The organism is Brachyspira murdochii DSM 12563 (assembly GCF_000092845.1).
Taxonomy (GTDB): domain Bacteria; phylum Spirochaetota; class Brachyspiria; order Brachyspirales; family Brachyspiraceae; genus Brachyspira; species Brachyspira murdochii.
In genome coordinates, this window is record NC_014150.1 from 2133564 (window position 1) to 2191234 (window position 57671).

At 26.7% G+C, this 57671-nt stretch carries 42 protein-coding genes and 2 pseudogenes (2 of these 44 cut by a window edge); 33 read left to right on the forward strand and 11 right to left on the reverse strand.

Features of this window, described 5'->3' with window-relative positions; all coding sequences use genetic code 11:
• The 3 genes from BMUR_RS14345 to BMUR_RS09460 all read right to left on the reverse strand — a co-directional run.
• Nucleotides 1–2272, reverse strand: the 5' portion of a protein-coding gene (locus BMUR_RS14345; protein WP_013114338.1) for a PIN domain-containing protein. Its footprint begins 176 nt before the window's first position; the window shows 2272 of its 2448 coding nt (coding positions 1–2272); its start codon is at nucleotides 2270–2272; its stop codon lies beyond the left edge, outside the window.
• A gap of 35 nt (nucleotides 2273–2307) precedes the next feature.
• Nucleotides 2308–6162 (reverse strand): AAA domain-containing protein, encoded by a 3855-nt coding sequence (locus BMUR_RS09455; RefSeq protein ID WP_013114339.1) that lies wholly within the window; start codon nucleotides 6160–6162, stop codon nucleotides 2308–2310.
• A 207-nt stretch (nucleotides 6163–6369) separates the two neighbouring features.
• Complete coding sequence (locus BMUR_RS09460) at nucleotides 6370–6882, reverse strand: PaaI family thioesterase (protein WP_013114340.1); 513 nt, start codon at nucleotides 6880–6882, stop codon at nucleotides 6370–6372.
• Nucleotides 6883–7327: 445 nt separating this feature from the next.
• Here BMUR_RS09460 and BMUR_RS09465 point away from each other — a divergent pair, with 445 nt between their 5' ends.
• The 5 genes from BMUR_RS09465 to ileS all read left to right on the forward strand — a co-directional run bounded on the left by BMUR_RS09465 (nucleotide 7328) and on the right by ileS (nucleotide 13242).
• Nucleotides 7328–7591 carry a YtxH domain-containing protein gene (locus tag BMUR_RS09465; protein WP_013114341.1) on the forward strand — a complete coding sequence of 88 codons (264 nt, stop codon included), beginning with the start codon at nucleotides 7328–7330 and terminating at the stop codon, nucleotides 7589–7591.
• A 9-nt stretch (nucleotides 7592–7600) separates the two neighbouring features.
• Complete coding sequence (locus BMUR_RS09470) at nucleotides 7601–7996, forward strand: hypothetical protein (protein WP_013114342.1); 396 nt, start codon at nucleotides 7601–7603, stop codon at nucleotides 7994–7996.
• Between the two features lie 21 nt (nucleotides 7997–8017).
• A complete protein-coding gene (locus tag BMUR_RS09475; protein WP_013114343.1) occupies nucleotides 8018–9094 on the forward strand; it encodes a hypothetical protein in 1077 nt (358 codons plus the stop codon).
• Nucleotides 9095–9110: 16 nt separating this feature from the next.
• Nucleotides 9111–10016 carry a hypothetical protein gene (locus BMUR_RS09480; protein ID WP_013114344.1) on the forward strand — a complete coding sequence of 302 codons (906 nt, stop codon included), beginning with the start codon at nucleotides 9111–9113 and terminating at the stop codon, nucleotides 10014–10016.
• 454 nt (nucleotides 10017–10470) lie between these two features.
• A complete protein-coding gene (gene ileS / locus BMUR_RS09485) occupies nucleotides 10471–13242 on the forward strand; it encodes an isoleucine--tRNA ligase (protein WP_013114345.1) in 2772 nt (923 codons plus the stop codon).
• Nucleotides 13243–13323: 81 nt separating this feature from the next.
• Here ileS and BMUR_RS09490 read toward each other — a convergent pair whose 3' ends face one another.
• Nucleotides 13324–14946: a UvrD-helicase domain-containing protein gene (locus BMUR_RS09490; protein ID WP_013114346.1), complete on the reverse strand. Its 1623-nt coding sequence runs from the start codon at nucleotides 14944–14946 to the stop codon at nucleotides 13324–13326.
• The gene (locus tag BMUR_RS09495) at nucleotides 14936–16822 is read right to left on the reverse strand and encodes an ATP-dependent nuclease (protein WP_013114347.1); all 1887 of its coding nucleotides are present in this window, start codon (nucleotides 16820–16822) and stop codon (nucleotides 14936–14938) included. The genes BMUR_RS09490 and BMUR_RS09495 overlap by 11 nt, the downstream gene beginning before the upstream one ends.
• A gap of 496 nt (nucleotides 16823–17318) precedes the next feature.
• Between BMUR_RS09495 and BMUR_RS09500 the strand changes: the two genes are divergently transcribed.
• From BMUR_RS09500 to BMUR_RS09565, 14 genes and pseudogenes are all read left to right on the forward strand, one after another.
• Nucleotides 17319–20327 carry an Eco57I restriction-modification methylase domain-containing protein gene (locus BMUR_RS09500; protein WP_148218338.1) on the forward strand — a complete coding sequence of 1003 codons (3009 nt, stop codon included), beginning with the start codon at nucleotides 17319–17321 and terminating at the stop codon, nucleotides 20325–20327.
• Nucleotides 20328–21482, forward strand: coding sequence for a hypothetical protein (locus BMUR_RS09505; RefSeq protein ID WP_013114349.1), 1155 nt, complete (start codon nucleotides 20328–20330; stop codon nucleotides 21480–21482).
• A 114-nt stretch (nucleotides 21483–21596) separates the two neighbouring features.
• Nucleotides 21597–22624: pseudogene (locus BMUR_RS09510) on the forward strand (Eco57I restriction-modification methylase domain-containing protein); the annotation flags it as partial.
• Nucleotides 22625–22720: 96 nt separating this feature from the next.
• Nucleotides 22721–22912, forward strand: coding sequence for a hypothetical protein (locus tag BMUR_RS15000; protein WP_244833541.1), 192 nt, complete (start codon nucleotides 22721–22723; stop codon nucleotides 22910–22912).
• Nucleotides 22912–23718: an RES family NAD+ phosphorylase gene (locus BMUR_RS09520; protein ID WP_013114350.1), complete on the forward strand. Its 807-nt coding sequence runs from the start codon at nucleotides 22912–22914 to the stop codon at nucleotides 23716–23718. Before BMUR_RS15000 ends, BMUR_RS09520 begins: the two co-directional genes overlap by 1 nt.
• The gene (locus BMUR_RS09525) at nucleotides 23719–24672 is read left to right on the forward strand and encodes a hypothetical protein (RefSeq protein ID WP_013114351.1); all 954 of its coding nucleotides are present in this window, start codon (nucleotides 23719–23721) and stop codon (nucleotides 24670–24672) included.
• 211 nt (nucleotides 24673–24883) lie between these two features.
• Nucleotides 24884–26116: an Eco57I restriction-modification methylase domain-containing protein gene (locus tag BMUR_RS09530; protein ID WP_013114352.1), complete on the forward strand. Its 1233-nt coding sequence runs from the start codon at nucleotides 24884–24886 to the stop codon at nucleotides 26114–26116.
• A 494-nt stretch (nucleotides 26117–26610) separates the two neighbouring features.
• Nucleotides 26611–28446: a hypothetical protein gene (locus tag BMUR_RS09535; protein WP_013114353.1), complete on the forward strand. Its 1836-nt coding sequence runs from the start codon at nucleotides 26611–26613 to the stop codon at nucleotides 28444–28446.
• A 422-nt stretch (nucleotides 28447–28868) separates the two neighbouring features.
• Nucleotides 28869–30389: pseudogene (locus BMUR_RS15280) on the forward strand (Eco57I restriction-modification methylase domain-containing protein); the annotation flags it as partial.
• A gap of 146 nt (nucleotides 30390–30535) precedes the next feature.
• Complete coding sequence (locus BMUR_RS09545; protein ID WP_013114354.1) at nucleotides 30536–30850, forward strand: helix-turn-helix domain-containing protein; 315 nt, start codon at nucleotides 30536–30538, stop codon at nucleotides 30848–30850.
• Nucleotides 30847–31758 (forward strand): ImmA/IrrE family metallo-endopeptidase, encoded by a 912-nt coding sequence (locus BMUR_RS09550; RefSeq protein WP_013114355.1) that lies wholly within the window; start codon nucleotides 30847–30849, stop codon nucleotides 31756–31758. The genes BMUR_RS09545 and BMUR_RS09550 overlap by 4 nt, the downstream gene beginning before the upstream one ends.
• Before the next feature lie 168 nt (nucleotides 31759–31926).
• Complete coding sequence (locus tag BMUR_RS09555) at nucleotides 31927–33141, forward strand: TaqI-like C-terminal specificity domain-containing protein (RefSeq protein ID WP_013114356.1); 1215 nt, start codon at nucleotides 31927–31929, stop codon at nucleotides 33139–33141.
• Nucleotides 33142–33212: 71 nt separating this feature from the next.
• Nucleotides 33213–33488 (forward strand): hypothetical protein, encoded by a 276-nt coding sequence (locus BMUR_RS09560; RefSeq protein WP_013114357.1) that lies wholly within the window; start codon nucleotides 33213–33215, stop codon nucleotides 33486–33488.
• Between the two features lie 117 nt (nucleotides 33489–33605).
• Nucleotides 33606–35924 carry an NACHT domain-containing protein gene (locus BMUR_RS09565; RefSeq protein WP_013114358.1) on the forward strand — a complete coding sequence of 773 codons (2319 nt, stop codon included), beginning with the start codon at nucleotides 33606–33608 and terminating at the stop codon, nucleotides 35922–35924.
• A 170-nt stretch (nucleotides 35925–36094) separates the two neighbouring features.
• Here BMUR_RS09565 and BMUR_RS09570 read toward each other — a convergent pair whose 3' ends face one another.
• Nucleotides 36095–36712 (reverse strand): HD domain-containing protein, encoded by a 618-nt coding sequence (locus tag BMUR_RS09570; RefSeq protein WP_013114359.1) that lies wholly within the window; start codon nucleotides 36710–36712, stop codon nucleotides 36095–36097.
• Nucleotides 36713–36812: 100 nt separating this feature from the next.
• On the opposite strand from BMUR_RS09570, the gene BMUR_RS09575 reads away from it, so the two are divergent.
• Nucleotides 36813–37067: a hypothetical protein gene (locus BMUR_RS09575; protein ID WP_013114360.1), complete on the forward strand. Its 255-nt coding sequence runs from the start codon at nucleotides 36813–36815 to the stop codon at nucleotides 37065–37067.
• A 334-nt stretch (nucleotides 37068–37401) separates the two neighbouring features.
• A complete protein-coding gene (locus BMUR_RS09580; protein WP_013114361.1) occupies nucleotides 37402–40518 on the forward strand; it encodes an efflux RND transporter permease subunit in 3117 nt (1038 codons plus the stop codon).
• 314 nt (nucleotides 40519–40832) lie between these two features.
• Here BMUR_RS09580 and BMUR_RS09585 read toward each other — a convergent pair whose 3' ends face one another.
• Complete coding sequence (locus tag BMUR_RS09585; protein ID WP_013114362.1) at nucleotides 40833–41552, reverse strand: outer membrane beta-barrel protein; 720 nt, start codon at nucleotides 41550–41552, stop codon at nucleotides 40833–40835.
• Between the two features lie 579 nt (nucleotides 41553–42131).
• Between BMUR_RS09585 and BMUR_RS09590 the strand changes: the two genes are divergently transcribed.
• The 4 genes from BMUR_RS09590 (at nucleotide 42132) to BMUR_RS09605 (ending at nucleotide 45614) form a co-directional block, all read left to right on the forward strand.
• Nucleotides 42132–43514 (forward strand): hypothetical protein, encoded by a 1383-nt coding sequence (locus BMUR_RS09590; protein ID WP_013114363.1) that lies wholly within the window; start codon nucleotides 42132–42134, stop codon nucleotides 43512–43514.
• A 177-nt stretch (nucleotides 43515–43691) separates the two neighbouring features.
• Complete coding sequence (rpmE, locus tag BMUR_RS09595; RefSeq protein ID WP_013114364.1) at nucleotides 43692–43895, forward strand: 50S ribosomal protein L31; 204 nt, start codon at nucleotides 43692–43694, stop codon at nucleotides 43893–43895.
• A gap of 3 nt (nucleotides 43896–43898) precedes the next feature.
• Nucleotides 43899–44867 carry a DNA-methyltransferase gene (locus BMUR_RS09600; RefSeq protein ID WP_013114365.1) on the forward strand — a complete coding sequence of 323 codons (969 nt, stop codon included), beginning with the start codon at nucleotides 43899–43901 and terminating at the stop codon, nucleotides 44865–44867.
• 45 nt (nucleotides 44868–44912) lie between these two features.
• Nucleotides 44913–45614, forward strand: coding sequence for a B3/B4 domain-containing protein (locus tag BMUR_RS09605; protein ID WP_013114366.1), 702 nt, complete (start codon nucleotides 44913–44915; stop codon nucleotides 45612–45614).
• 221 nt (nucleotides 45615–45835) lie between these two features.
• On the opposite strand, the gene purD is transcribed toward BMUR_RS09605, so the two are convergent.
• Nucleotides 45836–47089 carry a phosphoribosylamine--glycine ligase gene (gene purD, locus BMUR_RS09610; protein ID WP_013114367.1) on the reverse strand — a complete coding sequence of 418 codons (1254 nt, stop codon included), beginning with the start codon at nucleotides 47087–47089 and terminating at the stop codon, nucleotides 45836–45838.
• Between the two features lie 651 nt (nucleotides 47090–47740).
• Here purD and BMUR_RS09615 point away from each other — a divergent pair.
• The 8 genes from BMUR_RS09615 to BMUR_RS09650 all read left to right on the forward strand — a co-directional run bounded on the left by BMUR_RS09615 (nucleotide 47741) and on the right by BMUR_RS09650 (nucleotide 55811).
• The gene (locus tag BMUR_RS09615; protein ID WP_013114368.1) at nucleotides 47741–49159 is read left to right on the forward strand and encodes a sialidase family protein; all 1419 of its coding nucleotides are present in this window, start codon (nucleotides 47741–47743) and stop codon (nucleotides 49157–49159) included.
• A gap of 18 nt (nucleotides 49160–49177) precedes the next feature.
• On the forward strand, nucleotides 49178–50398 hold the full coding sequence (locus BMUR_RS09620) for a serpulina hyodysenteriae variable surface protein (protein ID WP_013114369.1): 1221 nt from the start codon (nucleotides 49178–49180) through the stop codon (nucleotides 50396–50398).
• Between the two features lie 145 nt (nucleotides 50399–50543).
• The gene (locus BMUR_RS09625; protein ID WP_013114370.1) at nucleotides 50544–51428 is read left to right on the forward strand and encodes a polyprenyl synthetase family protein; all 885 of its coding nucleotides are present in this window, start codon (nucleotides 50544–50546) and stop codon (nucleotides 51426–51428) included.
• Nucleotides 51429–51525: 97 nt separating this feature from the next.
• Entirely contained in the window at nucleotides 51526–53376 is a 1851-nt protein-coding gene (locus tag BMUR_RS09630; protein WP_013114371.1) for a motility associated factor glycosyltransferase family protein, read from the forward strand.
• Nucleotides 53377–53857: 481 nt separating this feature from the next.
• Entirely contained in the window at nucleotides 53858–54445 is a 588-nt protein-coding gene (locus tag BMUR_RS09635; RefSeq protein ID WP_013114372.1) for a DUF2589 domain-containing protein, read from the forward strand.
• 42 nt (nucleotides 54446–54487) lie between these two features.
• The gene (locus BMUR_RS09640) at nucleotides 54488–55117 is read left to right on the forward strand and encodes a DUF2589 domain-containing protein (protein ID WP_008722379.1); all 630 of its coding nucleotides are present in this window, start codon (nucleotides 54488–54490) and stop codon (nucleotides 55115–55117) included.
• A gap of 36 nt (nucleotides 55118–55153) precedes the next feature.
• Nucleotides 55154–55501: a hypothetical protein gene (locus tag BMUR_RS09645; protein ID WP_013114373.1), complete on the forward strand. Its 348-nt coding sequence runs from the start codon at nucleotides 55154–55156 to the stop codon at nucleotides 55499–55501.
• A 37-nt stretch (nucleotides 55502–55538) separates the two neighbouring features.
• On the forward strand, nucleotides 55539–55811 hold the full coding sequence (locus BMUR_RS09650) for a hypothetical protein (protein ID WP_013114374.1): 273 nt from the start codon (nucleotides 55539–55541) through the stop codon (nucleotides 55809–55811).
• Nucleotides 55812–55824: 13 nt separating this feature from the next.
• On the opposite strand, the gene map is transcribed toward BMUR_RS09650, so the two are convergent.
• The 3 genes in view from map to BMUR_RS09665 are tightly spaced (at most 30 nt apart) and all read right to left on the reverse strand, a layout consistent with a single transcriptional unit that may run on beyond the window.
• The gene (map, locus tag BMUR_RS09655) at nucleotides 55825–56619 is read right to left on the reverse strand and encodes a type I methionyl aminopeptidase (protein WP_013114375.1); all 795 of its coding nucleotides are present in this window, start codon (nucleotides 56617–56619) and stop codon (nucleotides 55825–55827) included.
• 17 nt (nucleotides 56620–56636) lie between these two features.
• The gene (locus BMUR_RS09660) at nucleotides 56637–56900 is read right to left on the reverse strand and encodes a hypothetical protein (RefSeq protein WP_013114376.1); all 264 of its coding nucleotides are present in this window, start codon (nucleotides 56898–56900) and stop codon (nucleotides 56637–56639) included.
• A gap of 30 nt (nucleotides 56901–56930) precedes the next feature.
• On the reverse strand, nucleotides 56931–57671 hold the end of the coding sequence (locus BMUR_RS09665) for a midas domain-containing protein (RefSeq protein ID WP_013114377.1). It continues 3270 nt past the right edge of the window; the window shows 741 of its 4011 coding nt (coding positions 3271–4011); its start codon lies off the right edge, out of view — the gene reads right to left on this strand; the stop codon is at nucleotides 56931–56933.

Genomic DNA, 57671 nt, shown 5'->3' on the forward strand with positions numbered 1-57671 from the left:
CATCTTTAGCCAAAAACTTCATTGCAGCGGCTAATATTTTATTATCATTTTTATTTTTATCAAAACCTTCAGGAAGTATGCTGTTGTCATAATCTTCTTTTCTTATGTTTGCTTTATTATTATTAGCTTCTATATTTCTTATAGCTTCTCTAGCTTTAAATTGTATATTTTCATCTGACTTATCTTTTAATTTATCTAATTCTTCTATAACTGTAATTGGTATTATTAAAAGAGTTTTACTATCTATATAATCAAATATTTTAGGTTCATTAATAAGCACATTTGTATCAACAGCATAAACTTTACTGAAATTATTTATTGATTTATCATTGAGTTTATAAACTGCTGACTTTATACTCTCCAATGCTGTATTGATTATACCATTATTTTTAAAGTCTTCTTCGGTGATTTCAAGTTTTGATGATATATCTTTTAATATTTTATCTATATTATTTAAATTATTAAGTATTTTATCTTTAGAGGTTTTATAGTATTCTATTATTTTATAACTTAAAGATGAAGCTGATATATTATTATAAATATCTCCTGTTTTTAATTTCAAACTTTCTTCTATACTTTTTATATTATTAGCAAAACTATTAATAGATTTTTCTATAGATGAAAACTCTTCAAATCTGTATTCAGTATCAGACATATATTTTTTCATCATATCAATAAATGCATTCTGATATAAGTTTTTAGATACGCTGTCAATATCTTTAATTTCTACCTTTATATGTTTTAGATAATCAAATAATTTGTTTAAATCATTATAATCTAAAGACTTTATATTATTTTTTTTAATGATGCTTAAATATAATTTTGAAATCGAATTATTATCAAGTGTTTTTCTATTAACTATAGTCATCAAATATGATATTAATAAGTTTATAGTTTTTATATCATTAACTTTTTTATTGTTTGAAAATATATGATTAATAATACTTTTAGCCTGATTATCATCTAATTTTAAAGCTTTAGCATTATTAATTATATCTGATATAAAGTTTAAAGCATCATCAAAGTTTTCTATTATATTAAACAAATTAAAAACATTATTTCTGAATGCTTCAATTCCTCCTATCATTAAAGATATCAATAATATCCTTGCATCTTTTATCTGGTATTTATTTATTAACTCTGAAGAAATTTCATTAAAATCAATTTGATGAGAAATAGAATATCCTAAACTAATAACACCATCTCCGAAATCATTATGAACTCTAAAATTTGATATACATACATTAGTTTTATCTTTATTTAAAGCAATGCAGTTTTCTAATATCATGTCATCTTCAATATATAAAGTCATTTTTTTATCTTTTATATCTATAGAAAAATCATCGCTTCCATATACTAATAAAAGACTAGAGTTTGTTTTTATTTTATCTTTTTCATATAGTTTTTTATTTACTATAACAAAATCTTTACTTCCTAATACATTTTTTAATTTTTCATCAATTTTTGAAGTTTCATATATATCAAGTATTTTAGAAAAATTACTGTAGTCAAAATTATTTAACTTAATACTGCTGCTATAGTTATTCTTGAGTGTTTCTATATTATTTATATTTTCTATTAATGATTTATTAAAATTATTGTCATTTTTTTTATCTTTTAATTCTATTTTACCATCTTCAAGTAAATTTATTTTGTCATTAAACTTTATCCAAATAACACGCAGAGAACCTCTGTCAATTCTTCTTATTTCTGAAGTAGGATGAAGCCAAGAGAATTTATTTCTATTTTTTAATTCTTCTAATATCATTTTAGCTTTATTTTCATCAAATACAAAATTATTATCAGATATATCTCTTAATTTAATACCAGTAGGATTAATTTGAAAAATAATTTTATTTTCAAGCTCTAAACTATTACTAATTATATCATAAATAAAAACTACACTGTCTTCTGCCTCTTTTCCCGGTATCAATCCTTTTGACTGAAGTTCTTTTCCTAAATCTGTAAGCCTTATTTGAGATGGAAAAATACTGCTTAAAGATGTATTTTCATTTATATAAAAATCGCTTTCTACAGCTCTTAAATTAATTAATTCTATAAGTGAAGGCAGTACCAAAGAATCTGTATCTGGTATAAAAAGCATATCCTCAAGTATTGTTTTAATAGATATAGAGCTATATTCATTACTGTATCTGTTTATTAATTCCAATATAAGCCATTCTATAGCAGCAGATTTCCTTGATGTAAAATGGTATACAATAGAATTATACTCAATATAAGGCTTAGAAAAAGATATTGATGATATTTCCATAAATTATTTCCTCTATTATTATATATATCTATTATCTATCTTTTAGAACTGTTGTTATATTCATTTAATATTGTATTTGCTCTTTTATAATCTATTACAGTATCGCTTTCAAAAACGCAGGCATTTCTATACAAATATTCAAGTATTTCTTTATATACTTTTCTTTTTGTTATTCCTTTTTTATCCATATTAGGAAGTTCAACATCTAATTTTTCATACATATTTTTTGCACCTACTATTATTAAAGCATTTTGTGCTCTTGAAAAAGCAACATTTACCCTTTCAAAAGCAGTAATATGTTTAGATTTTGATTTTCCAGTCTGCGGATTTCTTACTAAACTTACTATTACTATTTCTTTTTCTTTACCCTGAAATCTGTCAACGGTATTAATATCTATATTTATAGCAGAAAAATCGAATTTCCTTCTCTCATTTTTTAACATAGCTCTTATTTTATTAACCTGCAGTTGATATAAACTTATAACACCAACCTGAACTTTTTTTTCTAAATTCATTTTTTTGTATTCTGAAGCTATTTGCTTTAATAACTCTATTACTATATATGCCTCAAGTACATTATGAATAGAAGTGCTTGTCTGAGTAGTTGATTCATATATAGGAGCTTTTTTATTTTGAGATAATTTTATTTCAGAAGAATCTATCCAATATGCATGCCTATTTCTTTTAATAAATGAAAGTCCGTTTGTTCTTTTTATTTCCAATTGATGAGCTTTAACTTCATCTTCTTTATCTTTAGGTATACCAGCATTCAATCTGTTTTCATAGAATCTGTTTATTATTTCCATAATATCGCTATGCATTCTAAACTGTGTTAATAATGAATGTTTTATTTCTTTAGGTGCCTGCTCAAAATAGGTTTTAAATATTGAAGAGGTTACCATGTTTTCATATTTATTAAAATTTTCTTCTGTAAGAATATTTTTTACCTGTTTATTTTCATCAGTATCTTCTATGGTGTCTATAATCTCTTTATATGATTTCTCATACTCTCCGAAAAGCGGCGGAAGCTGTCTATGGTCGCCTACAAGTATTACTTTTTTTGCCCTAAGCATAGGCATTAATAATTCCGGCGGTGTTGCCTTACTTACCTCATCTATTATTACAACATCAAAAGCGTTAAAACCTTTATCTTCCAATATTTTTATATTTTCTGTACAAGACATTCCTACTACATTACAGGAGTTTATATATGTATCTTTAAAATATTCATTTTCATAATTAATATCTACATGTTCTAATCTTTCATTAAAATCTTTTATAAAAGAGCCAAATTTATCTCTAAACTCTTTTTGACTTTCTAAAAGAGTTTTAGCTTCATCTCTTTTTGAAGATAATACATTATATATTTCACTGTTTGGAGTATTTTCTGGAATATTCGTTTCTTTTTTTATATTTCTTATTTTTTTGTTAGTATCATTTATACTATTTCTTAAATTTATTTCTTCTTCATCTATTATTTTTATTCTGCCTTGTAATGATTTAAAATTATTTTCAAGTTCTTTTATATCTTCTTCTTTTAATGAATATTTATAAGTATTTGAATATTCTTCTATATTATTAAATACATTTTTTATTTTCTCTATTTTTAAAATATTTTTATCTATACATTCTTTTATAATATTAGTATTTTTAGTATCATTATATTCTTTTATTATACTTTCATCTAATAATGCTTTATATGTTTCTTTTAATTCAAAGCTATTGTTTTTTAATTGCGATATCTCTTTTTTTATATTTCTAAACTCTTTTGAAAGTTTCTCATAATCGTCATCAGATATATCAGCATCACTCATTTTATCTCTTATTTCATTCATTTTACTTTTTAAAAGTATACTTTCAGGCAACTCTTCAGTACAGCTGGAAGATGCTATATTTTCTTTCAATTCATAAAAATAATTAATATTTTTATATATTTCTTTTATGCCTTTTGTAAGTATATCTTCTGACATATTATCTAAATTAAGATTAAGAACATCAATTTTTATATTTTCTAAAGAATGAAGTTCATCATTTATATTATCTAGTATTAAGTTAATATAATCTTTAGGTAGTACAAAGTCTGCATCATTATTTTCTTTTATAAATTTATTAAAAAGATTAATTTGATGTTTTCTTCTATTTAAGTCATTATTTTTATTTTTTATATTATTAATCTCATTTATTTGATTGTTCAGAGTATCTTTTTCTTCTTTTAGATTATTTAATTTATTTGTATGCATTTCTATTCTTGAAGTATACTGATTAATATCTCTTAAATAAAAGTCCAAATTATTTGCAAGTTTCTCGCTTTCTTCCCATTTATTTAAGTATTCATTTTTTAATTTGTCAGATATATTTTCAAAGAAAAAACTTAATACTTTATTTTCAGTCATATGAGCTATATCTTCTGTACTTTTCTTTGCATTAAGTCTTATAGCTCTTATAATAGGTTCTTTTGCAAGTCTTTCTAATGCATTATCAACAGCTAAGTTTGTCTGGGAAGCTATTAATACTCTCTCACCTCTTAAAGCAAATTGATATATTGCCTCAGCTATAACTGTAGTTTTTCCAGTACCCGGAGGTCCCTGTATAAGACAAACATCTTTAGTTGCAAGCATCTTTCTTACAGCAATATTTTGTTCTCTGTTATTTTCTATTGATTTATTTAGCCATTTATCTATTTTTACACTATTAATATTTGGTATTTCTGCCTTTGAAATATCAAAAAGCCATAATGCTAGATTGGGACAGTATCCCTCATCTCTTTCCAAACTTGCTATTGATTCTCTAAGCCTTCTTATCAATGCAAAATCACCTACTGCAGATAATGCTATAAAACCGTCATCATTAAAATATTTAAATATATTTTCATCAACATACTGCCTTATTTCTTCTTTTGATAAATCTCTTGTATCATCTAAAGTATCTTCATCTAATTCAAATGCCATCTCTATAAAATAAGGATTATCAGAAACAGCTTCTATATCTTCTCTAATATTTTCAGGTATTATAAAATCAATTCCTTTTTCTTTTTTATTTTGTAACTGCTTATTTAATTCTTCTATTTCCTTTTCTGAAGGTTTAGATGACATTTCTTTTATTATCATAGAAAACTTACCTAAACTTACTGCATTTTTTGAACTTCTGTTTTTTTCATTAAAACGAAAAATCCATCTGTCTGTAGAATATCCATTATCAAATACTTTTATGCTTTCTCTTCTGAAGTACTTTCTTATTTTGTCAAAATCCGCCTTTGAAGGAGATACTAAATGAAATACTATAAGCTGTTTTTCTTCATTATAGTAATAATAAAAATATTTTATACCTACCAATCTTATTTTTACAAGTTCTTCTCTCCAATCTAAATAAGATTTCCAGTTTATAAGATTGTTATTTAAATGCTCTCTTATAGATTTTGTAGTATTTATTAAATCATTTAAATATTCGCCTCTATAGCCTGAAGGTATATTGGTATGATAAGGTATAACAGTTATCTCTTTTTCAAATTCTTTTTCTCCTTCATAATTACCAATAATAGATATTTCATTTATAACAAAAAACCCTTCTTTTATGTATCCTCTGAAAGATAAAGTTAAATCATCGCTGATATTATCTTCTAAAAATCTGTTTTTTCTAGGTCTTAAATATAATTTTCTTGATTCTCTTTTATCACCTTTTTTATCTGTATAGGTATGCGATGCATTTGTAAAATAACAAGTATTATTATAACCCTCTAAAAAGCATTCTCTTAATAAATATTCTAACTTACGCTTATTATCTCCTATACCTTGAAAAATATCAGGAAAGTTTTTTTCTATTTCTTTTATACTGGAATTAAGCCTTACAACATCTTTATCTCTATATCTTAAATATATGTTTCCATCAGCCATATTTTTTATTCCTTTTAATTATTAAAATTATTAAGATATATTATAATAATATTATTTAATCAATTAGCATAATAGTTTTATTTTAATAAGAAGATATATTTAACCCTAAAGCGTTATTAAATTTAGTATATGGTATATTATGATTATTTTCAATATTTTTTACATACTTAATTAAAAAGTATAATGCTATTTATACAAAATTAATCTTTAAGGCAGATTAATAATTTCAGGATCAGTTTCTTTTTTTTCCACAAACCAGTCCTCTTCATTATTAGGATCCATTTCTGCTATTTTTTCTAACCCCATGCATATATATGTACCCTTAGCAGTTACAGCAACTTTATCATCATTAAGAAGTATATATCCTTCGCCTTCAAATATTCTTCCATCTCCTGAAGTTATTTTTCCTATTATTCTAATTTGTTCATTGATAGGCACAGGTCTTTTATACTTTGTAGTAAGAGTCATAGTAACGCCCCATTTATCTTCACCTGTATAAGGCATCATAGCCCTTCCTATAGTTTCATCTAAAATGGCAGCAAGTATTCCGCCGTGAACTCTTGAAGGATAACCCTGATGCACATCTTTAAATGTTACTAAAGCACATAATGACTTATCTTCTAGTTCATAAAACTCAGCTTTCAAACTCAAATCATTTTTAAATCCGCATACAAGACACATTCTTGAATTATTTTGTTTATTTAATACTTTTAATTCCATTTAAAAAAACCTCTATAATTATTTTATATTTTAAACTACATATTAATACTTTTATACAAAAATACAATATACTTATTTCAAAACTATTTTAGTAATTAAAATATATTATTTTAAATTTATAACATGCTTTACTGCTTGAGCTGCCAGTTCTTTTAATATGTTATGAAGTTCTGCGGCTAAAGTTAGTTATGTATTGTTTAAAATAATAATTATGTTCTACTACAGTAGATATGCTTAAATACCAGCGTTTATACAACATGTAAAACATAATGTTTGTAATGTTAAAATAAATCTTTTCAAGTATTTTTGAAACAATTATAATATCACTATTTCTATATTTATCAGTTTTATAAAAATAAACATTATAAAACCTTTTATTTGGTTGACAAAAACGTAAATTAAATTTAATATTAAAAATAAGTTATGTAACTAGGAGGATATTATTATGTCTAAAGAAGTGTCAAGTATGTTTTCTTTTTTATTAGGTTTAACAGCCGGAATAGCATTAGGTGTGTTATTCGCTCCAAAAGCAGGTGAGGAAACTAGAGAAGATATCAAAGAAACTATGGACAATATAAAATATAAAGTAGATGATATTTACCATAGAAGCGTTTTGAAAACTTCAGAATTAGTTGAAAAAGGTAAGGAAAAAACTAACGATTTTCTTGAAAAAAGAAAAAAAAGAACTGCTGAAGAGGCAGAAGAATAATAAATAATTATGCAAGATATTACATTTCAAATTAATGTTATAGCTATCTCTTTAGCTTTTATAGCAATAGCTACACTTATATTGGTGTTGGCTATATTTTTTGTTTTACTTGCAGGATATTTTAGATTCACTAATAGATTTGATAGAATATTAGAAAATATTGAATCTATTAGTGAAAAAATTAATAATATAGCCAGTACAGCAGATGAAAGTGCGAATAAGGCTAAAGGTACTTTGGATAATATCCATGAAGTTATTAACAGCATATCAGGCAGTGTTAATAACTTCAATATAATGACTAGAGAATTTGCTAATAATTTCAGTATTATCAATATATTTAAATCTATATTTAATCTATTTAGCAGTAAAAATAAAAAAGATTATACAGATGATGATGACTTTTAATGAATAGGACTTTGCTTTATTATGATAATAAGAAAAATATTTTTTGTACTTTTTTCCATAACTTTCTTTTCTTTACTTTTATACTCTGAAGATACTAATTGGGTAATTAGGATAAAAGACGGTCAGGGTAATGTAAAAAAAATAATGACAGCTCAAGACTGTATGTCTGAAATATCAAATCTTATGATTTTTAGAGGGGCACCAGCTGAAGCAGCAGAACTTCTTCTTACAAATGATTTTCAGCTATGGCAGTTTGCATCTCAGCTTATAGAACAGGAACTTGTTTATATGAAAGCATCAGCAGAAGGTTATGATAAAGATGAAGATGTTTTAACTTTAATCTCAAAAGAAAGAGATAATCAGTTATCGCAGCTTTATATGCAGGAAAAAGTGGCAGATGATTTTGCTGTTGTTACTGATGCTGAAAAGAGAAAATTCTTTAATGACAATAAAGCAAGAATACAGGCATCTGTAGGCAGGGCTGTAACATATGAGCAGGTAGCTATGGATATAGAAACAACGATACTTCAAGAACGTATGCGTAATGAATATGACAAAATAATAGCCGCTGCTGAAACTAATTATAATTTGAAATACTCTGTTACTTCAGATCCTTGTATCACTATAGATGACAGCACTGTTCCATTATCAGAGTTTAATGATATGTTTAATGAGTCTATAAAACAGGCTGGGGCAAATATACCCGCTGCATTAAGAATACAGGCAAGAGACGGTATGTTTAAGGCTTTTGTGGCAAGAGAAATTATGATGTATGAGGCTAAAAAAACAGGATTTTATGATACGCCTCAGGCTAAAGCTATAGAAAATTTTCTAACGAGAAGTGCTGTTACGGCTAATTATATAGATAAAACTATAAGATCAACAATACCTAAACCTACAGAAGAAGAGATTAATTTAGCATATGAGCAGTATGGAAAAATGTATAATATAGACTCTCTTCCATATGCAGATGCTCAAAAAGCTTTGGAGACTATGGTTATAGAGGCTAAAACTCAGCAGAAGTACCAAATATTAGTTACTGATTTACGATACAGATACAGTATAGAAAAGAACCTTGATTTACTATTAAAAAAATAATTCCAGACAAAAGTTTATGAGAAATAGATTATCTGCTGTATATTTTATATTGTTTATATTGCTCTGTTTTTCTCAAACTTCTTTTGCAAGAAGAAATGATTTTGATTTTGATGTATCGCCTCTTATACAAAAAAATAAAATGTTTTCAGCAGGTATTGGAGGAATATTTTCCGAATATAATGCATGGTTTATGAATGGAAGATTATATACTCTAGATCCTTATAATGAAAATATAAGCAGAAGAAACTTATATTTTACATTTATGCCTTATTTTAAAATAAGACCTATTAAATATTTGGAACTTGGCATATCAACAGGGTTCACTTATCAAAGACAGGACTATAGAAACGATATAACAAGTGCTACAAATATGACAGACAGCTTTGGTTTTGATTCTATAAATGCAACTATGAAAGCGACTCTTTTAGATTGGTATTTATCTATAGGGCTTAAAGTAGGTTTTAGCTATAGCTTTATGAAAGACACTCATACATATTCTGATGTTAAAGATCCTTTTAACTTATATGCTACAATAATGATTGCAGGAGTTCCTAAAGTAATACCTGTTAACTTCTTATTTGCTTATACATTAGATACAAGGGATAATATAAAAGAAGATTTCCTCAATATAGGAGAAATATCAGGAGCAATAGAAATAATAACTTCGCCTTTTATAACATTGTATACTGGAGTTAATTATATATTTCCATATAATAAAAAAGCTAGTTTATCTTATATAGATATATTTGTAAAATTTAAAGCTACAATATCGGACTTTTTGTATATGACAACATCATATAAGAAAACTGTATATGGAACAGCAAATGCTCCTAATACAGCAGAATTTAATTTTTCTATAGAATATATGTTTTATTCACCTAAATGGGACTGGTGGCATGTAATAAAACCGAAAGAAGAATAATTAATTCGTAGAATTTGTAAGTTTATCAATTTTTTATTTGGTTTTTGCTGAAAAAAGTTGATTAAATAAAAAATAAAAACTTTGCCAAACATCTATATATTTATTTTTTATTAATATTGCATCTCTCAAAAACAAGGCATTGAAGTATTTTGAGTTTTCAATATATACTGAAAATTCTTTGTCAGTAATTTTTTTATTCAACTTTTTCACGCTTAGCACACAGAGTGGCGAGTTGCTGGACTTCATTGGTACGCTTCGCGAAAGTGTAAGTTTAAAATAATACTAATAGGCATTAAATATATATATAATATAAGAAATCTGTGATAATTAATTATTATATGCATTCAATAAAATAAAACTTGTAAAATTCTCTCTTATAGTATAAAATTATATATCTTTATAAAATAATAAAAATTTTATTTAAGAAAATCTAATTAATGGAGCAAAAATTAAGATGGACTATAGTTCTACTATCAATCTGCCTAAAACTGCATTTCCTATGAAAGCAGGTTTGAAGGAAAAAGAGCCCAAAATAATAAAAAAATGGGACGAAGAAAAACTTTACCAACAGCTTAGAGAATTAAGAAAAGGTGCTCCTAAATGTATTTTACATGATGGACCGCCTTATGCGAATGGAGACATTCATATTGGAACATCATTAAATAAAATTATTAAAGATATTATTGTAAGGTATAAATCTGCTAAAGGATTTGATTCACCTTATGTTCCGGGCTGGGACTGTCATGGTATGCCTATAGAATTAAAGGTGCAGGAAAGTTTGGGAGATAAATATAAAGAAACTTCTAAATTTATAATGAGAAAAAAATGCCGTGCTTATGCTCAGAAATATATTGATATTCAAAGAAAAGAGTTTAAAAGACTTGGTGTTATGGGTGATTGGGAAAATCCCTACCTTACTATGTCGCCTGAATATGAATCTGAAATAGTTGAAGTATTTGCTAAACTTGTAGAGAAAGGATATATATACAAAGGACTTAGAACTATTCACTGGTGTATGGACTGTGAAACAGCATTGGCTGCTGCTGAAATAGAATATGACGATAATCATACTTCTACAAGTGTTTATGTGAGATTTCCAGTATTAAATAAAATCAATGATAAATTAGACGGCAATGTTGATGTTATGATATGGACTACTACTCCTTGGACACTTCCTTCAAATATGGCTTGTGCTTTCAATAGAGATTTAGATTATGTGGCTGTTGAAATAGACGGAAGATATGCAATAATGACTAAAAGCCTAGTTGATACTGTTCTTGGCAAAAAAGATATGAAAGCAGAAGGCAGAGATATGATTCCAGTATCGATAGAAGAGATTGAAAAACTTGAAATAGCTCACCCATTTATCAAAGACAGAAAATCTGCTGTTGTATTTGCTGATTATGTTGAGGCTACTGCTGGTACTGGTGTTGTTCATACAGCCCCAGGTCATGGTATGGAAGACTATCAGACAGGCGTTAATTACGGACTTGATATATATTGTCCTGTAGATAAAGCTGGCAGATATACAAGCGAGTTTCCAGAAATGCAAGGCATGAAAGTAAGAGATGCTAATCCTAAAGTAATTGAAATACTTGAAAATAACGGCTCATTATTCTATAAAGAGAAAGTTACACATAGTTATCCTATTTGCTGGAGATGTAAAAATCCTTTGATATTCAGAGCTACTTCTCAGTGGTTTATGGATATGAAGCATGATCATATAGATGAAAGAACTGTTAAATCTTTAGATAATATTAAATGGTATCCTACTTGGGGACATGACAGAATGAGAAAGATGCTTGAAAATCGTCCAGACTGGTGTTTATCAAGACAGCGTTCTTGGGGTGTTCCTATACCTGCATTCTACTGTAAAAACTGCGGAAAAACTTTGCTTACTGCTGAGTCTACTAAACATTTTGCTGAAATAGTAAAAACTAAAGGAATGGACGTATGGTTTGAATTAGAGCCTAAAGACTTACTTCCTGAAGGCACTAAATGTGAATGCGGTTCTTCTGATTTTGGTAAAGAAGAGGATATTTTGGATGTTTGGTTTGATTCTGGTGTATCATCATTTGCTGCACAGAAAACCAATAAAGATTTGGACGGAGTTTTTCCTGTTGATATATATTTAGAGGGAGGCGATCAATACAGAGGCTGGTTTCAAGCTGCAATTTGGCCTTCTATGGCTATAAGAGGAATTCCTCCATACAAAGAGCTTGTTACTCATGGCTGGACTTTAGATGAACAAGGCAGAGCTATGCATAAAAGTGCTGGTAATGTTGTTTCGCCTTTAGAAGTTATTGACAAATACGGTGCTGATATATTAAGGCTTTGGTGTATAAGTGAAGACTTTACTCACAATGCACGCGTTGGCGATAATATGATGAAAGCTATTGCTGACAATTACAGAAAAATAAGAAACACTTTCAGATATTTGCTTGGAAATATTTCTGATTTTGATTACAGCAAAGAAAATATCGAAGTTAAAGATTTGCTTCCTGTAGACAGATATGCATTATCAAGACTTCATAGTTTTATAAAAGTTGCTGATAAAGCCTGCGAGGGTTATGAGTTTCATTTATTCTATCAAAGACTTATAAATTACTGTGTAGTTGAGCTTTCTGCTACTTACTTTGACATTATAAAAGACAGATTATACTGCGATAGAAAAGATTCTCTCTCAAGAAGAAGTGCTCAGACTGTACTTGCTGAAATATTAGATGTATTAGTTAAACTTATAGCTCCAGTACTTCCTTTCACAACTGACGAGGTTTGGGGATACTACAAAGGAGAAAATGCTTCTTCTGTACATTTGGAATTATATCCTAAAGCTGATGATAGCTTGATTGATTTAGAGTTGGAGCAAGAATGGGCTTCACTTCTTAAAGTACGTGATGATGTATTATTATCTCTTGAAAGAGCTAGAGATAATAATACTATAGGTAAATCTTTAGAGGCTTATATAACAATATGCCCTAAAGAATCATCATCAAAAGACTTGCTTACAAAATATCAAAAATATTTAAACGAAGTATTCATTGTAAGTAAAGTAACAATTTCAGACAGCAAGGATGATACATTTATAGAAGGCGGAGTCTCATTTGTTAAGACAGAGAAAGCAAGCCATGAAAAATGCGTTCGCTGTTGGGGACATTATGAGAGTGTAGGCGAAGACAGCGAGCATAAAGAGTTATGTACTAGATGTGCTGAAGCGGTTAAATAAAAAATAATATAATTATTTAAATATTAAAAGGGCAGCTGTGTATAATGGCTGTCCTTTTTTATATATTTATTTTTAATTTAATCAAATATCAATTAATTTTAATGAATGATAAAATAAACAAGAAGCGTTATTTTTTGTTGCTGTTATATATAAACCACATTTTGTTCTAGTAATTGCTACATAAAAAGCTTGATAAAATTCTTCTTTGTATTGTTTTGTATCTATAATTTCATCGCAAATATTTAATCTACATTCATAACATTTATAAAAAACTGGAAATTTTCCTTTGTTGACAAATGGAATAAAAACATAGTCCCATTCTGCTCCTTTTGCTTTATGTATATTTAATATATTTACATTTACAGAACAATAAGGAGCATATTTTATTAAATCTTTTTCTTTTATAACTTCTATTATTGTATTAAAATCAATTCCAAATTTTAAACAATAGTTTCTATAACCTTCTATTAATTTTTTTATATCATCATTATAAAAATGATAATTCTCTATACTACGTATGATATTATTGTAATTTAATCTTTTTATATCTTTTATTTTATCATATATTTCATTTTCTAGGTTATCACTAAATAATAATGTATTGATATATTCAATATTATTTATTTTTAAATTTGTAAATATGGATTCTATTTTTTCTATGAGTTTATTATTCTTATCATATAAAGAATATTTTGTAGGGCATAAAATAGCTATTTTAGCTTTTTTATTTTCAGAAGTAATTTTATTAATTTGATTATTAATAAATAATATTTCATCTTCAAAATCGTTAAAACTTTTTATTTGAAAATTTTCATCAAGTTCTATTTGTAATTTTTTATCGTAATTTCTAATATTTTTTTGGAAATTAGATATATTTTCTCTTCCTTCTAATCTATAATTTTTTTGTAATTCTATAATTTTAGTTATATTAAAATATTTCTTTAATAAATCTTCAATTTGTTCACCTAAAGCATCAGCAAATTTCATTATAGATTGAAATGTATCTCCTAAAAAAAATATTTTATTATATTCATTATCAGCAATACTTCTTAATAAGATAAAGTGCAATAAATTTATATCTTGACATTCATCTACAAAAATATAACTATATAAATTTTTATATATTTCGTTTATTTTATAATATTTTAATAAAATTATTGCAATATATATTACATATTCATAGCATATTTCTTTATTTTTATTTACAGTATATACATATTGAAATATTTTATCATCAAATTTTATTTCATGAAATTTTTTATTAATTTCACTAATTTTTTCTCTATGATAATTTAATATTTTTTCTATTTTATCATTTTTATATTTTTTTTTAAGTTTATCTTTAAGATTATAGTGTTTATATTCATATTTATAATCAATATTTAAATATTGTTTACCTTGAAGTATTAAAATTCTACTTGCTAAATTATGAAAATTATATATGTCTACAATTTGATTATTATTTAATCTGCTTTCAATAGTGTGTTTTGCCACATTAGATAATGTTAAAACTAAAATTCTTTTTGGATATTTAATTTGTTTACTTTCTATGATATAGTTAAGTTTTGAGATTAACATTTCTGTTTTACCATATCCAGCAGGAGCAATTGTAAGAGATTGTTCTGTAGATGCTATAAAGTCTAACTGTTCTTTATCATCTTTGTGTTTTTCTAATATTTTCTTAATTTTATCACTATTTACCATTTTTTAATTCTTTTATTAAATCAATTATATATTTAGGAAGTTTATAATTTTCCTCAGCTGCATTTTTGATAGCTTCACTGTTCATATTACCAAAATCTATTTTTTCTTCGTTTTTATATTCATCTTGTTCTAGTTTTAAATTTTCTTTTATTATTTTTTTTATTAATTTATAATTATCATTTATATTTTTATGTTTTTTTCTCATATATAATAACTTTTTAGTAAATTCTTCATCTAAATTTTCATCTTGTACTTTTTCAGTAAGTTTATCTTTATCATTACTATTACTTTTACTAATGCTAATATATATTTTTTTAAAATGATTTTTTAGACATACTAAAATACTTTCCTCAAAATCCCAATAATCTGACACAAATATTTTTACATTATTACAATTTTTTATACTTTCGTATAAATTATAAACCCTTTTATTAACATATCCGTATTCTTTATTTACATATGTTTGGTATATTTTGTTATTTCTTTGCTCTTTTATATCTTTATTTTTACAATCTCTATCTGTAAGTATATATGTTTTTATTTGTAATTTTGAGAATATTTTTGCTAGACTTGGAAAATTATTTGGTGCCGCTTTAATAATATATATATGTTCTTGATGAATGTTAATACCATTAGCATTTAAACAAGAAGGTAAAAATCCAATTTCTGTATCACCCTCTACTAGTATAATTTTTTTAGCAAAAAGTCCCTCTAATATATTTCTATCAAAAATCATAAACTGTTTTAATTTAGCTTCATATTTATCAAGAGATGCAACTTTAACGTTATTTTCTTTATCATAATAAAGTCTTTGTATAGATAATATATTCTTTTTTTCATTTAATTCTAAATGCGGTATTATATGTGCTGAATGTGTAGAGACAAAAAATATTGGAGTTATATTGTAATTTATTTCATCATTATTATTATCAGTTATTATATTAATAATATTATTTATAATTTCATAGTCTTGATTATTATTAAATATTGATAACCAATGATCCATAAATTGACGCTGTAAAAATGGAGATAAAAATACTTCTGGTTCATCAAATAAAATAATAATATTAGTATTAAAACCCTGAGATTTTGTATTGTTTATTTTATCATATAAAAATGCCAAAAAATCTATAAATGGATATAGATAATATCCTCTTCCTCTTCCTAATTGATTTAAATATAATTTATTATCATCATTATGATAATGTACTAATTCAAATAATTTTAATAAAAACTTTATTTCATCATCAATTTCAATATTTAATTTTAATTCTTGATTTGGTTTATTAAATATAGGTTTAAATATTTCATTTAGTTCATTTTTACAATTTTCATAATTTTCTTTTAATAATTTTTGTAATTTGTTATCATCATTTTGATATTTTTTTATTTGATTTTCTATTATTTTTGATAGAAATTTTCCTATTCTATTTGATTTGTTAAACATGAAATTATTATCAAATTCTCTTGGACTATATTTATAGCAGATAAAATTAGTTAATATATTATTAAGTAACTTATATTCTTCTGTAAGATTTTTATAAAACCATTCATATTCATCATTACTACTATATTGTTTATATACTATTTTCATGAAATACTTATTATTATCTCTATAAAGATAATCTTTAAATATTTCATTAGTTTCTAATTCAAGTTTTATTTCTATTTCAATTTTTTCTTCATTTTTATAGAAGTCTTCTTTTTCAAATAAATTTTTTTTGTATGTAAATAATTTGAATATTATATCTATAATATTTGATTTTCCTATTCCATTTTCACCTGTTAGGTAAATCATAGAATATTCATGTTGTAAATCAATTTTTACATTTTTTATATTTTTATAATTTGTTATAATTAATTCTCTTATATACATATTTATAGTATAATTTATATTTTATATTAATCAACTAATTTATTTTGTTTGATGTTGGGTAATCAGCCGCACGTACATTGTACTGTCTGTAATGGGTTTGTTGCCGTGTGGGAAGGTGCTACAGCTCGTAGTGTCCGTATGGCGAATACTGCGGGAAGGTGCTACAGCTCGTAGGCTGGAATGCCCGCACGAAGTGTACCCGCAACGAAGTAAGGGTATAGTCGAATACTGTGGGAAGGTGCCACGAAGTGTACCAGTAGGGTAAAGCTCGTAGGCTGGAATGCCCCCGACCGTAGGGAGTGCGTAGCTAGGCGAGTAGTTGCAAAATGTGCGGTTTGGGTGTATTGTATGTAAAAATATAATTTGGGGGGATTTTATTTTATGGATAAGCACAGCACAGCACAGCACAGCACAGCACAGCACAGCACAGCACAGCACTTTAAACTATTCTAATAATTATGTCAACTCTGATTTTAAAAATCAGTCATACGAAAAAATACTTTCTCTAATTAAAAAATTTAAATCTAATTATTCTCAATACACTAATAAAAATTATAATGAAACAGAAACTAGAAGGGATTTTTTGGATCCGTTTTTTGAGGCGTTCGGCTGGGACGTGGCTAATAGGGCGGGTAAGTCTCAGACTTATAGAGATGTTATTCATGAGGATAAACTCAAGGTGGGTAAAGAAACAAAGGCTCCTGATTATGCTTTTCGTATTGGGGGGAGCAGGGTTTTCTTTGTGGAGGCGAAAAAGCCAGGGGTTAATCTTAAAGATGACAGTCTGCCTGCTTTTCAGCTTAGGAGGTATGGCTGGAGTGCCAAGCTGGGTATTAGTTTTCTTACTGATTTTGAGGAGCTTGCTATTTATGACTGCACTAGAAAGCCTAGCATAAATGATAAGGCTTCTACTGCTAGGATTGAGTATATTCATTTTGAGGATTATTTAAAAAGGTTTGATTTTCTTTATGAGATACTTAATAAAGAGAGTATTGAGCAGGGTTCGCTTGAAAAATATATTGCTGGGAGTTCAAACAAAAAAGGTACTGAAAGCGTTGATATTGATTTTTTAAGCACGCTTGACAATTTGCGTACTAAACTTGCTTCTAATATATCTAAATTAAACAAAGATTTGTCTGTAAGGGATTTGAATTATGCGGTTCAGCAGATTATTGACAGGATTATATTTTTGAGGGCGGCTGAGGACAGAGGCATTGAAGAGTATGGGGATTTAAAAAGGACATGCGATAATAAGAATGAGAATTTTTATAGTAATCTTTTGGGGATTTTTAAAAGGGCTGACGGTAAATATAATTCGGGGCTTTTTGATTTTGCCAAAGACACTATAAGCGGTAATATAGAGATAGACAATAAGGTGATAAAGGAGATTATTAATGAGCTTTATTATCCTTTGAGTCCTTATGAGTTTTCTGTGATATCGGTTGAGATAATGGGGAATGCTTATGAGCAGTTTTTGGGTAAGACTATCACTATAGGGAGGAATCATAGTGCGAAGATAGAATTAAAACCAGAGGTGCGTAAGGCTGGAGGGGTATATTATACGCCTGAGTATATAGTTGATTATATAGTGGAGAACACGGTTGGTGAGGCTATAAGGGGTAAGAAGCCAGAAGAGATTGCGAATATAAAGATATTGGATCCTGCCTGCGGCAGCGGAAGTTTTTTGCTTGGGGCGTATAAATATTTACTTAATTATCATATTGAATATTATAATAAGATAAAGGACAGGGCGAAGTTTAAGGGGTCGAAAGAAGATGTAATAAAAGAGAATGGGGATTTGACAATTTGGATAAAGAAGCAGATATTACGCAACAATATATTTGGGGTGGACATAGACAGCAATGCGGTTGAGGTAACGAAATTATCGCTTCTTATGAAGTGTTTGGAGGGGGAGAGTCCTGCGTCAATACAGAACAATCAGGATTTATTTAATGAGCGGGCTTTACCGTCATTGGAGGATAATATAAAATCTGGAAATTCTTTAATAAACAGTAATTTTAATAGTGAGGGAGAGCGTTTATTTGCATCTGATGAAGATACACAATATAAAATAAAATGCTTTAGTTGGGATAAAGAATTTTCAAGTGTAATTAAAAAAGGAGGATTTGATATAATTATTGGAAATCCGCCTTATGTAAAAGAGTATACAGACAGAGAAAGTTTTGAGAATGTAAAAAAAGGAAATTTATCTAAATATTATCAAGGTAAAATGGATTTATGGTATTTCTTTGTTTGTTTTGGTTTGGATATTTTAAAAGAAAATGGAAAACTAGGATTTATTGCTCCTAATAATTGGATTACAAATGCAGGGGCGTCTATATTAAGAAATAAAGTTTTAACAGATTCAAAAATTTTAAAATATGTAGACTTTGGAGATTTTAGAGTTTTTCTTGAAGCTGGTATTCAAACAATGGTATTTATATTAAATAAAGAAAAAATTAATAAAGATTATGAAATTGATTATTATAAAATTTTAAATAAAAATATAGATGTTATAGATATAGAAAAATTTTTATTTGAAAATGAACCGTCAAACGATATAAGTCATATAAAAACCATAATATCAAAAGATAAAATGTTAAATAATTTAATAACATTTATTGATAGCAGTAAAGATAAAGTATTATCAAAAATAAAAGAGATGGGAAATTATTATTTTAAAGCGACTGATATAACAAACGGTATACATCATCATCATGACTATGTTGATAAAAATAGATTAGAAATATTAGGAAATGGATTTAAAATAGGTGATGGAATTTTTGTTATAAGTGATGAAGAAAAAAATGCATTAAATTTATCTAAAGAAGAATTAGAATTAATAAAACCTGCATACACTACAGAACAAATAAAAAGATATTATGCAGACAGTAATAATAAAGAATGGGTAATATATACAGATTCGACTTTTAAAGATGTAAATAAAATAAAAAAATATCCTAATATAAAAAAACATCTTGATAAATTTAAAAGTGTTATTACTTCAGACAATGCACCTTATGGTTTGCATAGAGCTAGAAAAGAGAATTTTTTTGTAGGTGAAAAAATAATATCTTTAAGAAAGTGTGCAAAAGAGCCAGCATTTACATATGTTGATTTTGATTCTTATGTTTCTGCTGCATTTTATGTTATAAAGCCAGAGGATATTGATTTAAAATATTTAACTGGTATTTTGAATTCAAAGTTAATAGCTTTTTGGTTAAGGAACAAGGGAAAAATGCAAGGGTCTAATTATCAAATTGACAAAGAGCCTCTCTTAAATATTCCAATTTGCAATACTGATAACGAAAATTTAAAAAACAAGTTAATTAATCATGTTAATGAGATGATAGAATGTAATCAAAGGCTTATAAATGAAAAAAATCCTGACAGTATCAATCGCATTAAAAATGATATTGCAGATATTGATTCCTTTATTGATAAAACTGTTTATTCTATTTATAATATATCGGAGGAAGAAAGAAAGATTATAGAAGGGGATTAAATGGAAAGAAGAAAAAGATTAAAAAATAAAATGGAGTGCCATTTTACTATATCTGTTATAGGAAATAACTTAGTTTTTGATAAAGAAATTAGATATTTAAAGTCAATTCTTTTATATGCTGATAGAATTAATATACTAAGTTTTTTATTATCGATTGGTAAAAAAATTTTATCTGCTCAGAATATTACCAATGGTTATCATGGAATAGAATATTTAAAATTTTTGAAAAATTTTTATAAAGAAATTGGAATGCCAATTTATAAAGATATGGAAAAATTCTTGAATTCTCTTACTAAAGAAGATATTAAACATTTTAAAAATAATGTAATGCCTAAAGAAGTTGAAGATTCTTTTAAAGAAGTTTATTTAGACGCTATTAAAATATTTGGAGAAGATGAGGTAAATACTATAGATAAACTAATTAATAAAAATATTCTTAAAATAATAAATATTAAAAATAATCCTAATAATAATATTAATGAATATTTTATTGAATATTATAATGAAATAAAAAATTATATAAAAAAATCTTATCCATTATTTGATGAAGAATCAAATAATTTTATTTTATCTATGTCCGAGTTAGGAATATTTGATTTATCCAATATTAACAAAAAGAATATTCGACATGCATCATTTGTTGATAAGACTATATTAATGTTGCCTAGTTTTGATTTTTTAAAAGTAGATGAAATTTTAGATATAAAAAAATCTTTAATAAAACATATAGATAGATTTAGAGGTAGTATGTTAAAATATACTGATGAAATAAATGCTATGCCTTGGGATAGAGATTTTGAAAATGAGTGTTATTCAATATATAGTAAATATATTGCTCCTGCTATAGAAGAAATAGATGAATTAACAAAGGAGAATTCATTTATAAAAAATTTAGGTTTGAATTTTTTAAAAATAGATTTAAAAACGGATACATTACCATTATTAGGAATTGGATTAGCACAATCAGGTATGTTAAATAATGTTTTTGACTTTTGTTCTCAAAATGTTCAATTAATCACATCTATTGGATTATATGCTTTAAATAAATCAGGTGCCGCATTAAAAGAAAAAATAGAAAATGATAGAAAAATAAGAAAAAAAGATTTATATTTTTATTATAAGGCTGGTAAATTTATAGAGAATAGACTTAATTAATTTAATATAGGGTAATAAACCGCACATATAGTTGGCGTTTGATAAGTTAAAGCGATACCGTGCGGGTAGGTGCTACAGCTCGTAGTAGGTAATGGTTTTTACGAGAGCCAGTCGGTGCTTGATTTTGACGAGGAGACGCAGTATAAAATAAATTGTTTTGATTGGGAAGATGAGTTTAAAAGCGTTTTTAAAGCGGGCGGTTTCGATGTGGTGATAGGCAACCCGCCGTATGTATTTGTGAAATATGTTGATTGGGCTAATGATGTAAAAGATTATTTTTCTTCAAATTATGATATTACAAATAAAGAGAATAAGAGTAAATCAAATCAATCTGGAAAAATTAATTTATATACTTTGTTTATATTTAGGGCTATTAAATTATTAAAAGAGAATGGAGTATTTAGTTTTATAGTTCCAAATGGATTATTAAGAACAACAACTTATGATATGGCTAGAAAATTTATATTGGATAATTACCATATAGATTTTATTGCTGATTTGAAGGACGGAGTTTTTAAAGGAGTTACAGCCCCTACAATAATATTTAAATTTTCTAAATCTCGTTCAAACGATGATACTAAAATTATAGATGCAAATTGTTTAGTTGATGGTTTTGTTAATGAAAGTAAATGCCATTATATAAATCAGTCTGTTTTTTTAGAAAATACAAGCTATACATTTAGTATATTTTCTAATCCAGAAGAAACAACTCTATTTAAAAAAATGGAATCAAACAATAAATATTTTGGAGATATTACTTCTCAAATAATAGAAGGTATAGTTTGTAAAAAAGAACAAATATTATTAGAAAAATCTAATGATCCTTTATGTAGAAAATTTCTTGAAGGTAAAAATATAAAAAAGTATAGGATAGATTTTAATAATAAATATATTATTTTTGATAGAAAAAAATTACATAGAGCTAGACCCGATGAAGTTTGGAATAGTGATAAAAAAATTATTACTCAGCGTATTAGCGGAGGATTACACCCTATAGTTGCAGCACTTGATACAGAAAATATTCATTTGCTTCAACAAATTTAATTTTAATAAAAGATGATTTTAGAGATGTTTATAGTTATGAATTAATATGTGCATTATTGAATTCTAAATTAATTAATTTTTATTATGTGAAGAATTTTACTAATGCTTCTACATTGACCGTGAATATTTCTAAAACTTTTTTAGAGAAAATTCCATTGCCTTTAATAGATTTAAACAACAAACAGGACAAGGAAATGCATGACAAGATGGTTGCTTTAGTCGACAGTATCATTGCTTTAAACAAAAAATTATCCTCCGAGAAAAATCCTAATACCGTTACCATGCTTAACAGGCAGATTAATGCCGTTGACAAGCAGATTGATTCTTTAGTCTACAAGTTGTATAATTTGAGCGATGAGGAGATTAAGATTATTGAGGGTGAGTAATGGAAGATATTAATAAAGTATATTTAAAAAAAATATTATCCAATATAAATAATCGTATTGATATTGCTGATTATTATTATAGTTTTAAAAATGAAATAATAAATAATAATAGATTTTTTCCTAAACATAAGATTATTGATGTTTTAAAAGAAAGTTATAAAAATAATATTTTTATTTTAGAAAAAGGTAGTACTTTATATCGTAGTAGAATATATACATTGCCATTATCACCTGATTTTTTAAATGATAATGCTTATAGTGGATATGATGCTGAAAATTCTCTAGCCCCTAAAAATAAAAATATAATTAGAGCAGGTAGAGCTAATCCAGAAAAGATAGGTTATTTATATCTTTCTGAAGATGTAGAAACTAGTATTAAAGAAATACGTCCAAACATAAAAAGTAGAATAAGTGTAGCCACAGTAGAAATATTGAAAGATTTTAAATTATTTGATATTTCAAATTTAAATCAAAATATAAAAGAATTTGAAGCTTTAAATTTTGGTTTTTCTTTACCTGTATCAAATGAAATTGATTATATACCTACTCAATATATATCGGAATTGTTAAAGAATATAGGATTTGATGGAATTCAATTTAATAGTTCGTTAAATAAAAATAAAAAAAATATAACTTTATTTAATTATGAAAATAATGTTAATATACAATTTATTAAATCTGAATTATATTTTGTAAACGATATTAATGTTGATTTTGTTAATTTAAATAATATGCAAAATATGATTAATGATATTTTCAAAGAATTAATGTCTGATAAAGAAATAAATATTATTGATGGGGAGTAAATGGAAAATAAAAAAATAGTTTATTTTGATAAAAATATATTCAGTCAATTAAAAAGCGGATGTCAATCTGAAGATGATAATAAAAAAATTGAAAGTATAAAAAAATTGGAAAAAATAATTAATTCAAAAAGTAATTTTTTATATGTATATTCTGATGCTCATATTTTTGATTTACAAAATGATGATACTAACAAGAAAGAAGAAGATTTTGAATTTATGAGTCAAATAGTTGATAATAATTTTATATATTATGATGTGAATAAAAATCAATATATTCTTACAAATAAAAGTATAATAGAATGTTTTAATAATACTATAAAATTTAATTCTATATATGATAAATTAAATTTTAATAATCTCACAGAAAGTTTTTTAAATGTTTTCCCAAAGATAACTGACGAAAAAATTGAAGATGATTTAAAAAATTATTTAGATCTTTTGCAAATATTTCTTAATTTTAAAATTCCAACTAAGGATTTTTTTAAAGATTATTCAGAAGATATTTTAGATTTAATCCCAAATGAAATTAAAGAAAAAAATTATATAAGCTATGCTGAATTACTGTCAATTTTTCTCAATGAATTTAATAATGAAATAAAAGATGATAAATTATACAAAGATAAGAAAAGAAAATTCAAGGAATGTTTTAATAAATTAGATATTGAAGAAAAACAAAAGATGTTAATTCAACTAGATGAATTTGTAAAAAATTTAAAATTTAGTCCATATGCTAATGCTATTGCACCATATATTTTATCCGATATGATTAATGATAACTTATCTGAAAAAAAAGTTAAATTTCGTAATATGAATATTGATGCTCAACATTCTAATTTTGTAAAAGTTGTAGATTATTTTGTTACTAATGACAATGGGTTATATAAAAAATCTAAAGAGCTTTATCCTGATAGTAACATTTTAAAACTAGAAGAATTTTATGAAATACTTATTTAATATAATAAGATAAATTTAGAAAATGGATTTTATTTTATATTTATATTAGTCTTATTTTTTACGTTAATTTTTTGTTTGATGTTGGGTAATCAGCCGCACCTACATTTTACTGTCCTTAATATTAAGATATACGGTGCGGGGAGGTGCTACAGCTCGTAGGCGGGAATACCCCCGACCGTAGGGAGTGCGTAGCTAGGCGAGTAGTGGGAGGGTGAGTTTAAAAGCGTTTTTTGCATGGGGCGGTTTCGATGTGGTGATAGGCAATCCTCCGTATGTAAGAAATAGAGAACTAGATGAAAAACAAAAAATGTATTTTAATTCTTTTTATAAAAGTGCTGATGGTCAGTATGATTTATATCAATTATTTTATGAAAAGGGAATTAATATATTAAAAGAAAATTCTATTTTAGGGTATATTACTTCTAATAAATTTACTATAGCTAGTTATGGTAAAAAATTAAGAGAATACATTTTAGATAACTGTATTATAAAACAAATAATAGATGTTTCTATGATTAATGTATTTAAAAAAGTTTCTACATATCCATATATAATTATATTAGAAAAAGATAAAGAAAATATTGATAATATCATAAAGTATAAAAAAGTTTTAACTGAAGAAGAATTGTTAAAAAATAAATTAGAATGCATAGAACAAAAAAGTTATTTAAATGATGAAAATAAAAATTTTATTTTAAGGAAAATTCCAGATTTTTTTGTTAAAATTGATAGTATGTCTTTAAAATTGGGAGATATAGCAACTATAAAAGAAACTATACACACAGGAAATGTAAGAGAAAAGCTAATAATAAATGAGTACATTAATAATAAGTGTAAAAAAGTACTATTTGGTAAAAATGTACACAGGTATAGCTTTGAATGGACAGGTTTTTATGTTAATTATGATAAATCATTAATAGATAAATCTAAAAAAGAATATGGTAATTTATGCGAAGAAAAATACTTTGAAAATCCTAAAATTTTATTAAGAGATATCTCTAAAAGACCAGATGCTATTTTTGATAATGAAAAATATTATTCTGTTAATACATTATATTCTATACAGTTTGTAGATGGAATTGAATATAATTATTTATATCTATTAGGAATACTAAATTCAAATTTAATAGCATTTTATTTTAGAAATAAATTTGAGGAGGCTCATGTAAGTGGAGGATATTTAAGATTTAAAAAAATATATACTTCATTATTACCAATAAAAAAATTAGATTTAAACAACAAACAAGACAAGGAAATGCATGACAAGATGGTTGCTTTAGTGGATAGTATCATAGCTCTAAACAAGAAGTTATCCTTCGAGAAAAATCCTAACGCCGTTACTATGCTTAACAGGCAGATTAATGCCGTTGACAAGCAGATTGATTCTTTAGTCTACAAGTTGTATAATTTGAGCGATGAGGAGATTAAGATTATTGAGGGGTAGCTTCTTTGTAAAGAAAGCAAACTTTTCTCCGTTCTTTTTTGGTGTCAAAAAAGAACCAAAAAACATTTCTTTTGTGGCACAGGCAAAGCCCGCCTACGGAAAGAAACAAAAAGCATTTACAAAATAATAAACTATCTTTTTAATAGAGATAGTTTATTATTTTCTTTTTTCTAAAAAAAGAAACAAAAAAGTTTTTATTAAATTTATGGCTTGGGCTGTTAGCCCTTGTTTACATATATAGGGTATATATAGTGGGTTGATAATTTTATATATAAATTTATAATTTGAGCGATGAGAAAGTGAGGATTATAGAGGTGGATTAAATGGAATTATAAGAGGTTTTTTATTTTCTATAAATATGTTTTAATATAAAATTGTGGAGTTTGATATGGTAATTAGAGATAAGATAATTTTACTTTTAATATTATCAAATTTTTTTAAAGAAAAAAATCAAAAATAAATTTTTATTATTAGAGCCATTAATTTTTTATTTTTTGCAAAATGAAGTAGAATATACTAGAGCTAATTTACTTAATTTATTGAAAGAATTTTATTTAGAGGATAATATAATTAATAATTTATTAGAATATTTTACAAGTCATAAATCAATAGACTATAACAGATATAATGATACATATAAATTAAATGATAATATTCAATATTTGAATACTATGCTTGTAAAAGCCAATACAGATTGGATAGAATTTTCTAATGATGCAAAAAATATTATTGAAAAAAATAATTTAGTTAATATTAATAATTTAAATTTTGATGAATCTTTTTTCTTTTATTTTTATAACGTATTTGATAATAATATTATAAATAATAATGACGAAACTAATCTTGATATTTCTCTTATAATAGAAGATATAAAAAAAGAGCATGGTAGTAATAATAAATATTTTGATATAATAGAAAATATTATTAATGGTATAGCCATAATAAAGTCTATATCTTATATACAAAGTGAAAATAAAAATATAGTTAAAATATATCTTGATAATGTTTTTGTTTGTAACATATTAGGTTGGTGTGATAATATTAGGCATAAGAATAGTTTATCTATAATCCATTATTTAAAAAATAATGGATTTGTTATAAAAATACATAGAGAAACATTGGAACTTGTTTATATTAATGTTTCAAAATATATTTCCGCTAAAAATAACAATAGAAATATTAAAGTAGGTACTTTATATCATTATTTGCAATCACCAGATCCAAAAAATAGTTATTTAAATGTAAATAAACTACCATTATCAAACGTTAAAGATAATATAATAAAAAAATTAAAAGATAATTACATAGAAATAGATACTGATTATTTAGATATAAAAATAGATTATTTAGATCCTTTATATAGTAATATTGATTATAAAAGACAACTAATGTATAGAAAAAAACAGCAAGGTATTGAATTTGGAGAAATAGAAATATGGCCGTCTAAAGAACAAACTGATTATGACTATAAAATTATTAAATATTATACTGAAAAAAATAATAAATTAATTTCTAGTGATATTGTTTTAGATGAATTATTTTTAACATATCAAAGTGCTATTTTTGGATCACTTTCATATAATCAAAATGAATATATATATTCATATATAATGTGGATAAAACAATTTATAAAAATATCTGTATTGGATAATATATTGCATAATATAACATCAAATATAAGTTTATATAAAGGTTTGATTTTTGATTATTTTAATAATATATTATCTAATGAAGTAATTGAGAAACTTCATGATATAATTAATAATCAAAATATATCTAATGATGATAGAAAAATGATATTAGGATTTGCTGCTGATAGTAATCATTGGAAAGATATTATTATAAATGAACCAGAAGAAATTATTAATAGTATAAAAGAGCAAGATGATAAAATAGAAGAATTAAAAAAAATTAATAAAGAACTAAATTGCAGTATGAATGAATTAAAAGAACAGAATGAAAATCATATATTAGAATATAATAATAAAATAATTGAATTATCTGGTCAAATAACTGAACAAAATACAAAAACAGATAAGTTAACTTTAGATGTATCTAAAGCTAATAAAACTGCTAAAAAAGCAGAATTAAAAACTAGAAAATATTTGTTTATAATGAAATTAACACTATTTTGGGTAGTAGCTATTGTATTATTTACAGTTGTTTTTTTACTACAAAATAATATTCTCAAAATAGAAAATACATTATTAAAATATATATTTGAATATATTTGGGGTATAATATCATTCTTTTTGACAATAAAAGAGATTATAGGATATTTTAAAGATAAAAAAAGTATTTTAAAAAGGTATGATGATTTATCTAAATAATATTAATTAACTCATTTTCTAAATGTAAGTTATACTGATTTTTATAAATTTATTGTTTAATGTTGGGTAATCAGCCGCACCTACATTTTACTGTCCTTAATATTAAGATATACGGTGCGGGAAGCCCCTACGGCGAGTAGTCAGCCGCACGTACATTGTACTATCCGTAAGGGGTTGCGTTGCCGTGCGGAATGCCCGTATGGCGAATACTCAGTCGCACGTACAGAGGTCTGTCCGTAAGGGGTTAGCGTTGCCGTGCGGAATGCCCGTATGGCGAATACTCAGTCGCACGTACAGAGGTCTGTCCGTAAGGGGTTAGCGTTGCCGTGCGGAATGCCCGTATGGCGAATACTCAGCCGCACGTACATTGTACTATCCGTAATGGTAAGCGATACCGTGCGGAATGCCTCTACGGCGAGTAGTGCGGGAAGGTGCTACAGCTCGTAGTAGGTAATGGTTTTTACGAGAGCCATCTCGATTTGGACGATGACACTTTATATAAAATTAACTGTTTCGATTGGAATTCAAAGTTTAGGGATATTATGAAAGCAGGCGGGTTTGATGTAGTGATTGGAAACCCTCCTTATGTGAAAATTCAAACAATGGCGGAATCAAGTCCATTAACTGTAGAGGCATTAAAGCAAACATATAAAAGTGCAAGCAGTGGAAGTATAGATATTTATTTATGTTTTGTTGAAAAAGCTCTTCAATTATTGAAGCCTACAGGTGAAATGGGATATATTTTGCCAAATAAATTTTTTGAAGGAGATATGGGAGAAAATTTAAGAAATATTATAGCTACTAAAAAGGCTTTGAAAAAAGTTGTATATTTTGGAGCAAATCAAATATTTGATAATGCTACAACATATACTTGTTTATTATTTTTGAGCGGAAGCGAAAGAGAGAATTTTGAATTGTTCAGATTTTATAAAGATGAAAATATAGAAGAGGCATTGCAAAATGCAGAATTTGTAGAGCTTCCGATTTCATTAACTAATGAAGAAAAATGGAATTTCCATAGTAAAGATATACTCAATATATTAAATAAATTAAAATCTATGCCTATAAAATTAAAAGATTTGACTAGAAAAATATTTCAGGGTATAGCAACAAGTGCAGATGATATTTATATTTTGCATGGAGGAGAAGAAAATAACGGAATTGTTAAAACTTATTCTAAATCATTAGATAGAGAAATTGAAATAGAAGCAGATATTTTAAAAAAGTTTTTAGTAGGTAAAGATATTAAAAGATATGCTAATATTATACCAGATAAATGGATATTATTTCCGTATAAATTAAATGGAAATTCAGTTATTTTATATACAGAAAATGAAATAAAATCTCAATTTCCAAAGGCTTGAGAATATTTAAAAGAGAATAAAAAAGAATTAGAAAACAGAGAACATGGTAAATTTAAAAATACATGGTGGCAATATAGCAGACCTCAAAATTTGACAGAATTTGAATGTAAAAAGATTTCAATTCCTTATATGTCAGATAAACCGCAGGCTACTTGGGATAATGATTGTTTATATCATAATACTAAAATACACAGTATTTCATTTAAAGAAGATGTTAAATATAATCCTTACTATATATTAGCTTTAATTAATAGTAAATTATTTAATTTTTATATTTCTGCTACAGGTACAGTTTTTAGAGGTTGGTTTTTAGTGTTTAGTCCTAATTTTATTAATCCATTTCCTATAAAAGAGTTGGATTTGGATAATAAGCAAGACAAAGAAATTCATGATAAATTAGTTAATCTCGTCGACAGTATTATTGACTTAAACAAAAAATTAGCCTCTGAGAAAAACCCTAACACTATTGAAATGCTAAATAGTAGGATTGAAATAATAGATAAGAAAATCAATTCTATTGTGTATGAGGTTTACAATTTAAATTCTCAAGAGATTGCTATAATAGAAGGTGATAACTAAAATTTAATAACTCGGCAGGTTCTTTTTTATGGGCTTGTCGGGTTATTACTAAAAGTTAATATTATTTTATTGACATATATTTTATTTATGTTATAGTATTTAGTGTAATTACACTAAATACTATATTGTTATAAAGGATAAAATAAATGGAAAAAAATGGTGGAGAAATAATAAGGGAACTAAGATTAAAAAAAGGTTTAACTATTAAAGAGGTTGCTGAAAAAATAGGAGTTCACTATGTATTTTTAAGTAGATTAGAAAGAAATCTGGAAAAACCTGCTGAAGATACAGTGATTAAATTGGCTAATTTATTAGAATATAAAAGTGATGTAAATATATTAATAGCATCATTTGGTAGGGTGCCAAAAAGCATCGAAAAAATAATATTAGATGATCCAGAGTTAATTAATCAGTTACCACAATTTTATAAAAATGTGAAAAGGAGAAAAAATAATAAATGAAAAAAGATTATTCTCTTATAATAGAAATTTTAAATAGAAATTTAAAAAAATATAAAAAAATAGTAGGTTCAATAAGTTATCCATTTCCTATAGAAGATTACGCCTACAAAGTTTTTGGATTAGATATCCAATATGCAAATTTTGATGAAGAATTTTCAATGGAAGGTTTAGATGTAAAAATGATTTATGGTGCATTATATCCTGACGGTAAATATTTTTATGGTCAAGAAAAAGTTATATTAATTAATAATAATACAAATGATTTTTATATAGGTGATTTTCAGGTACCTAAAGAATATTATAAACCACAATCTGAAAGACAAACTATAGCACATGAAGTTGGTCATTATGCTGAATTTGATTATAAAAAAAATACGGATTTAAATTTATTTAACGATATAGAATATAATAAAGCACTTGATATATTTATAGATCCAGAAGTTTTTGCTAACATTTATGCTAGAAATTTATTAATGCCTAAAGAAGAAGTTTTTAAATTAAAATCTGAAATTCAAGGCACTATAGATATGTTAAACGATAGTATTTATTTCCGAGAAAAATTTGGTGTAACTCAGTTTATGTTAGAAGTTAGGTTAACAGAGTTAAAAATTCAATTTATAAATGGCTATTATATTAATAAAGTAAGAAGAACTAAAGGTAAAAAATATGAAGAAGAAGATTTATTAGAATTAATAAAATTATCTAAAAAATATGATATGAGACCTAATTATGGAGATGCAGCACAAATAGCTAATATATATAATAAACATACAAATCAAGATAGAGATGGTGCTTCTTTATATATGACTATATGGAGAATAAATCAAGGTAAATATGATAAATTTTATGAAAGTGTAACGGAGTCAAGATTGAGAGCATTAAGTGAGATTGCAAATACTAAGAAATGAAATATTAATGAATTTTTATTTAATTCTTTTGTTTGATGTTGGGTAATCAGCCGCACGTACATTGTACTATCCGTAAGTGGTTGCATTGCCGTGCGGAATGCCCCTACGGCGAGTAGTGCGGGAAGCCCCCGACCGTAGGGAGTGCGTAGCTAGGCGAGTAGTGGGAGGGTGAGTTTAAAAGCGTTTTTTGCATGGGGCGGTTTCGATGTGGTGATAGGCAACCCGCCGTATGAAACATCAAGGTCAGAGGGTATTGATAATATAATAAAAAATTACCTCAGAGATAATTATAAAACTTCAGAAGATAAATTTGATTATTATACATTTTTTATGGAAAAGTCCAGTATGTTATCAAAAAATGAAACAGGTATTGTATCACTGATAACACCAAGTACATATTTGATGAAACCTCTTTCTAAAAAAATTAGACAGTTTTTATTATTTAAACATAATATTTTGAGAATAGATGAATTCAAAGGTATGGTTTTTAAAGCTGTAGTTCCAACTTCTATAATTATTTTTAATAAAACTGATGAAGTGAATATTGATAATAAAATCAAGGTTAGATATAATATTTTTACAAGAGATGATTTTGATAATGAAGAGTTTAATTTAAAATATATAGTGCAGGATAGATTTAATAAAGAACCAGATTTTTATTTTAATATATATGCTGATGATAACTACTATAATATTTTAGAAAAAATAAATAAATTATATAATGTAGTAAAATTAGGTGAACTGTCAGAGATTTATAATGGAATACAAACAGGTAACGATAAAGAATATATCAGTATGGACAAAAAAAATAATAAATGGTTTCCTGTAATAGTTGGTTCAGATATCAATAGATATACTAAAACTTGGGGCGGTAAGTATGTTTATTATGTTCCAGAAAAACTGCATAGCAATACAAGAGAAAATATTTTTAAAACAAAAGAAAAAATTATTATAAGACAGACAAGTAATAAAATAATAGGTACTTATGATGATGAAAGTTTCTTTACACTTGCCAGTACTTTTATAATTAAACAATTTAATGAAGAAATTGATTATAAGGCTTTACTAGGTATTTTAAATTCTAAATTATTTTATTATTTATATGTTAATTTAAATAATGAACAAGGACGCGTTTTACCTCAAATTAAGAAAAAGCATATATTTAATTTACCTATTATAATTGGATATAGTGATGTACATAAGCAATTATCATCATTAGTTAATAGCATATTAGATTTAAATAAAAAATTGGCTTCCGAGAAAAATCCTAACGCCGTTACTATGATTAGTAGGCATATTAATGCCGTTGACAAGCAGATTGATTCTTTGGTGTATAAGTTGTATAATTTGAGCGATGAGGAGATTAAGATTATTGAGGGGTAGTAAATGGAACTATAAGAGGTTTAAATAAAATTATTACATTATTATAATCTATAATTTGTAAAGGAGTTATTATGATTACAGTATATAATAAAATAGGAACTTCAAATGAAAATCCCCCAAGTGGTTATAATACTTGGAAAGAATATTGGGAAGACAAAAAAGGAAGAAAATTTCAAAAGTGTTCTAATTTAGCATGTAATAATAATGCTGAGGTTGGGGCTCATGTTTATCCTAATTATTCTCATGATACGGTATATATAGTACCTTTGTGTAAAGAATGCAATTATACTTATAATCAATCACCTATGAATGTAGAACAAATAGATTTGCTTAGACTTAATCAGTAAATTATTGTTATATGATGAAATTATTGATAATATAACAGATTAAAGGATATAAAAAATAAAATTATTAAAGGTTTTCTTCCATAAATAATTATCTATTTAAATTTTTTAGGAGTTTTTATGTTGTCTGACTATTCTTTTCAATATAAAGAAGAAAAAATAAAATCTATAAAAGATGAAGTTAAAGAACTGCACCCTTTATTGAAAGATTTATTTTCAAAGATGGACGGTATAAAATATAGTGAATATACTCATGGAATAAATGAGTATGGCGCTGATTTCATTTTAGAAATTAAACATAGTACATTACCTAATGAAAGTATATATGTAGGGGTTATAGTAAAGTCAGGAAAAATAGAAAAAAACAAATTTCATAGTGACATTATACCTCAAATAAGAGATTGTTATTTACCAAAAAAAATAAATTCAGGTAGAACTAATATAACTATACAAGAAGTATGGGTAATTACTAATAGTACTTTTTCACATGGTTCTAAAGTAGTTATTAATGAATATTCAGAATTTAATGGTAAAAGAATAATTTTTTTTGAGTATAATAATTTAATAAAATTAATTGATAATTTTATTCCTGAATATTGGATGAATATATCATTAGAATTGAACTCTTATTTTAAAGAACTAAGAATACAATTAAAGAATGAAGATATTGCTAAATCTGTATTAACAATTCCAGGTAAAGAAAGTATATATATTAAACCAAGATTGATTCATAAATCTTTAAATATAAATGAACAGGATAATTTAAAAGAAAAATACAAAGAAGTAAATATAGATGATTTAATAAAAAGTGGTAAAATGACTATTATAGAAGCTCAAATGGGAGCTGGAAAATCAAAGTTATTGAGAAATATATGTTTACAGTATACTAATGTTGAAAAATTTAATACAGAAAACATACTACCTATATATATATCATTTAGTAAATTTGTCCTTGATTTTGATGGTAAAATAGGTAAATTATTAGATAGTCATAATATTTATAAAAATAATAATAAAACTAAATTTTTATTAATGATAGATGGTATGGATGAAGTTGTAATAGAAAAATTAAATGATATATTACATGATATAGAAAATTGGTGTAAAAATACAAAAGATTCAGTTTTTATTACAACTCGTTATAATAATTTTGCTGATTTTAATTTAAATGAAAATATTTCATATAAAGTTACAATAGCACCTTTAACCAGTAAAGAATTATTTAATTTTATAAAAACTTTATGTAATGATGTAGATAATAAATTACTTAATGATATACAAAGATCTCCATTAATGTTTGATTTGCCAAAAAGTCCTTTTGCAGCTATATTGTTGGCTCAATTATTAAATGAAAATTTATCAGATTTACCAATTAATCTTCCAGAATTATATAAAAAGTATATAGAATTAGTATTGGGAAGATGGGATTTTTATAAAGGATTAACAAAGAGTAGCTCAGATCAAAGAATATTAGAAAATATTTTGATGATATTATCTAAAAAATTAATAGAAAATAATATTGTAGAAATTAATGAAGATGTTTTTGACGAAATTATAAATACATATGTTAATTCCAGAAATTTACATTTTTCTTTAGAAGATATTAAAAGTGATTTAATAGATAAATCTAAAATATTATCTAGAAATAAACAGTTATCATCTATTATGTTCTCTCATAAAAGTTTTTTAGATTTTTTCTATGCTAAAAATTTATTTGAAAATGATAAACTAATTGTAGATAAGAAACTATTTAGTTTTTATTGGGCTAATATTTGCTATTTTTATATAGGTTTAAAGCTTGATTGTCCAGATATTTTAGAAAAATTAATAAATATTGCTCCAATAGATGAAGATTTAAGATTATTTAAGGCTATTAATCTTCCTAATTTTTTAATGGCTGGATATCATACACCATATAATATTATTGAAGATAATTTTTATAAGATTATGATAGAGATAGCCACTTTATTTAAAGATATAGTTGAAAACATAAATGGAAATTTTTCTTTTTTTAGAAGTGTTAGTGAAGTATTTTTATTATGGTTCTTTCAATCAGTTATAATAGATGAATTTTACTCATATAATTTTTTTAAGAAAGCTCTTGAAAAATCATTTTTAAGTTTAATAGAATATAAAGATAATGATGATATAAGAGCTTATTCAATGTTATTTTTATCTATTATTTCGTTAAGACTAAATGATACAAATATTCTTGAAAGTTTTTTATCAGAATATAAAGATCATATGCCTATACCTATACAAGTGATAATTGCTTACCATTCCGATTATATAGAAAAATTAAATTCAGGTAATAGTGAAGCATTACAAGGAATTAAAAAAAGGCTTAATAAAATGAAAAAATATATAAAGAGTTTAGATAAAAATTATAAAGAAAGTATTTTTAAAACAAGTATAAAAAATAGGATAAGTAAAAAATAGTTCTTTTGTTTAATATTGGATAATAAACCGCACTTACATTTTACTAGCCTCAAATTTAAGATATACGGTGCGGGAAGCCCGTATGGCGAATACTCAGCCGCACGTACATTGTACTATCTGTAAGGGGTTGCGTTGCCGTGCGGGAAGGTGCTACAGCTCGTAGGAGAATACTAAATAATATTATCTCTTATGTTCGGAAGTAAATTGTAAATAGAATCTCCTATTGTGCTTTCAAAATACGATTTTATTTCAAATACCTTCTTCCACCTTAAAACACTTTGAGGAAATGTACCATATCTTAAAGCTACATCTATAAATCTTTTTTCTAAAATACAAAAACCTGTAGATAAGGCAAGACTATCGCATAATTGTATAAGCAAATCATAATCATCATACACAGCATTACTTATAAACTCTTTCATAAAGTTGTAATCATCTTCTGGCATATCAAATTTTCCTATTGCAGTATTTATATCCTGTATCATAAATGCATGACTTATGCATATTTGAGCCAATTTATCCCAGCCATATTTAATGCAGTATTTGTAGCCATCTATTAAATGCCTCTCAGCACTTATTCCAGTGTATCTTCCTATGTCATGAAGAAGCCCAAATATGTAGGCATTATCTTCATCTAGTTTTTTGTTTTTAGAGTTTTTATTGTAGTGTGATGCTATTATTCTTGCAGCTTTGGCAGCGTATCTTGAGTGTTCAGCCCAAGGAGTAGGGTTTGATTTATACGCTTTATTTAATTCGTATTCAGCTCTTTCTAAATCTAGTATTTCCATATGTGTATTTTATAACTTTTTTCAAAAAATAAATAGTATAATTGGGAACTTTTATATTAATTTAACGTCTAATAAACAAAATAAGTAATAGGGTATCACTATGTTAAAAAAAATTATTTTGGCATTTTCTTCTATAATACCACTTTTTTTATTAAGTTCATGTTCTCCAGCATTTGACCATATGTTTCATAGACCTCCAGTTCCTCCTCATATGAGAGGATATATGATGTTTGGTCCTCATTTTGGTATTAACGGTGTACTTGGAATGATAATTAAAGTATTAATCATAGTTGCTTTAATCTTTCTTATAAAAATGCTATATAATAATAAAGATAAAAATAACAAAAAAGAATAGTTTTATATTTTAGACTTGTTTCAAAGGTATTTGAAAATATTATATATAAAATTTTAATAATTTATCAATTACAGAAACAGTGTTTTATATGTTGTACAAACTATTGTTTTAGTATATAAATATGCAGTCTTTAGCTGTCAAAGGAACTCAGAGCTGGCATGATTGTGTTCCGCAGCTATGATTAAAAAATATTAAATAAAAAATTTTAAGTATTAAGAAATTGAGTTTTGAAACAAGTATTTTGAAATTTATTGATAAAAGACTATTGAATATTTCTTAGAATTTAATATCATATTTGCGTAATATTTTATATGATATAAATTTGTAAAAAATAATGAAGAAATTTATTACTTTAATAGTAAGCAGACCCACAACAGTATTTGTTACACTCGTATCCATGTTCATAATTGGATTTATAAGCATATCAAGACTTAATATAAATTATCTCCCAGATATGGAGGTTCCTATTATCAGTATAAAAACAACATACGATAATGCAGGACCAGAAGAAGTAGAGAAATCGGTTACAAGAGTAGTAGAAAATGCAGTATCTTCTGTTAATAATGTAAAAACGATTAAGTCCAAATCAAAAGAGTCAGAGTCTAATGTAGAAATAGAGTTTAATTGGGGCACAGATTTGCAAACAGCATCTGATGATATAAGAGAAGCTATTGATATGATTCGCTCTTCACTTCCTGATGAAGCAGATAACCCTAATATATCAAAGTTTTCAAGTGATGCTACCCCTATAATGAATATAGCATTTTTCGGTACTGATAATTTATCATCGCTTTATGATTTAGTAGACAGTCAGATACTTACAAGATTAGAACAGGTTGACGGAGTGGCACAAACTGAAATAAGAGGCGGACTTAAAAAAATTATACGTGTTGATATAGATTTAAACAGACTAAATGCCTATTCTATAGATATTAATGATATAGTAAAAACTCTAGCATTGGAAAATCAGAATGTAGCAGGAGGCGAAACTTATGAGGGCGTTTATAAATATAATATAAGAACTACTGGTGAGTTTAAAACTGTAAAGGATATTGAAGATGTTGTTATAATGCTTAAAGATGAAATTTATCCAGTAAGGGTAAGAGATATAGCATATGTTCATGAGGATTATGAAGATGATTCTGAGATAGTGCGTATTAACGGACAAAAATCTTTAACTATTGCTGTTACAAAAGAGTCCGGAGGAAATATTATACAAATATCCAGAGATGTAGAAAAAAGACTTAATGAAATAATGCTTCCTTCTGGTATTTATTATCAGATATTGTTTAATAGTTCAGACACTATAAAAAACTCTATACGCAATGTACTTAATACAGTATGGCAGGGGGCTTTATTTGCTGTTATAGTTCTTATGATATATTTATGGGATATAAAAAGCGTATTTATTATAAGCATTTCTATACCAGTATCAGTAATAAGCACATTTATATTGATGTATTTTTTTGATATTACTATTAATGTTATATCGCTTTCTGGTTTAGTTTTGGGTGTAGGAATGATGGTAGATAATTCTATAGTTGTACTAGAGAATATATTTTATTATAATGATTATTATTCAAAATATGTACATGATAAAAGAAGCAGTATAATAAGTAATTTTAAAGCATCTATTTTGGGAGCAAGCGAGGTATCAATTGCAATAACCGCTTCTACTTTGACAAGTGTATGCGTATTTCTTCCGTTTCTATTTGTTCAGGGTGAAATGGGGCAGATGTTCAGTGATTTATGTATGACAGTTTCAATATCGCTTATATCTTCTCTTTTGGTTGCTTTAACTATAGTTCCTTTATTAGCTTCAAGACTTCATAAAGGCAATAGTAAAAGCAGAATTAATTTATTATTAAAGAGTTTGGAGAGTTTTTTTAATGATAAAATACATAGTAATGTAGAGAAGTTTTATTTAAGTATGCTTGCTATTGTAATAAAAAATAAAAAGAAATCATTTGCTTTAATATCTGTTTTATTATTTCTATCATTATTTTTATTATTAACAAATATAGGAAGAGAAGGCTATCCAGTATCAGATGAAGGAACAATAATTTCAAGATTAAGACTTCCAGTAGGTGCTAGGGTAGAGTTTACAGATATGTTTATACATAGAATGGAAAATGATATAGAAAGTGCTTTAAGTAATAATATGGCTTATTATGAGACTAGAGTGAGAACTGGAAGAAATGAACATCATGGAGAGGTGAGAGTAAAATTAATAGACAGAGAATACGGAAGGAAATTAGATATAAGCTATTATATAGAGATGATTAGAAACAGAGTAAATGGATATCCCGGACGTATAGAGCTTAATTCTGAAAATGTAGCTTTGGGTAAGCCTAAAGATTATAGTGCTATTGTTATAGAGCTTGTGGGAGATGATTTAGAAAGAGGTTATGATGTGGCTAGCAATATTATAGCGGCAGTAAATAAAGTTGACGGCATTAGAAATGTTTTGATAAAAGAAGATGATTCTAATCATGAATTGGTTTTTGATATTGACAGGGATTTGGTATCAAAAATGGGTATCAATATTAATACAGTTGCCAATATTATAAGAACTTCTTTCAGCGGAACAACTGCAAGTAAGATGACATTAGATAATTCTATATATGTAGATACTGATATAATAGTGCGTTTGGAAGATACAAACAGAGATAATGTTTCAAGTATTCAAAAGATGATGATACCTACAAAAAACGGCATAGTGCCTATTTCATCATTAGTAGATATACATAGAGGAACAGGTCCAATAGAAATAAACCGTAAGAATGATAAAAGAATTATAGAGATAAATGCTAGTTCTTTCGGAAGACCTATAAATGAAATTATAGAAGATATAAGAAAAGAGCTTAATAATATATATATACCAAGCGGGTTTTCTGTTAATTTTTCAGGCGATTATGAGGATATGCAGGAAGCATTTATTCAGCTTATTGTATCTTTAATAATGGCTTTGGTATTTGTATATGCCATTATAGCAGGGCAGTTTGAATCGTATATTACTCCTTTTGTAATATCTTTGGCAGTCCCTTTTGCATTATTTGGGGCTTTGATATTTCTTTATTTAGGCGGACAAACTTTAAATGTTTACAGCGGAATAGGTATAATAATGCTTGTAGGAATAGTAGTTAATAACGGAATAGTTTTGATAGATTATATGAATAAGGTTGTGCTTGAAAAAAATATAAGCTGGGACAGTGCTGCTTTGGAGTCATGCAAAAGAAGATTAAGACCAGTACTCATGACATCATTAACTACAATATTAGGTCTTCTTCCTATGATATTTGAAGTTGGAAATGGAAGCGAAATGTACCGACCTTTAGCTATAGCGGTTTGCGGCGGATTATTATTTTCTACTATGTTTACGCTTATAATAATACCTTCTGTATATTCTAGCTTTAGAAACAGATTTAATATAAAGATAAGAAACGATTAATTATATTTGTAATTTTTTTCTCACTCCCGCCCTTTAAAGTTTAAAATTTTATTCTGAAATAAAGATTTTCTTAATGCTTGTTACTTAATTAATAAAAGCACACCCGCCCAAGCGTTTATTAAATTTTAGGTATTTAACAGCACGCGGTGAGCGGAATTAAAATTTATAGTGAAATTATGTAATTTCTGACTAGCTTTGTTTATAAAGTGGTTTTAACGCGTGGTGAAATAAGTTTATATATATTAAAAAACCTGCCCCAATAAAACTATTAAGACAGGCTTTTTTAAATATGATTGTTTTATTTAACAGATAAATTATGCTTTAGGTCCAAATTTAAATCCTAACTGTAATCCTATGTCAAAAGTACCTCCGTCAAGAAAAGGACCACTTACACTTCCGTCAGTGGCAACTTTAGGCATGAAATCATAACCTAAATATAAACCTACATTCATAGCTATTTTATCAGTAAAGAATATAGAATAATCGAAAGTACCCTTTATATATCCTATTAATGCTGTAGAATACATAGTACCTATATAATTCATATTTAATTTAAGACTTCCAGCATCAGTATCTCCATATTTAACATTAATAGATGAAGCCATAGGGATTTTTACTCCTCCGCCTATACCTATTGCAAATGCTCCAATATTTACTTTAGGGAGCAATCCTATTTGTATGCTTTCAAAAGATTGGGATAAAGTCATTTTAGGTGCTCCTGTCATACCTGTTGCAGCCTCACCATCCATAGAGAAAGCAAAAGTGTCATGTGCATATCCTATTTCTCCTAATATGCTAATACCTAAACCATCAGTTATACTAATCATATAACCTAATTGAGCAGTAACTCCAATATCAAAGCCAACTCCTCCTTTAATAACATTTTTTGGTGTTCCTGCAGGTAATTTAGGAATACCTATGCTTAATCCAAATGGTACATTGAGTATAAACTCGAATCCGCTTGCTGCGAATGCTGATGTACTTAATGCTGCTGATAATACAGCTGTGAAAATGATTTTTTTTAAGTGTTTCATAAAAAACTCCTTTTAATATTTTTTTATTTATAACAATTAAAGATTTTGATCTTTAACAAGTTATCAAAGATATAAAATGTATTTTGAATATAAATTAAAAAGGTATTAATTAGATTTTTCGATTTATTAATTTTTTTTATTTGTGCAATGCGAAAAGAAATATGATGTATTATTAAGTTGTATAGATTGTATAGTGATTTTTTTGATAATTTTAGTGAATAGTTATGCTGTATGCTGTATGCTGTATGCTGTATGCTGTATGCTGTATGCTTTCATAGTAATTAATTTCTCCGTCTAAATTAACTGAATACATATTAAATTAATAAATAAAATTGTCAATATTTATTAAAGAATATTTGTGTTTTTTTTTTTTATTATTGCTAATAAAAATTGTTCGCTAAAAACATATAGCAGATGAATTTGCTATATGCTCACAATTTTTATATTTGGCTTTCTAATATTAAAAATTATTATTTTTTATTAAAAACATAATAATATTAAAGATATATAATTTTTCTTATGTTATTTTTACTTTTTTCCGATAAAGTATTATAGTAGTATTTTTTAAGGTAATGACGTATGAAACATAGAATATTATTACTTTTATTTATAATTATAAGCTGTTCTAATATATTTGCCCAAAATGATAACTTTTTGGATACAATTATGTTGGATCAAATTAAAAGAGTTTATCCTAATGATAATGTAGTAGCACCGTCCAGTTATGTTATTAGTATGAACTTTGATTTAAATAGATATAGATTAAATGAACCTATAACTATGGAAATAAAGATATATGCCAAAAAAGGAACTGTAAGTTTTACAAACTCCATTAATCCTTTTAATAATTATAGCTTTACAGTTTATGATAATTACAATAATCCAGTAGTATCATCAGACAATTATACTTTATGGAAATATAAAAATGAAAGATCTTTAGATTCTTCTAAAGACAGAGTAGTAACTCTTAATGAAGGCGAAAGTTTTTCATATTATGTAGATTTAAATAATTGGTTTTACTTTGACAAAACTGGAAGATACCGAGTAGAATGCAGTTTTAATCCTATGCCGGAAATAAGTGATAATTTTTCTATGAAAGCCGATACAGCTTATTTCTTATTAGATAATGCTAGAACCTATCAGCAGCAGGGAAATACAACACCTTATAATGTTGTAACTAATATTTCACAGTTAGAACAATTCTCACCTTACAGTGTTGTATCCAATACTTTATTTTCTATGAAAAATAGGGATTGGACTAATTATTTCAGCTACATGCATATGCCTTCTATAATAAGCATAAGCCAAAGATATTATGAAGCATACAGAAATAATTACAGCAATAGCTATCTCGAAGACTTTACAGATACCGGAGTGCGTCAGAAGGCTAGAACATTAAGTTTTGAGGCATTTTTAAGAGATCAGTTTGCTGATGGAATTAGTGCCAGCATGCTAAGAACTAATTTTGGCAATAATTTCTTAAATAATTTGGAAATGGCTTATAAATCCAGTAATATAAGAGAACTTGCTATAAGATTTGATATTCTTTACAGAACTTCTTTGCCTGAAGACAGAAAAGTATTATTTGATGAGTTTAAAAAATATTTGGCTTCAGCTTATGACAGACAGGTAAGAAATAATTTTATAGCGGAACTTCAAAGAGATGTTATATCTACTAAAGATGCTAAATTAAAAGAGCATTATAGTGCCATTTTGAATATGATTAGAAATGAATATGATCCTGCAGTAAATTATACTCTTCTAAACTATACTATCGATAAAACAACAATTACTGAAGATTATGGTTTGCCTAGAGCAGAAGTTGAAACTAGACTTTATCATAGATATTTTAACGCTGATACTGGCGATGTTTATGACCCTGTTGTAAGAAGAACATTTATATTAAGACAGATGGGTCAGTATTGGTATATTGTTAATTATTATGATACTGTTGTAAATTAAGAAAATAATTAATTGATAATAAGGGGCGTTTAAGAATATTTTTCGCTTCTTATTATTTTTATATGCTATTTCAAAAAATAAATTTATTTTTAAGCTATTGCAAAAAGACTAATTTTATAATATAATATAAACTTAATATCAAAAATTATATTATTTTACTTTTAATGGAGAAGCAAAATGAAAAAAGATATACACCCTCAATACTTTGAAACAGATGTAAACTGTGCCTGCGGAGCGAACTTTAAAATACATTCCGTACAAAAAACTTTACACGTAGATATTTGTCATAACTGCCACCCTTTCTTTACAGGTAAGCAAAAAATTCTTGATACAGCAGGAAGAGTTGATAAATTTAAAAAACGTTATGGCTTAAAAAAATAATTTATGAATCAAAACCGTTCGTCTAAAAATAAAACTATAATTTTAGATGGAGATGATGCAGAAAAGTTTTCCAAACGTTTAATAACTTTAAAAGAAAAAACTAGTCTTGATTCTATTCTTAACAAGACAATTTGTAATGATTTTTTTGAGTCTATAAATTATCTTCCCGATAATTTTATAGACTTAGCTATTATAGATCCCCCTTATAATTTAAATAAAGATTTCGGTAATCTTAATTTTAGAAAAAAATCGGACAATGATTATAATCAGTATATAGATTCTTTTATAAGTTTGATTATACCTCATCTGAAAAAAACGGCTTCTATATATGTATGCTGCGATTTATTTTCAAGCTCTGCTGTGTATGATGTGCTTAGTAAATATTTTATTGTGCGAAATAGAATTACTTGGCAGAGAGAAAAGGGAAGAGGGGCCCAATTTAATTGGAAGAATGCTTTGGAAGATATATGGTTTGCTACAGTGTCAAATAATTATTATTTTAATATAGATGCTGTAAAGATGAAAAGAAGAGTAATAGCTCCATACAGAGAAGAGGGTAAGCCAAAAGACTGGCAGGAAACGGAGGAAGGAAAATTTAGATTAACTCACCCTTCTAATTTTTGGGATGATATAAGTGTGCCTTATTGGTCTATGGCAGAAAATACTACGCACCCTACACAAAAGCCTGAAAAATTAATTGCAAAATTACTTTTGGCAAGTTCAAAAGAGGGTGATATAGTTTTTGATCCTTTTGTAGGAAGCGGTACTACTGTAGTAGTTGCAAATAAATTAAATAGAAAATATGTATCTATAGAAATGGATAAATATTATGCATTACTTACTGAGTATAGATTAGAAAAATCAAATACTGATAAAAATATTCAGGGATTTGCTGATGGGGTTTTTTGGGAAAGAAATACTTATTCATATTTAAAATCATTAATGACAAAAACTAAAAAAGATAACATCTGATAAAATATTAACTTCGATCTCATAATATTTAGGAGTTTATATAATATGAAATTCATAATTGAAAATAAAGTATTTGAAACTTTAAATGAGCTTTCTGTTGCTGTAGTTGTAGCAAAAAATATTGATAATACTAAAAAGATAGATGATATATCCTCTATGCTTGAAGAGAATATTTTGAATGCAGAAAAAGATTTTGATAATATAAAGGTAAAAGAAAGCGAATATATAAAATGTTATAGAGATGCCTTTCAAAAACTTAATATTAATCCAAACAAATTTATGTGTTCTATAGAGGCATTACTTACTAGAATATCAAAAAAGAAAGGAATGCCTAATATAAATGCTGTTGTCGATTTAGTAAATGCTGTATCAATAAAATATAAACTCCCTATGGGGGCACATGATTTGGATTCTATGAAAGAGGATTTTTATATAAGATACTCAAAAAAAGGAGATATTTTTATCCCTTTCGGAGAAACTGAAAGCGAAGAAGTTGATGAAAATGAATTAGTATATGTTTCTTCTAATGATGTAAGAACTAGAAGATGGATATGGAGGCAAAGCGAACATGGAAAAATTGTTGAAACTTCTTCAAATATAATATTTCCTATAGATGCTTTTTTAGGTGTTAATGATGATAGGGCTATTAGTGCTAGAGATGAGCTTAGCTCTCTGCTTTCTAAATTCTTTAACTGCACTATTGAAGTAGGAATGATTAATGCAGAAAATAATTATATAGAGTTTTAATTAAGAGTAAAAAATATATTATAAAATTTTAACAATCTATTTTACTACGCATTAAAACAGTTTTTTAATAAACTAATCAATAATTTACATAATCTCATTATAAATTACAATGCTGTTAAAAACAGAAAATTTAAAAAAAACGCTTGTGCGGGAAGTTAAAGTATAAAAATGCTTGGTTATTGTATTTTTTTACAAAAGACCAAGCATTTTTTATTTACTTTTTATTTTATTAATCCAATATCTTTTCTGTAGTATTTATCTTTAAAATCTATTTTTTCAATATCTTCATAAGTAAGTTTTCTGGCCTCTTCTAAAGTGTCAGCAATATTAACTACATTAAGAACACGTCCTCCGTCAGTAACAATATTATTATTTTCATCTATTTTAGCACCTGCAATAAAGCACTTACCTTTTATATTTTCAATACCTTCTATTTTGTATCCTTTGTTATAACTAGCAGGATATCCGCCTGATGCCATTACAACACAGCATGCATGCTTATTTTTCCATTTGATATTTAAACTTGATATGTCTTTTTTCATAGCAGATTCTATAATAGATAAATAGTCAGTATCTAAAAGCTGAAGCACTGCCTGAGTTTCAGGATCTCCCATTCTCACATTGTACTCAAGCAAATACACACCTTTTTTTGTTATCATAATCCCAAAAAATATAATTCCGGCAAATGACATTTTTTCAGCCTTTATTCCTTTAAGTGTAGGCTCTAATATATCTTTTATAAATAATTCTTCTGCTTCTTTTGTATAGTACGGATTCGGTGCTATAACTCCCATTCCTCCGGTATTGTTTCCAGTATCATTATCACCTATCTTTTTATGATCTTTAGCAGATATAAAAGGTATTATAACATTGCTGTCAGTTACTGAAAGTATAGAAGCTTCATAACCCTCTAAAAACTCTTCTATTACTATTTCATCGCCTGCTTCTTTAAATATTTTTTTAATCATTATATCTTCTAAAGCATTTTGAGCCTCTTTTTTATCTTGACATATTAAAACACCTTTACCTAAAGCAAGTCCGCTCGCCTTTATAACTATAGGATAGCTGCATTTATTTAAATATTCACTTGCTTTATTATAATCAGTAAATGTTTCATATTCTGCAGTTTTAACTCCATACTTTTTCATAAAATTTTTTGAATATGCTTTAGAGCCTTCAAGTATGGCAGCATGTTTATTAGGTCCGAATATTTTAAGTCCGTTTTCTTCAAACTTATCAGCTATTCCATATACAAGCATTTCTTCGCTTCCTACAATAGTTAAATCAATATTTTCATTTTTAGCAAAGTTTAATATTTCATCTATAGTAGAAATGTTTACATTTTTACATTTTTTTTCTCTATGAGTTCCAGCATTTCCTAAAGCACAATATATTTTTGATACTCTTTCATTTTTACTCAAATTATTGCAAATGGCATGCTCTCTGGCACCTGAACCTATAACAAGTATTTTCATGATTTTATCCTTTAATTAATAAATAATAATATAGCAGAGTATTATTATAAAAAGAATTTTCTTTATTAGCTTTATTATACTTAAAATATAAACTTTGTCAAAAATTAGTTTTTATATTTTTATTCTTTTTTTGTGCTATATGGCAAGATTTGTTTTACTATTATTTTATCAAGATTATAGGTATTGATGAAATTTGTCGTATAGGCAGTCACAACCTATGTATTTTAAGACAGCATATAATTATATTTTAAGGTTTAATAAATATAATTATTAATTATATTTATTAAAAAAATGTAAATCCATAAAAAAATTTCAAATAAATTTGAAAAATGGGGATAATTTTACTATACTTATGATATAGGTTAATGTTCACGTGAACATTAACTAGCAAACTAATATGAGGATAATATGATCAGTAACTTTATTTTCACTAATTGTACTCGAGTTCAGTTCAGTTCAGTTCAGTTCAGTTATATGTAGAATTCTATTCTATTCTATTCTATTCTATTCTATTCTATTCTATTCTAGAATAATAGAAAATAAAATACTTTTTACATCTTATATCATTTCTAAACTTTTTTCAAGACCATTCTGCATTTACCAGTTAAATGCTTATTATAAAAATACAATATTTATAGAGGAGTTTATATCATGAAAAAAAATTTAATTATCTCTTTTGTATTGATATGTGCATTTGTATTTGCAATATCTTGTAATAATAAAAACGTTACAGGAGCAGGCGGAGGTAATACTGGAGGTTCAGGCGGAGGCAGTACTGTTGGAAGCGGTTATGTACTCCCTGCTGGTTCTTTAAGTCAGGAAGAACAAAATCAACCTATGGATCCGAATAATAACTATACTACATTGTGGACAGCTGGTCAAGGAGCAACTGGATATAGAATACCTGCTTTGGCAGTAACAAGAAATGGAGTGATAGTTGCAGCAGCAGATAGAAGACATAATGGTTATCAAGATTTAGGTAAACAAAATGTTATAGATGTTGTTGTAAGAACAAGTAAGGATTTGGGTAAAACTTGGTCAGAAAGCAAAGTTGTAGTACAAGCAAATAATATAACAGATTCTTATGGCGATGCTTTTTTAATGGTTGATCCTGTAGCTAAAAGCACTATATATATGGGAGTTGTAACAGAACCAGGTATACAGAAAAAAGATATAAATCAAACAGGAATCACTAAAATATTTAGAAGTACTGATGATGGTGCTACTTGGTCTTTATGGTCTACCTTAGATGCAAATAGTGTAATATTTAAAGGGGGAAAAGCTAAACCTTCTACAGGATTTGGGGCTTCTGGTCAGGGTGTAACATTAAGATATGGGCAACATAAAGGAAAAATAATGTTTGCATTCTTCGGTTGGGGAGCAAATAGTAGTGGTTCTTCACCTTTAACAGTTTCAGCAATAGTCAGTTCAGACGGTAAAACTTGGGAAAATCTAGGCTATTTAAATTCAAGTACAGGTGGGGGTGATGGTAATATTGATGAAACTAAAGCAATAGAGCTTTCTGATGGAAGAATACTTTTCAATCATAGAAGATCTGTTAGTGCTGGTGGAAGATCTTGGTCTATATCTTCGGATGGTGGTGCAAGTTGGCAATGGTTAGGTAAAGATCCAGAATTAGTAGATCCAGGTAATAATGCAGATATATTCAGATACGAATATAATGGCAAACGTATAAAAACTGACAAATACATATTGTATATACACTCAGATCAAGCCCCTAATGGTACATGGTATCAAAATAGAATAAATCACCATGTTAAACTTTCTGTAAATGAGCTTAATAATGGTGCTGCTAATACATCTGGAAAATTCCAATATGACAGACAACTAATAAATGATGGTATGAACACATATTCAGGATATCCTACTATAACTGTATTGCCTGATGGTACTATAGCTACTTTAACTGAAGAACTTCCAAAATCTCAGAGTAAAGGTACAGATCATTATAATATAGTATTTAGAAGATTTAACTTAAATTGGTTAACTTCAGGTGCTGAATCTGTTAACTATAGTACTGACTATTTATTTCAAGAAGCTATGAATTAATATAGAGGAAAATAAAAAATGAGAAAATATATATTAAATACAATATTATGTACATGTTTAGTATTTAGTTCTGTTTACGGTTATTTTGGTGCTGATATGAACTTTATTGACTTCTTGGTTCATAGTAATCAATTGAGCGTTAGAACTGATAGATTTGGTATTCTAGCGGGTACAAGTAATGTAAGAGTAGCTGTTGGTATAACAGGTGCAAATAGCTTATCCGATTTAATAATACATAATATAGGTGATATAGGAGGAACAAATGGTGTTATAAGTTTAGTTCCTTCTGTTTTGGCTGGTATAGGTTATGATGCAGGTTTTTGGGGGATAGGGGCAGGTTATGAATTTACTTATAAATCTGATTCATATATGGTTCATACTCCTGTAATAACTGCTACTGTTTTAGATGATGCTCTTAGAATAAATGTACCTGTTTCTATAGGTGTAGGTTCTAAAAGTAAAACAACTGTTGCCGATCTTACAGGTGCTTATGTAGTATCAACTGCTATTGAAGCAAGATATTATTTCCCTAGAGAAATGCCTGTATTAAGTCAATTAAGATTTTTTGTAAACTATGGGAATGCATATATTGAAAATGTTGCAGATAATCAGCAGTATTTAAGACAGCAGTCTTTTGGTTTGCAAGCTAGAATATACTTCAAAATAGAAACTCCTGAAGTATTAATAGAACCTATTTTAAGAGTTCAGTATGATCAATCATTAGCTACAGATAATAAAAACTTTGGAGCAAATATAATAAATGATAATTTCTCTATTTCTGCTAAAGGTTTTGCCCCTTATTATCCTACAACAGGACCTGGAAGTTCTACCGGCGGTAATGGTGCCAATACTGGTTCTGGATTAAATGGAGGATATTTAGCTTCTATTCCTGGATCATATTATGCAATAGAACCTTATAGAGTTGGTGTTGCTGTACCTGTTGGTTTTACTGCTACTTCATTAGATGAAAATATTAGTTTTTATCTTGAACCTGCTTTATCATTTACAATGATAGGAGCTAAGCATATTTACCAGAGTTCTGCTTCACAAAATGAAAGGAATTCCATATTTGGATTAGGATATGTAGTTTATGGAGAATTATATATACGTCCTGTAAAAAGTTTGGAATGGTACTTTGAAATTCAAACTGGTGGTGTAACTATAGCTGATAGTTTAAAAAATCCTAGTCAAACTAGTTTAGTATTCAATGGTAAAACTGGTTTGAGTTATTATTTTTAATAAAAAATGAAAAATAATAAAAACTGATTCTTTTTTCTTCTAAATATTTTTAAGCCGTCTATATTTTATAGGCGGCTTTTTTACTTTACATTTTTACTTATTGCATTATAATAGAAGAAATCATTAAAAATTAGGATAAAAAAATATGAATCTTAAAGAATATATGAATATAAGACTTAAAGATATTAATAATAATATTGAAAATATATTTGACAAAAGCGATATTGAATTAGAAAATAGCTTTATAGAAATGCTTAAATATCCTCTTGATGCAGGCGGTAAAAGATTAAGACCTGTACTTACTTTATTGGCATGCGAACTTTTTGAAGGTGATTATAAAAAAGCTGTAATACCTGCAGTATCATTAGAGCTTATACATACATATTCTTTAGTTCATGATGATTTACCTGCTATGGACAATGATGATTTGAGACGCGGCAAACCTACAACGCATGTTAAATACGGTGAGGCTAATGCTATACTTGTAGGCGACGGACTTCTAACCCATGCTTTTCAGTTACTTTCTAAAGCGGATGTCAAAGACAGCACTTTAAGAAAACTTTTATTTGAATTAAGCTATGCTGCTGGAATTAACGGAATGGTTATGGGACAGTTTATCGATTTATATTACGAAGAGAAAGAAATTAATTTTGATATGCTTAAAGTTCTTCATGCTAAAAAGACAGCTGCTATGATTAGAGGAGCTGTAAGACTTGGGGCGATATCTTCTGAAAACGACAATGATATAGAAAATATAACAAAATACGGTGAAGCTATAGGACTTGCATTTCAGATACAGGACGATATACTTGATGTAATTTCCGACAATGAAACCTTAGGTAAAACTGTAGGTAAAGATGAAAAAGAAGGCAAACTTACATACGTTAAGCAGTTCGGACTTGAAGGAGCCAAAAAAGAGGCAAAAAAGGTAACAGAAAAAGCAATTGAATATTTAAATCCTTATAAAGAGAGCGAAGCTAAAAATATTTTGATAGAATTAGCAAACTATATAATAGAGAGAAAATCTTAAAAATATTTAAATAAAATGCATTTTACTAAGTTCTTTGTCTAACTCTCCGATAACAAAATAATAAAATATAAATTTAATTAAAAAAATATAATATATTATGAATGAAACTAGAAAAATTAACTTAGAAGCAATAAACAAAAATATTAAAGCATACCCTTATGACTTTATTAATATTCTTGGTAATGCCAAACAATCAGATATAACTTTAGAAGTAATAGAAACAAAATCTCAAAAACCTTCCGCTAAAGTTATAAAAAATGGAAAGCATATACTTCTTCATAGTGCTTATGACCCGATAAAAGAAGCTAATACTTTAATAAAAGAAATTGAAAATGATGAAGATTTGGATTTGGTATTTATATTCGGCATTGGGGCTGGTTATTTGATTAATGCTGTAAAAAAACTTAATGTTTCCATTGCTGTAATTGAGCCTGATATAAATTTTTTCAGCACTTTAATAGATAATTTTAGATTAGATAAAATACTTGAAGATAGTAAAATAACATTTTTTATAGGCGGAAATGATGATGAGGATATAGAAAAGTTTATATCTATAACTACAACAAAAAAAGTTAAATTTTTTGTTACAAGGTCTTATGCTTCGCTATTTCCTGAAGAGGCTATGCATTATCAAAGTAAAGTGCTTTCTGTAGTAGATAAAAAAATTATAAATATAAACACTATTTCAAGATTTGATAAACTATGGGCTTATAATATAGCTTCCAATGCTGTTGAAATTGCAACTCATTATGGGGTTAATAGATTTTTCGACAAATACAAAAATATACCAGCAGTTATAGTATCAGCAGGTCCTTCGCTTGAAAAAAACATAAGAAAATTAAAAGATATGAAAAATAAAGCAATTATAATAGCAGTTGATACAGCAATGAAGCCTTTATCATCACATGGCATATCTCCTCATTTTGTTATAACTATTGACCCTCAGAAAAAAAACTCCAAATATTTCAGAAATATTCATTTTGAAGACACAGTTTTAATAGCAGAGTCATCAGTCGACCATGAAGCTATAGAATCATTTAAAGGTCCAATATATTTTATAGATTCAATATTTCCATTAGCAAAATATTTTATGAAGCAATTAGGAAAAAGAGGGGACATTACTATGGGAGGAAGCGTTTCCACTGCTGCATATGATTTCGCCGTTAGAATTGGGGCTAATCCTATAATAATGGTTGGACTTGATTTATCTTTTCCTAATCATCAAACTCATATAAAAGGAAGCTACCATGAAGAAAATTTCTTTACTGAAATAGGAAAGCTCGATTCTTATGACAGCAGAATATATAAAGTTCTCGTTGCTGGTAATTTAAGAGAAGAGAAAAATATATATGGTGATAGCGTATTTACTGATTCCAGATTTGATATGTACAGAAACTGGTATGAGGCTCAATGTGCAGCTAATAGTAATATAAAATTCTATAATGCCACAGAGGGAGGCGTTATAATAAAAGCAATGGAGAATATCACTCTTCAGGAGATTATTGATAAATTAGATAATATAAATATACAAATAGATAAAAATGACAGAAATATAGATGATAAAACAAAAATACTTGAGAGCTTAAAAAATGGTTTAATAAAAATAGATAAAGAAATAATATCATTAAAGCCGTACACAGAAGAGGCAATTAATTTATGCTATACAATAAATGATGAGCTTTCAAGACATAGAAAAGTAGACAAACTCATTTTAAAACTAGATGAAGCTGATATAAAAATACTTAATATAAGCAAAGTTAATGAGTTTTTAGGAATTACTATGCAGAAAACTATTAAAACTATAACAGAAGGTTTTGAGTTTAAAGATGAAAATATGAATAAAGCTATAGTAAGTTCATTCAAATTATACGAAGCTATGAAAGACAGCATTGATTTTAATCATTATATAATAGAACGTGCCTTGATAAAGATAAATAAAGATTTATAATAAAACAAAAATATAAATTTATTACTAAATTAATTTTGTAAAATATTTTCATGATTTCAAATTCTTTTATGTCTGAAGTAGTACTATTAGGTATTTATTGGTATAAAAGAATCATATGCTGCATTATAAATTATTTAATACATTCCGCGGCATATATAGATATGCAGTAATTGTGTTTTTCATAAATCCTAAATATAAAAAATTTTGCAGAAGTATCGTCAAAAAATATTATAATACATTTATAAAATATAGAAATTTATAAAATAAAATCATTTTAGTATATATAATAGACTTAATTTACGCATCTATTGACATATAAATTTTTAATATAATTTATTTAGTATTAAATGTATTATAGCTAATAAAAAAATATATGATTATTATAAAATTATTTAATCGCAGTAATAAATGTATACTATAATTCATTTAAAAAATTTTATATATCATTATTATTATAAAATATATTGAGGAGATTAAAGTTATGTCTAAATTTAATGAAGTAATTATTGCAATTGCAAAATCAGTAGCTGAAGCAGAAGCTCAGCTAGAAGAAGTACAGCTAAGTAATTTATCAAAATACTTTAAAAAAAAGATAGATAAAAATCATAGTGAAGTAAGCGAATATTTACCCGGTATATTTCCTATAAGATTAAAAATCGGCGTACCTGATGAAAACAATAAATACGGCAATAAATATTATTGTGTTCCATATATAAATTTGCTTCCAATATCTCAGCTTAATATAGATTCAGTTAAAACTTCTTTTGATATAGGTATTGTTGAACTTATAGAACCACAAAAAAGTAATAATAAATCCGTGTTTAATAATGTTTATGATGATGATAAAGTATGTAATATGAGTGATTTTGAAAATTCTTCAAATATATCCGTTGATGTTACAGGTGCTGGTCTAGATAAATGCAAAGGAACAACTATAAATGTTCAAGTTTCAATTTCTAAAACAGAAATTAGTGATGGAATGTCTAGACTCATAAACGAAATAACAAATTTAAGTCAAGGATTCATAGAAGTCAAAGATGACAAAAATGATATTAATAATGAAAATTAATTAAATATTAAAATATAAAAAATATACTTTAAGGAGGAAATTATGGCCGGTCCAATAGCAAATCAATTTACAGGTCTTCCAATGGCATCTCTTATAGGAGGTCCTTTACAGGCAGTAGCCGATGCCCAATTAAGTTTGGCTAATACTACAAAAAACTTTATAGAAACAGTTGCTTTTGACCAAACTAAAGATAATAATAATAATGTTAAAAAGACATTAAGAATGGTTGAGTTTGAATACCAAAGGTTATTAACCCCAGACGGCAAGGATAGCAATGGCGGTGATGGCGGTGTTGTAAATATGACATTAAAGGTACCTTTTATTAGTATAGTTAAAGTACCGTCTCTATTTGTAGATTCTGTTGATATTACTTTTGATATGGAAGTAAAAAGTTCAGAAGAAGAAAAAAGTACTGATGATAAATCAGCGTCAGGAACAGGTGAGGGAGAGCTTAACTTAGGACTATTTTCTATTAAAGCTACAATAACAGGTTCTATAAGTTCTCATAAAGAAAACACTAGAAAAACAGATACTTCAGCTAAATACCATGTAGAAGTTCATGCAGTTGATCAAGGTATGCCTGAAGGGCTTGCTAGAGTATTAGATATTATTAATGCTAATATAGCTCCTATATCACCTAAATTACCTGATGATAATAATAAAAATAAATGATAATAAAGTTATATATTCTAATATTAAAATTAAAAAATGATTATTAGTTTTAATAATATAAAAAAAAATTTAGATGAAAAATCTATTCTGATAAAAAAGGTTTATGAGGCAGAGCTTTTAAAAAAATGTTCTGCCTTAATACCTCTTTTACAGGATAAATTTAATACTAAAGAAGTATGTAATTTTCTTTCTTATACAAATTACAATGCTGATATTAGTTTTACTATTACAGTATATAAAATATCTGAAAATGTATTTTCTATTAATAATGATAATGTTTCAAAAGATTCTTATAAACTTTATTTCTCATCTAAAAATGGTATAAAAATCAATGATAAAATTGTAAATAATTTTGAAAATATGGTATTAGTTATAGATAGTTAGTAAAAATGTTAATTATTTTTTTATTTTGGAGTTTAGTATGGCTGAAAATAAAATTTTTGATTTAAGTAATATAAGATATGTTAAGAGGATAATAGTAGGTCAGAATGATCCGAATGTTCCTTATAAAGAAGAAGATTATCAAAAAGCAAATGAGCTTTTAAATAAATGTTTAAATGAAATTCCTAAAGGAAAAATTATAGGTATAGAAAGAAATTTTTATCTATTTAATTTAGGAGAACATCAAGTAGTTCTTCAATGGCTTACTTATCATGTAGGATTTGAAAGAAAACCTATGTGGCTTGAAGAATAATTTATTAATAATTCTATTTTTTTATTCCAAGTATTTCCACACCAGTTTGAGTGATTAAAACAGTATGTTCAAAATGAACAGCTAAAGAATAGTCTGGAGTAGATAAAGTCCAGCCGTCTTTTTCTTTTTCGTATTTATCAGTGCCGTTTGTTATCATAAGCTCTAATGCAAGCACCATATTAGGTTCTAATATTACATCATTATTAGGGTGATAAAAATTAAATATATAAGGAGCTTCATGATATTCATAGCCCACACCATGTCCTGTAAGCGATTTTATAACACTAAATCCGTATTCATGAACTTTATTTTCAACAGTTTTTCCATATTCGCTTAAAAGTACATTGGGCTTTAATCTATAAATAGAATATTCTAAAGATTTTTTGCAGGCATCTATAAGTTTATATGCTCTATGATTAACAGATCCCATGCCGCCTTCTATAACTACTGTTCTGGCACAGTCAGCATAATATCCATTATATTTCACCCCAACATCTACGCATACAGGCTCTCCATGAACAAGTATTTTATTATTAGTTGGTCTTCCATGTGCTATTTCATTACCGCTTGATATGCTTGTAGCAAATCCATAATCTGGAACTTCAAGGTTAGCAGGATATGCATTTTGGCTTTTTATAAATTTTTCAACTTCTTTATCTATTTTAGAAGCTCTTACTCCGGAGATGCAAAGTTTGAAAGCTAAATCTATAGAGTCCTGTGCTATTTTTGCTGCTTTTCTTATATTTTCTACAGCTTCATCATCTTTTATGCTTGGTTTTACTATATCTTTCATCTCTTTTATAAACATTTTCTTTTTATCCTTTATTATTTTAAAGATTTAGGAGTAAATATATATAAAAGAATAACAAGTATAATAGCACCTAGTACGGCAGATGATAAATTTATTCTTACATATTGTATATTGCTTATTCTAGGAAGATAATAAGAACCAAGCAAAGCACCTGCAGTAGATATAAGAAACATCATCACCCAGCCGCCGAATACTCTTATTTTTAATATTTTTGAAAATATAAGGCTTACAATGATTCCTATAACTATAAATGCTGATACTACTATAATATATTCCATTTGTTTTCTGCAACCTCTTTTATTATAATTTTAGTTAGATGAAAGTCCTATAAAGAATGATTTTAATCCTCCTTTATCATTTTCTACCGGAACAAATATCATATGAGATATATCTTCTCTGTCAGAAGCATCAAATTTATTTTTTAGAGAATCAGAAGAAAACGGGTCTGATACATATAAAGTTTTTTTATGCGATAAAATCTTTTTAAATAAAGCCTCATTCTCATTTATATTTAATTTATCTTTTGTAGCATCAGATATATTCTGAGATTCATCTATACTGTAGCTGCCGTCATTTTTTTTTGTAAGCATAGCTGCATGTTTTATATCAAGACCAGACTGCTCTTTTATCCAATTAAGCATGTCATGCATATTTTTATTGATAAATTTTTTACCCCTGATTGATTTTAATACATTTTTCCATCCGGCTGTCATGTTCTCTTTTACTTTTTCTTCTGCCTCTCTGTAATAATCATCAGGTATTTTAGGTACCTCTTCAGGGTCATATAAATCTTTATCTGTAAGGTCGTCTGTATCAAATGTGTCTTTTTCACTTGCAGGTTTTACTACTTCTCCATCATCATATTCTTCTCTGAAATTAGGTGATAAATTAGAGTTATGATTATCGCTGTTTTCTTCATCATCATAATCTCCAAGAAGAAAATCTCTGTTAAGAGAGAAGTTAAAAGCATCGCTTGAAGAAAAATACTCTTCTTCTTTTTTTACTATTTCATCTTCTAAAATAGAACCATGACTTATCAAAATGTCCCC

What these genes read in the sequence shown, in the direction of transcription:
- BMUR_RS09455 (WP_013114339.1), bottom strand. Translation starts at nt 6,162, where the DNA reads ATGGCTGATGGAAACATATATTTAAGATATAGAGATAAAGATGTTGTA.
- BMUR_RS09460 (WP_013114340.1), bottom strand. Translation starts at nt 6,882, where the DNA reads ATGGAATTAAAAGTATTAAATAAACAAAATAATTCAAGAATGTGTCTT.
- BMUR_RS09465 (WP_013114341.1), top strand. Translation starts at nt 7,328, where the DNA reads ATGTCTAAAGAAGTGTCAAGTATGTTTTCTTTTTTATTAGGTTTAACA.
- BMUR_RS09470 (WP_013114342.1), top strand. Translation starts at nt 7,601, where the DNA reads ATGCAAGATATTACATTTCAAATTAATGTTATAGCTATCTCTTTAGCT.
- BMUR_RS09475 (WP_013114343.1), top strand. Translation starts at nt 8,018, where the DNA reads ATGATAATAAGAAAAATATTTTTTGTACTTTTTTCCATAACTTTCTTT.
- BMUR_RS09480 (WP_013114344.1), top strand. Translation starts at nt 9,111, where the DNA reads ATGAGAAATAGATTATCTGCTGTATATTTTATATTGTTTATATTGCTC.
- ileS (WP_013114345.1), top strand. Translation starts at nt 10,471, where the DNA reads ATGGACTATAGTTCTACTATCAATCTGCCTAAAACTGCATTTCCTATG.
- BMUR_RS09490 (WP_013114346.1), bottom strand. Translation starts at nt 14,946, where the DNA reads ATGGTAAATAGTGATAAAATTAAGAAAATATTAGAAAAACACAAAGAT.
- BMUR_RS09495 (WP_013114347.1), bottom strand. Translation starts at nt 16,822, where the DNA reads ATGTATATAAGAGAATTAATTATAACAAATTATAAAAATATAAAAAAT.
- BMUR_RS09505 (WP_013114349.1), top strand. Translation starts at nt 20,328, where the DNA reads ATGGAAAGAAGAAAAAGATTAAAAAATAAAATGGAGTGCCATTTTACT.
- BMUR_RS15000 (WP_244833541.1), top strand. Translation starts at nt 22,721, where the DNA reads ATGCATGACAAGATGGTTGCTTTAGTCGACAGTATCATTGCTTTAAAC.
- BMUR_RS09520 (WP_013114350.1), top strand. Translation starts at nt 22,912, where the DNA reads ATGGAAGATATTAATAAAGTATATTTAAAAAAAATATTATCCAATATA.
- BMUR_RS09525 (WP_013114351.1), top strand. Translation starts at nt 23,719, where the DNA reads ATGGAAAATAAAAAAATAGTTTATTTTGATAAAAATATATTCAGTCAA.
- BMUR_RS09545 (WP_013114354.1), top strand. Translation starts at nt 30,536, where the DNA reads ATGGAAAAAAATGGTGGAGAAATAATAAGGGAACTAAGATTAAAAAAA.
- BMUR_RS09550 (WP_013114355.1), top strand. Translation starts at nt 30,847, where the DNA reads ATGAAAAAAGATTATTCTCTTATAATAGAAATTTTAAATAGAAATTTA.
- BMUR_RS09560 (WP_013114357.1), top strand. Translation starts at nt 33,213, where the DNA reads ATGATTACAGTATATAATAAAATAGGAACTTCAAATGAAAATCCCCCA.
- BMUR_RS09565 (WP_013114358.1), top strand. Translation starts at nt 33,606, where the DNA reads ATGTTGTCTGACTATTCTTTTCAATATAAAGAAGAAAAAATAAAATCT.
- BMUR_RS09570 (WP_013114359.1), bottom strand. Translation starts at nt 36,712, where the DNA reads ATGGAAATACTAGATTTAGAAAGAGCTGAATACGAATTAAATAAAGCG.
- BMUR_RS09575 (WP_013114360.1), top strand. Translation starts at nt 36,813, where the DNA reads ATGTTAAAAAAAATTATTTTGGCATTTTCTTCTATAATACCACTTTTT.
- BMUR_RS09580 (WP_013114361.1), top strand. Translation starts at nt 37,402, where the DNA reads ATGAAGAAATTTATTACTTTAATAGTAAGCAGACCCACAACAGTATTT.
- BMUR_RS09585 (WP_013114362.1), bottom strand. Translation starts at nt 41,552, where the DNA reads ATGAAACACTTAAAAAAAATCATTTTCACAGCTGTATTATCAGCAGCA.
- BMUR_RS09590 (WP_013114363.1), top strand. Translation starts at nt 42,132, where the DNA reads ATGAAACATAGAATATTATTACTTTTATTTATAATTATAAGCTGTTCT.
- rpmE (WP_013114364.1), top strand. Translation starts at nt 43,692, where the DNA reads ATGAAAAAAGATATACACCCTCAATACTTTGAAACAGATGTAAACTGT.
- BMUR_RS09600 (WP_013114365.1), top strand. Translation starts at nt 43,899, where the DNA reads ATGAATCAAAACCGTTCGTCTAAAAATAAAACTATAATTTTAGATGGA.
- BMUR_RS09605 (WP_013114366.1), top strand. Translation starts at nt 44,913, where the DNA reads ATGAAATTCATAATTGAAAATAAAGTATTTGAAACTTTAAATGAGCTT.
- purD (WP_013114367.1), bottom strand. Translation starts at nt 47,089, where the DNA reads ATGAAAATACTTGTTATAGGTTCAGGTGCCAGAGAGCATGCCATTTGC.
- BMUR_RS09615 (WP_013114368.1), top strand. Translation starts at nt 47,741, where the DNA reads ATGAAAAAAAATTTAATTATCTCTTTTGTATTGATATGTGCATTTGTA.
- BMUR_RS09620 (WP_013114369.1), top strand. Translation starts at nt 49,178, where the DNA reads ATGAGAAAATATATATTAAATACAATATTATGTACATGTTTAGTATTT.
- BMUR_RS09625 (WP_013114370.1), top strand. Translation starts at nt 50,544, where the DNA reads ATGAATCTTAAAGAATATATGAATATAAGACTTAAAGATATTAATAAT.
- BMUR_RS09630 (WP_013114371.1), top strand. Translation starts at nt 51,526, where the DNA reads ATGAATGAAACTAGAAAAATTAACTTAGAAGCAATAAACAAAAATATT.
- BMUR_RS09635 (WP_013114372.1), top strand. Translation starts at nt 53,858, where the DNA reads ATGTCTAAATTTAATGAAGTAATTATTGCAATTGCAAAATCAGTAGCT.
- BMUR_RS09640 (WP_008722379.1), top strand. Translation starts at nt 54,488, where the DNA reads ATGGCCGGTCCAATAGCAAATCAATTTACAGGTCTTCCAATGGCATCT.
- BMUR_RS09645 (WP_013114373.1), top strand. Translation starts at nt 55,154, where the DNA reads ATGATTATTAGTTTTAATAATATAAAAAAAAATTTAGATGAAAAATCT.
- BMUR_RS09650 (WP_013114374.1), top strand. Translation starts at nt 55,539, where the DNA reads ATGGCTGAAAATAAAATTTTTGATTTAAGTAATATAAGATATGTTAAG.
- map (WP_013114375.1), bottom strand. Translation starts at nt 56,619, where the DNA reads ATGTTTATAAAAGAGATGAAAGATATAGTAAAACCAAGCATAAAAGAT.
- BMUR_RS09660 (WP_013114376.1), bottom strand. Translation starts at nt 56,900, where the DNA reads ATGGAATATATTATAGTAGTATCAGCATTTATAGTTATAGGAATCATT.